Annotated in this window: 40 protein-coding genes; 20 read left to right on the plus strand and 20 right to left on the minus strand. The window is 35.8% G+C overall.

From position 1 onward, the window contains the following. The 5 genes from LDM92_RS08390 to LDM92_RS08410 all read right to left on the minus strand — a co-directional run. A partial coding sequence (locus tag LDM92_RS08390; RefSeq protein WP_223902845.1) for a BspA family leucine-rich repeat surface protein occupies positions 1-3440 on the minus strand: 3440 nt, incomplete at its 3' end. Positions 3441-3618: 178 nt separating this feature from the next. Beyond that, entirely contained in the window at positions 3619-4038 is a 420-nt protein-coding gene (locus LDM92_RS08395) for a hypothetical protein (RefSeq protein WP_223902846.1), read from the minus strand. A gap of 445 nt (positions 4039-4483) precedes the next feature. Beyond that, on the minus strand, positions 4484-4669 hold the full coding sequence (locus tag LDM92_RS08400; protein ID WP_223902847.1) for a hypothetical protein: 186 nt from the start codon (positions 4667-4669) through the stop codon (positions 4484-4486). 148 nt (positions 4670-4817) lie between these two features. Further along, a complete protein-coding gene (locus tag LDM92_RS08405; protein ID WP_223902848.1) occupies positions 4818-6680 on the minus strand; it encodes a MucBP domain-containing protein in 1863 nt (620 codons plus the stop codon). A gap of 266 nt (positions 6681-6946) precedes the next feature. Continuing rightward, on the minus strand, positions 6947-7900 hold the full coding sequence (locus LDM92_RS08410) for a class A sortase (protein ID WP_223902849.1): 954 nt from the start codon (positions 7898-7900) through the stop codon (positions 6947-6949). Positions 7901-8150: 250 nt separating this feature from the next. On the opposite strand from LDM92_RS08410, the gene LDM92_RS08415 reads away from it, so the two are divergent. From LDM92_RS08415 to LDM92_RS08425, 3 genes are all read left to right on the plus strand, one after another. Continuing rightward, positions 8151-9020, plus strand: coding sequence for a PRD domain-containing protein (locus tag LDM92_RS08415; protein ID WP_223902850.1), 870 nt, complete (start codon positions 8151-8153; stop codon positions 9018-9020). Between the two features lie 145 nt (positions 9021-9165). After that, complete coding sequence (locus LDM92_RS08420) at positions 9166-11139, plus strand: beta-glucoside-specific PTS transporter subunit IIABC (RefSeq protein WP_223902851.1); 1974 nt, start codon at positions 9166-9168, stop codon at positions 11137-11139. Between the two features lie 15 nt (positions 11140-11154). Then, a complete protein-coding gene (locus tag LDM92_RS08425; RefSeq protein ID WP_223902852.1) occupies positions 11155-12600 on the plus strand; it encodes a glycoside hydrolase family 1 protein in 1446 nt (481 codons plus the stop codon). A gap of 394 nt (positions 12601-12994) precedes the next feature. Here LDM92_RS08425 and LDM92_RS08430 read toward each other — a convergent pair whose 3' ends face one another. Then, a complete protein-coding gene (locus LDM92_RS08430; protein ID WP_223902853.1) occupies positions 12995-13843 on the minus strand; it encodes a helix-turn-helix domain-containing protein in 849 nt (282 codons plus the stop codon). A 106-nt stretch (positions 13844-13949) separates the two neighbouring features. Here LDM92_RS08430 and LDM92_RS08435 point away from each other — a divergent pair, with 106 nt between their 5' ends. Continuing rightward, positions 13950-15194 (plus strand): MFS transporter, encoded by a 1245-nt coding sequence (locus LDM92_RS08435; protein ID WP_223902854.1) that lies wholly within the window; start codon positions 13950-13952, stop codon positions 15192-15194. Positions 15195-15763: 569 nt separating this feature from the next. Here the strand turns inward: LDM92_RS08435 and LDM92_RS08440 are convergent. The 3 genes from LDM92_RS08440 to LDM92_RS08450 all read right to left on the minus strand — a co-directional run bounded on the left by LDM92_RS08440 (position 15764) and on the right by LDM92_RS08450 (position 17735). Next, the gene (locus tag LDM92_RS08440; protein ID WP_223902855.1) at positions 15764-16096 is read right to left on the minus strand and encodes a type II toxin-antitoxin system PemK/MazF family toxin; all 333 of its coding nucleotides are present in this window, start codon (positions 16094-16096) and stop codon (positions 15764-15766) included. Then, positions 16090-16341, minus strand: a complete 252-nt coding sequence (locus tag LDM92_RS08445; RefSeq protein ID WP_052059690.1) for an AbrB/MazE/SpoVT family DNA-binding domain-containing protein — start codon at positions 16339-16341, stop codon at positions 16090-16092. Before LDM92_RS08445 ends, LDM92_RS08440 begins: the two co-directional genes overlap by 7 nt. A 155-nt stretch (positions 16342-16496) precedes the next feature. Continuing rightward, positions 16497-17735 carry an MFS transporter gene (locus LDM92_RS08450; RefSeq protein WP_223902856.1) on the minus strand — a complete coding sequence of 413 codons (1239 nt, stop codon included), beginning with the start codon at positions 17733-17735 and terminating at the stop codon, positions 16497-16499. A gap of 150 nt (positions 17736-17885) precedes the next feature. On the opposite strand from LDM92_RS08450, the gene LDM92_RS08455 reads away from it, so the two are divergent. Both LDM92_RS08455 and LDM92_RS08460 read left to right on the plus strand, forming a co-directional pair. After that, on the plus strand, positions 17886-18803 hold the full coding sequence (locus LDM92_RS08455) for a cytochrome C5 (RefSeq protein WP_223902857.1): 918 nt from the start codon (positions 17886-17888) through the stop codon (positions 18801-18803). Between the two features lie 236 nt (positions 18804-19039). After that, on the plus strand, positions 19040-19372 hold the full coding sequence (locus LDM92_RS08460) for a hypothetical protein (protein WP_223902858.1): 333 nt from the start codon (positions 19040-19042) through the stop codon (positions 19370-19372). A 92-nt stretch (positions 19373-19464) separates the two neighbouring features. Here the strand turns inward: LDM92_RS08460 and LDM92_RS08465 are convergent, their stop codons facing one another. From LDM92_RS08465 to LDM92_RS08475, 3 genes are all read right to left on the minus strand, one after another. Beyond that, on the minus strand, positions 19465-19854 hold the full coding sequence (locus tag LDM92_RS08465; protein ID WP_223902859.1) for a type II toxin-antitoxin system HicB family antitoxin: 390 nt from the start codon (positions 19852-19854) through the stop codon (positions 19465-19467). Between the two features lie 29 nt (positions 19855-19883). Beyond that, the gene (locus LDM92_RS08470) at positions 19884-20081 is read right to left on the minus strand and encodes a type II toxin-antitoxin system HicA family toxin (protein WP_223902860.1); all 198 of its coding nucleotides are present in this window, start codon (positions 20079-20081) and stop codon (positions 19884-19886) included. A 200-nt stretch (positions 20082-20281) separates the two neighbouring features. Further along, a complete protein-coding gene (locus LDM92_RS08475) occupies positions 20282-21535 on the minus strand; it encodes a Fic family protein (protein WP_223902861.1) in 1254 nt (417 codons plus the stop codon). Between the two features lie 376 nt (positions 21536-21911). On the opposite strand from LDM92_RS08475, the gene LDM92_RS08480 reads away from it, so the two are divergent. From LDM92_RS08480 to LDM92_RS08495, 4 genes are read left to right on the plus strand one after another with little or no spacing between them, the layout of a single operon-like run. Further along, a complete protein-coding gene (locus tag LDM92_RS08480) occupies positions 21912-22334 on the plus strand; it encodes a helix-turn-helix domain-containing protein (protein ID WP_223902862.1) in 423 nt (140 codons plus the stop codon). Beyond that, positions 22327-22941: a Fic family protein gene (locus LDM92_RS08485; RefSeq protein WP_223902863.1), complete on the plus strand. Its 615-nt coding sequence runs from the start codon at positions 22327-22329 to the stop codon at positions 22939-22941. The genes LDM92_RS08480 and LDM92_RS08485 overlap by 8 nt, the downstream gene beginning before the upstream one ends. Positions 22942-22982: 41 nt before the next feature. Further along, the gene (locus LDM92_RS08490) at positions 22983-23804 is read left to right on the plus strand and encodes a Fic family protein (RefSeq protein WP_223902864.1); all 822 of its coding nucleotides are present in this window, start codon (positions 22983-22985) and stop codon (positions 23802-23804) included. Between the two features lie 39 nt (positions 23805-23843). After that, positions 23844-24749, plus strand: coding sequence for a Fic family protein (locus tag LDM92_RS08495; RefSeq protein ID WP_223902865.1), 906 nt, complete (start codon positions 23844-23846; stop codon positions 24747-24749). A 582-nt stretch (positions 24750-25331) separates the two neighbouring features. Here LDM92_RS08495 and LDM92_RS08500 read toward each other — a convergent pair. From LDM92_RS08500 to LDM92_RS08510, 3 genes are all read right to left on the minus strand, one after another. Beyond that, positions 25332-25676 carry a type II toxin-antitoxin system PemK/MazF family toxin gene (locus LDM92_RS08500; protein ID WP_223902879.1) on the minus strand — a complete coding sequence of 115 codons (345 nt, stop codon included), beginning with the start codon at positions 25674-25676 and terminating at the stop codon, positions 25332-25334. Beyond that, on the minus strand, positions 25664-25942 hold the full coding sequence (locus tag LDM92_RS08505; RefSeq protein ID WP_223902866.1) for an AbrB/MazE/SpoVT family DNA-binding domain-containing protein: 279 nt from the start codon (positions 25940-25942) through the stop codon (positions 25664-25666). Before LDM92_RS08505 ends, LDM92_RS08500 begins: the two co-directional genes overlap by 13 nt. 301 nt (positions 25943-26243) lie before the next feature. After that, entirely contained in the window at positions 26244-29231 is a 2988-nt protein-coding gene (locus LDM92_RS08510; protein WP_223902867.1) for a glycoside hydrolase family 31 family protein, read from the minus strand. Positions 29232-29387: 156 nt separating this feature from the next. Between LDM92_RS08510 and nagA the strand changes: the two genes are divergently transcribed. From nagA to LDM92_RS09855, 4 genes are all read left to right on the plus strand, one after another. Next, positions 29388-30542, plus strand: coding sequence for an N-acetylglucosamine-6-phosphate deacetylase (nagA, locus tag LDM92_RS08515; protein WP_223902868.1), 1155 nt, complete (start codon positions 29388-29390; stop codon positions 30540-30542). Positions 30543-30758: 216 nt separating this feature from the next. After that, complete coding sequence (locus tag LDM92_RS08520) at positions 30759-32402, plus strand: malolactic enzyme (protein WP_223902869.1); 1644 nt, start codon at positions 30759-30761, stop codon at positions 32400-32402. 6 nt (positions 32403-32408) lie between these two features. Further along, the gene (locus tag LDM92_RS08525) at positions 32409-33374 is read left to right on the plus strand and encodes an AEC family transporter (RefSeq protein ID WP_223902870.1); all 966 of its coding nucleotides are present in this window, start codon (positions 32409-32411) and stop codon (positions 33372-33374) included. Positions 33375-33658: 284 nt separating this feature from the next. After that, on the plus strand, positions 33659-33784 hold the full coding sequence (locus LDM92_RS09855) for a hypothetical protein (protein ID WP_274383963.1): 126 nt from the start codon (positions 33659-33661) through the stop codon (positions 33782-33784). Between the two features lie 105 nt (positions 33785-33889). Here the strand turns inward: LDM92_RS09855 and LDM92_RS08530 are convergent, their stop codons facing one another. The 3 genes from LDM92_RS08530 to LDM92_RS08540 all read right to left on the minus strand — a co-directional run bounded on the left by LDM92_RS08530 (position 33890) and on the right by LDM92_RS08540 (position 35004). Next, complete coding sequence (locus tag LDM92_RS08530) at positions 33890-34144, minus strand: Txe/YoeB family addiction module toxin (protein ID WP_223902871.1); 255 nt, start codon at positions 34142-34144, stop codon at positions 33890-33892. Beyond that, positions 34141-34425 carry a type II toxin-antitoxin system RelB/DinJ family antitoxin gene (locus LDM92_RS08535; RefSeq protein WP_199283082.1) on the minus strand — a complete coding sequence of 95 codons (285 nt, stop codon included), beginning with the start codon at positions 34423-34425 and terminating at the stop codon, positions 34141-34143. Before LDM92_RS08535 ends, LDM92_RS08530 begins: the two co-directional genes overlap by 4 nt. Before the next feature lie 141 nt (positions 34426-34566). After that, the gene (locus LDM92_RS08540; protein ID WP_223902872.1) at positions 34567-35004 is read right to left on the minus strand and encodes a GNAT family N-acetyltransferase; all 438 of its coding nucleotides are present in this window, start codon (positions 35002-35004) and stop codon (positions 34567-34569) included. 364 nt (positions 35005-35368) lie between these two features. On the opposite strand from LDM92_RS08540, the gene LDM92_RS08545 reads away from it, so the two are divergent. From LDM92_RS08545 to LDM92_RS08565, 5 genes are all read left to right on the plus strand, one after another. Beyond that, on the plus strand, positions 35369-35971 hold the full coding sequence (locus LDM92_RS08545) for a rhodopsin (protein ID WP_223902873.1): 603 nt from the start codon (positions 35369-35371) through the stop codon (positions 35969-35971). Between the two features lie 159 nt (positions 35972-36130). Further along, positions 36131-36835 (plus strand): hypothetical protein, encoded by a 705-nt coding sequence (locus tag LDM92_RS08550; RefSeq protein ID WP_223902874.1) that lies wholly within the window; start codon positions 36131-36133, stop codon positions 36833-36835. Positions 36836-36845: 10 nt separating this feature from the next. After that, entirely contained in the window at positions 36846-37481 is a 636-nt protein-coding gene (locus tag LDM92_RS08555; RefSeq protein WP_223902875.1) for an ATP-binding cassette domain-containing protein, read from the plus strand. Next, positions 37471-37995, plus strand: a complete 525-nt coding sequence (locus LDM92_RS08560) for a hypothetical protein (protein WP_223902876.1) — start codon at positions 37471-37473, stop codon at positions 37993-37995. Before LDM92_RS08555 ends, LDM92_RS08560 begins: the two co-directional genes overlap by 11 nt. A 10-nt stretch (positions 37996-38005) precedes the next feature. Then, on the plus strand, positions 38006-38791 hold the full coding sequence (locus LDM92_RS08565) for a hypothetical protein (RefSeq protein ID WP_223902877.1): 786 nt from the start codon (positions 38006-38008) through the stop codon (positions 38789-38791). 48 nt (positions 38792-38839) lie between these two features. On the opposite strand, the gene lepB is transcribed toward LDM92_RS08565, so the two are convergent. Next, positions 38840-39496 (minus strand): signal peptidase I, encoded by a 657-nt coding sequence (gene lepB / locus LDM92_RS08570; RefSeq protein ID WP_223902878.1) that lies wholly within the window; start codon positions 39494-39496, stop codon positions 38840-38842. Between the two features lie 634 nt (positions 39497-40130). Between lepB and LDM92_RS09905 the strand changes: the two genes are divergently transcribed. Further along, complete coding sequence (locus LDM92_RS09905; RefSeq protein ID WP_366125402.1) at positions 40131-40193, plus strand: putative holin-like toxin; 63 nt, start codon at positions 40131-40133, stop codon at positions 40191-40193. A gap of 581 nt (positions 40194-40774) precedes the next feature. Here the strand turns inward: LDM92_RS09905 and LDM92_RS08580 are convergent. After that, on the minus strand, positions 40775-40990 hold a 216-nt coding region (locus LDM92_RS08580), incomplete at its 5' end, for an IS3 family transposase (RefSeq protein ID WP_223902660.1).

Consider the following 40990-nt stretch of genomic DNA (forward strand, 5'->3'; position numbering starts at 1 on the left):
TCAGAACCATTAGAACTATCAGAACTGTCGGAGCTATTAGAACCATCGGAACTGTCAGAACCGTCGGAACCATCGGAACTATCAGAGCCATCGGAACTGTCAGAGCCATTAGAGCTATCGGAACTGTCGGAGCTATCAGAACCATTAGAACTATCAGAACTGTCGGAGCTATTAGAACCATCGGAACTGTCAGAACCGTCGGAACCATCGGAGCTATCAGAGCTATTAGAGCTGTTAGAACTATTGGAACTATCAGAAGTGTTGTCACTAGTATTATCAGTTTTATTCTTAGAGTAGACCAAAGTAATATCTTGTGGGTCAGATATAAATGCTTTTACATCAGAATTTTGATTTTCTTTGAAGGTGTAGCCAGCAAATTCTTTGCTGGTGTCAACAGTTACCAGGTCTGAAATGTTGCCGAAAAGTTTTTCATCAGGAATTTCCTTACCATCTTGATCAACTAGCTGCTTGCCTTCTTCATCTTGGCGATGAATGGTTATGGTGCCACCAGTATATCTAACGTAAGTATCATAGTCTCTGTCACCTCGATAATTAGTCATTAAGTCAGCTGAAGACCACTGATTAGTACCTTTAGTCAAGGAATCGTTTCCTTCACCCATGTTTACCCAGGTACCTGGTTGTTGAAGTGAATCATTTGGTAGATCATTCGTTGTAGTGAATTTAATTCCTTTACCTAAAACTAATTTAGTTAAATTTGTACATGAATCAAACAAACTATAATCTACAGCATCATCAGTAATTATAAAGCTAGATAAGTTTATGCTAGATAAGTTGGTGTCTGCATAAAACATAGAAGAAAAGAATGCAACTTTGCTAGTATCAAAACTTGAGAGATCTAATGAAACTAATTTTGGACAATTGGCAAACATGTAGCTCATGTCAGTGACATCTGAAGTAATGAGGTTATTTAAGCCGTTAATTTGAGTTAAATTAGGAAGAGTATCAAATAATGAATCAGCTGGCCCATTAATTGTTATTTTTCCCAAAATATCTATATCATTAATATTATCAGTATTTATAGTACTTATATTATTATTAATGCCAATTTCTTTTTCGGCGGAGTTGTCAATTAAATAGTCTTTGCCTTTTTCGCCTAGCGATAAGACACCATTATTAAAGGTGTAAGGAACACCTTCCCAAGTATTATCAGTTTTAGTCTTAGAGTAGACCAAGGTAATATCTTGCGGGTCAGAGATAAATGCTTTTATATCAGAATTCTTGTTTTCTTTGAACTTGTAACCAGCAAATTCTTTGCTAGTGTCAACAGTTATTGGATCGGAAATATTGCCAAAGAGCTTTTCATCAGGAATTTCCTTGCCATCTTGATCAACTAGCTGCTTGCCTTCTTCATCTTGGCGATGAACAGTAACGATGCCACCAGTATATCTAACGTAAGTGTCGTGGTCTCTATCACCTTGGTACTTAGTCATGAAATCGGCTGAAGACCACTGATTAGTACCTTTGGCCAGAGAGCCATCGCCTTCCCCCATGTTTACCCAAGTTCCTGGCTGTTGAAGTGAATTGTTGGGTCTACCATTTCTTGTAGTGAATTTAAACCCTTTACCTAAAATCAACTTGGTCAAACTGGAAGTATAATTATTGGTTAATACAAACATTCCCATCGTTGTGGCATCATTTGCAACAGTAAAACTAGATAGGTCTACGCTAGTTAGGTTGGGATCGCCAGAAAACATTACATTAAAGCTGGTCACATTGGTAGTATCAAAACTTGAGAGATCTAAAGAAGTCATTTTTTCACAGCCAAAAAACATCCGTAGCATACTCGTTACTTTAGAAGTATCTAGTTTATCTAAGCCATTGATTGTGTTAAGATTCGTGAGTCTAAAAAAAAGCATCTCAGCTGATCCAATGATGGCAATGGGAGCATTAATATCAATTTCTGCAATGTCAGTTCCAGAAACATTGTCGATGTTGCTACCAATGCTAATATCTTTATTGTCTGAATTATTTATGGTATAGGTTTTGCCTTTTTCACCAATTGATAATACGCCATTATTAAACGTGACAGGTATATCTTCCCAAGTACTTGAGATAGTAGTATTATCCGTTTTACTCTTAGAATAAACTAGAGTGACAGTTTGTGGATCAGAAATAAAAGCTGTGACAGCAGGATTTTGATTTTCTTTGAACTTGTAGCCAGCAAATTCTTTGCTGGTGTCAACAGTTACTGGGTCTGAAATGTTGCCGAAAAGTTTTTCATCAGGAATTTCCTTACCATCTTGATCAACTAGCTGCTTGCCATCTTCATCCTGGCGATGAACAGTAACGGTGCCGCCGGTATATCTAACATAAGTGTCATGGTCTCTATCACCTTGGTAATTGGTCATTAAATCAGCTGAAGACCATTGATTAGTACCCTTGGTCAGAGAACCATCGCCTTCACCCATGTTTACCCAAGTACCTGACAAATTGAGGGAATTGTTTGGCTTACCATTGCTTGGCGTAAATTGAAAGTTCTTGCCTAAAACTAATTTTTTCAAGTTTGCACAAAGATTAAACATACTCTGTGCTGTAGCATTATCTTTAATGGAAAAACTAGATAAACCTACACTTTCAAGACTTCTGTCAGCAACAAACATCATATTAAAATTGGTAACATTGGCAGTATCGAAATTGGATAGATCTAAAGAAACTATTTTTGGAGAATCGAAAAACATGTTTGACATGTTTGTTACTTTTGATGTATCCAGTTTATCTAAGCCATTAATTTTAGTAAAGTTAAGATAAGAGAAGAGCGATTGAGCTGACCCAATAATGGCAATGGGAGCATTAATATCAATTTCTGTAATATCAGTTCCAGCAACATTACTGATATTGTTTTTAATGCTAATATTTTTATCGTCTGAATTAATTATTGTATAGCTTTTGCCTTCTTCACCAATTGATAGTACGCCATTATTAAACGTGACAGGTATATCTTCCCAAGTGCTTGAGATGGTATTGCTACTATCACGAGTGGCTTTAGCATGGTCAAATTGTGCAGAGTCTTCTTCTTGCTTGTCAGTTTTTGCATCGTCTGTGGTGCTTGGATCGCTGGTATTGACTGTAGCTGCATCTTGATTACTGCCAGTTGCTGAACTGTTGTTAGCAACAGCTTGCCCCTGTCCAGTTTCTGGAGTGCTGCTTGAAGTGCCTGCATTATTCTCGCTGCCAGCAGTTTGATTGTCGCTCTTTTGGTCAGTGGGGTTATCAGCAGCTGCTTCACCCTCAGTCTCACTTTGATAGTTCAATTTAGTCTTGACTGGTCTTCCAGCAGCACTCTTGGTGGCACGAGTGCCATTCTGATTGGCTGCCTTCACCGTCTGGGGCTTGGCATTAATTAAGCCTAAAGCAGCTGCGGCCACGCCGCCGAGCAATATTTTTTCTCCTTGCTTGTTAGCATTCTTATGTGTATTCATATAATTCCTCTTCTAAACTGCATATTAATATAGGTTTAGTATATGGCTGGCTTAGGCAAAAGTCAAACTCATTGTGATACTTAGCACATTGATCATAAAGAAATAATGTTCTAATTCATTTATAAATTAGAACACTATTTTTTATATTAAATTATATTTATCATCAAAAATAATTAAATTAATCATATACGATGAATGGGATAATGAACCATCCGCCTTCACCATAAGAACCTTTATAATTAATTGTCATGTAATGAATGGACTGAGGCTCTGAACTAATTCCAGTGATATTCCAAGTAACTGATTTTACATCATTTGAAACTACACCGGCATTTTTCTTCCAATTGCTGAGGTAATATTTAACATAATGATCGTGTTGGACATCATCTGTATCTGCCACCCGAATCTTCATTGGTTTTCCATCAATACCAATTAAATTATTATAACGGAATGTGTAGAATGGTGTGCTTGATGAAAGGTAGTATCCATTTGTGCTAACGTCCTGATAATAACCATACGCTTGGCTTAAGTTTTTATCTGAACCTAATGGGGAGAAGTCAGTAATACCATTATAAACAATAGGAACTGATGTTAACAAAGGTTTATTTGCTAATGCAGATATATCAGAAATAGGGCATTGTTGGAAATTAACACTATATAAGTTCTTTAGTCCCTTTATTGCACTGATATCGGATAGAGTGCTGTGCAATAATGCATGTGCAGACCCAAAGTGCTTAATATTTAGTGGTAAACTGATTGTATATAAATTAGTAGCGTATTCTAGACCAGTTAGTGATTTAATGCTGATTGCAACTGCATAATAATGGACATCATTTTCTGCAAGAACACTCTAATGCTTAGGTTTTTAATTTAGACAAATCTTCTTTAGTAATTTTGCTTACGCTATTTGGATTACCATATAAATTATAGGCAACTACTTTTTATAAATTCTTGACAGGCATCCAATCGTCAATAGTATCATCAGATTTGGTTGTTACTTTATTTTTAATACCGGCAGTTTTTGCTGAAGCTGGTAAAGTTGGTCACAAAGATTTCGATGGAAATGTTTTAGCAGTTCTCGTTAAACTACTTGCTGCTAATGTGCTTCCAGATACACTGTCAGCCTTAACTGCATGTGGGCCACCAACAGCTAGTGCCAGTGCAGCAGCAGTAATTCCACTAAATAGCAATTTCTTGCTTTGTTTACTTAGTTCAATGTGTTTATTCATAAATTTTACCTCTTAAATTATTAGCCAACAGCAATTTACACTATAATTGTATATCCATAATATAATAATTTCAATAGTAAACAACTATACTTTAATTAAAATTGCATATAAAAAGCACTCCATAAGTAGATTTATAGAGTGCTGATTTTTAATGTTTGCTTTTTCTACTGTAATAAATAATAGCTAATCCTAAGACACTGAATAATGATATTAAACCCAATAATAACAGTCCTAATTGCCAGCCTGTTATTGTTTTAGCTCTAGGCTGCTTAACGTGCTTTTTATTATTAACTAGTGATTGTATCTTGCTATTAAGATGAAGTTTTTCACTATGTTTATACTTTTGAATTTTCACTTCTTTAACGGAGTTTTTGCTACTTAAGATATTTTTAGTATAAACATAGGTTAATTCCTGTGGCTTTTGCTTGAGCGTAATCACAGTTGTATCTAAACCAGTATCAATAGGTGAACCATTAAAGTATTTAAGTTTAATAGTATATCCTGGTAGTTTTAAGGCCGGAGCAGTTTGCTGATCATTAACAAAGCCACTTAAGATTTCATCTGGCGCAACTTTTTTCCCCGCAGTATCGTGATAATGAACAATCACATTTGAAACTTTTTCCCTATTATAATAGAAGGTAATTTCTTGGGGCTGATTGTTAAGTACAATAGGCACGCTTCCCGTATGGTGTGAAATACCATTATGGTCAATTTGATAACGAATCGGTGTATAACCGGAAATGTCCTGCGGCTGAATTATTTTTTGTTCACTGAAGACACCGCTAATTGTGCTTTCAGGAGCGATTGGTTTACCCGTTTGATCTTGATAATGGATGGTGATATCTGCTGCCTTGTTACGAGTATAAATTAAAGAAATTTCCTGTGGTTGAGCGGTAATAGTAGCTGTGACAGAGTCCTGGCTAATTGGCGTCGTAGTGCCATCAGCTGATTTAGCGCTGATTGAATAACCAGTAAATGTTGGAATAGTAATAGTGCTGCTGGTATTAACGTCACCATATAGTTTCTGCTGACAGGCAATGGTATTATCCGCGTCATCTTTAAAGTGAATTGTAATAGGCTGCCCGCTGACAATTCTAAACGGAATAATGTACCAGCCTGAAATGATTGGCTCTTGCGCTGAATTATTACTATGGAACTTAACGGTCATTGCTGCGCTATCACCTGGCTGCAGTTTCGAAAGGTCCCAAGTTACAGTCTGTTTACCATTGACTTGACCAACATGATCACTCCAGTTGCTGGAATATTGCTTGACTAAATGTTTGGCATTAAGCTGCTTACCAGTTTCAATCTTAAGTGCCATGTTTTTGCCATTAAAATCAAGTAGCTGGTAAGGGCCTGACGTATAAGAAATAGTTCCTGCAGTTAAGTGAACTGGCTCTGCTAATATTAGCTGTTTTCTTAGCTTTAGACTGCCACTTTCAATTAATAGCTTATTTGATTTTAATGGTGAAAAATCAGTAATTGCATTATATGAAAGATTTAGTTGAACTAATTGTGGCTTATTTGCCAAAGCAGAAATATCATGCAAATTGCACATTTCTAAATTAATATTGGTTAATTTATGCAAATTTTGCAAAGCAGAAATATCCGCTAAAGTTGAATTAAGAACAGCCCGGTGACACCAATCACTGTTTAGCTGACGGTCAGGAGCCAGGTTGATTTTAACTAGATTAGTTGCGTATTCTAATCCGGTGAGTGATTTAAGCCGCAAACGTAAGCGATATTCAGCAGGAGAAATAATATATTTCCGTTTGCCATGAACGACAGGTATTTCTTTTGGTGCGATTAAACTAAGTTCTGTCAGATTGGCAAGACTTTCTTTAGTAATTTGCTTAATTGGTTGACCTAAATTAGCGGCCACAATTTTTTGCAAAACTTTATCTGGCATCCAGCTGTCAAGTGTGTTGGAATCTGCGGCAGAATTTTGCAATTTAAATGCAGGCTCAATTGTGGCATTCAAGCCGCTTGATTCACGGGTTTTAGTCGTCATTTAGTCATCATCTTCTTTACTATTCCAAATAGCAGTAAATTTGGCTTTTGCTTTTACTAGAGCGCTTACTTTAAAATAACATGATTATTATAATGATTAAATTAAAGAAGTTTGCAAAAAATAAACACAATTATTTTTATACCAAAGTAACCGCAACCAAATACTATCCTCATAATACCGTGTTAAACTCAGTATAGCATGGATTAACACAGATGACTATTTCGAAATAGATAATTTTACTACTATTATAGTTAAACCTGTAATGGTTATTTCAAAAGCCAGATATGAACAAGTTGCCAGCCTATGGCAAGGACAAAAACAACGTTAAAGGTAATAATTGTTGTTCTGATGAAAGTCATATTTTGGAAAAATTTAGGCTTGGCCTTTGACCTGACTTGTACAGTCTTGTTAAATGTCTCGTGCTGTTTATTTTTTTTCAAAGATGCCTGATGCTCTTTTTTAATATGCTTTGGCTTAGCAGTCAATTCGCTAGTCACTAGATTATGCTTAGTAGCCTTCATTTTGCTGATCAAGTCGCCCTGTGCAACTGTACGGTGTTGACCGTAGCCGTATTTGGAAGTATTAAAATCAGAACAAGTAATTAGGGTAATCATACTTTTATCTTGCACATTGTTTTCGACTTCAACTTGAGTTGGTTTGATGGCAAAAGAAACATTTTTTATTTTATACACGTAAATATGATGCAAGTCTGTTACGTAAATGAGGTCACCAGGGTGGGCCAGATGCAAATTATCCAAAACTGCAGGACCATAAGAACCCATATAGTGTCCTGCAAGCACATAATTATTAGCACCACCCATGACGCGATCAGGCAGGCAGGTAACGACACCGTATTCTAAGTTCTGGTTTTGATCGCCATAACCAGCAAAGAGCGGATTATGAATATTAACAGCAGGAATAGCAATGCGGCCAATAGCGTATGCCTTGATTTGCTTGGCTCTAAGGACGCTGGCTGCACTAACTGATTTGGTTTTGCTGGCATCATAACTTGTTTTGCGTTTTTTATTTCTATCTGCTTTCTTTTGTGTTAAAGTGGTATTTGCTTTTTCCGCATTTTGTTGCACTACATAGGAGTTGCCAAAACCAGAGCCGAAAAAGATCAAAGTCACTCCCAGATAAAACAGGGCACCTAAAAGTAACACACGAATAGTGGACCATATTTGTGTTTTTAAAGATTTTGCTTTCTTTTTATTTGCCATTTGATTCTTTTCCTTTAAACTGCTATTAGGCTTCTGCTACTATTTAAGTATAAATTTGCGTAAAGCACAATTATTTATCTTGAATTAAACACTTAAAAAAAATAATCAAATAAGTATTGAAATCGCTTTAATACTGATTTATAATATCAGCTGTAAGTGGACGTGTTACTGACTTGATCAGGCATTACCTATGAACAATACTTTTTTGGTACTGTTTGTAGGTTTTTTTATTGGAAAGGAAGTAGTTGAAGTGAAATTTGTTAAAAATTTTAACAACAACGCTGCCTTGGTGTCTGATAAAGCCGGAGTAGATTGGGTGGTGATTGGCAACGGGATTGGCTTTGGCAAAAAAGTCGGTGATTCCATTGATGAGGACAAAATTTCACGCCGTTTTGTAGCTGTCGAAAAAAATATTAAATTGGTTGACAGTGTAAGAGATATTGATCAGCGGACTTTGAAGTTGACAACTGAAGTGATTAGCATGGCCAGTCAAAAATTACAGATCACTTTTTCTGATTATGAATTTTTAGTGTTAGCTGACCACATTGATTTTATGTTAACCCGTGCTACAGGAAATATTGAATTAGGCCAAGATACGCTTGGCTGGGAAATGAAAAAAATATTTCCGAAGGAATATAGTACGGCTCAAGAAGCCTTAAGGTTAATGAAAGAAAAAACTAAGCTTGACTTTCCTCAAAGTGAAGCAGCTTATCTGACATATCACTTCATTAATGCAGGCTCTGGTCAAACAAAACTGCAGGATACAATTAAAATTACTAAACTAATTAAGGGAGTAATTGATATTATCCAGTATCAATACGGAATGCAGCTGGATACTGAATCGTTTAACTTCAACAGGTTCATGACACATTTACGTGCTTTTATGGTAAGGCATATGTGTGGTGAAAGCGACCAGGATTCTGGCAGTGAGCTTGATCATTCCTTAATTGAGCTGATGAAAGTCAAGTACAAAAAGGCGTATGATACTGTCCAAAAAATCGGCACGTACTTATACAAGCAGGCAGGCTGGCAATTGCAGCCTGACGATCAGGTATATTTAACTCTTCATGTCTGGCGGGTAACGCATAGACAAAAAGATGCTCAATCGCAGAAGAATTAAATTTACTCTATTTTAATAATTTATAAGTTTAAACGGTGTGTTACTGTTTACAGGCATTAACCCGAGAACTTCAGGTGAAAATCTCACAATAAATTAGTGAGGTGCTTTCTTGAGGTCCTCGGGTTTTGATATTTAGGAGGAAAAAATGGCTTACGAGGACTTAAGTCGTGAAATTATCGCTGATGTGGGCGGTAAAGATAACGTGATCAGTGTTGTGCACTGTACTACGCGCTTGCGTTTTAAATTAAAAGATATGAAAAAGGCTAACGATGACAAATTAAAGGCCACCGATGGCGTAATTTCTGTTGTAAAATCCGGTGGGCAATACCAAGTTGTGATTGGTAATAATGTCGCTGATGTCTATGACACGCTGGTTAAAGTAGGCGGCTTTTCTGGTGGCGGCAGCGTGCCCGATGATTATGAAGATACCAGCAACATGAGTTTAGCAGATAAGTTTATTGATTTAATCTCTGGCATTTTCAATCCGATTTTAGGGCCAATGTGCGCTGCCGGTATGATCAAGGGCTTTAATGCTATGTTCTTAGCTTTTGGCTGGGAAGCGCAAACTTCTGGTACTTACATTATTTTGAATGCCATTGGTGACAGTTTATTCTACTTCCTGCCCGTTATTTTAGGAATTTCAGCAGCTAAAAAGTTCGGCATGAATGGCTATCTAGGTGCAACAATTGGTGCTGCACTTTGCTATCCTTCAATTGTCGCAATGGCCAGCAGTAAAACAACTCTGTTTACTGTATTTAAGGGTACTATTCTCCAAGCACCAATTCACATGACTTTTTTGGGAATTCCAGTAATTTCGATGAACTACACTTCATCAGTCATTCCGATTATCCTGTCAATTTGGTTTGCATCTAAAGTGCAAAAATTGGCTAAAAAGATTATCCCTGATGTTGTCAAAACTTTCTTAGTGCCATTTATGGTTTTACTAATTACTATTCCTGTTACCTTTATTGTCATTGGCCCTGTTGCTACCTGGCTTGGTAATGCTATTGCAGCTGCTGTTAGTGGGGTTTACAACTTTAGTCCTGTTATAGCCGGCATTTTAATGGGCGCATTCTGGCAAGTATTTGTTATCTTTGGCGTTCACTGGGGCTTTGTGGCAGTCATGATGACCAATATTGCTGCTTTAGGCTATGATCCAATCTTAGGCTTGTCATTAGCTGCTTCATTTGCCCAAACAGGTGTCGTTTTAGCAATTATTTTCCAAACTAAAGATGAAAAAACCCGCAGTATTGCAATTCCAGCCTTTGTTTCTGGTATTTTCGGGGTTACTGAGCCGGCTATTTATGGTGTCACCCTTGAAAGAAAGAAGCCGTTTATTTTAAGTTGTATTGCCTCTGCAATTGGTGCCGGCATCATTGGCTTCTTCCAAGTAAAAGTATTCCAGATGGCCGGAATGGGTATCTTCTCAATTCCAGATGCAATTGGTAAAAATGGCTTTGATACTGGCGTTTATGGCTTAATTTTAGCAATGGTTATAGCAACAATTTTAGGCTTTGCTTTCCAAATGCTATTTGGTAAAAACAGTGTTGATGCACCTATAACCGAACAAGCAGCTTTAGCGACGGATACAAATGCAGGTACAGATGATGCCGCAACAAGCAATTCTGCAAGTTCCGCAAATGTTAAACCAGAAGTTTCATATAATAAAGAAGAAAAATTAGTAGCTCCCTTAAACGGACAGGTTGTGCCATTAAGCGAGGTTAAAGATGAAGTCTTCTCCAGTGGCTCAATGGGTAAAGGCGTTGCGATTGCACCACAAGAAGGTAAAGTATGTTCACCACTTGATGGAGAAGTAGTGATGGTTTTCCCTACCGGTCACGCAATTGGTCTTAAATCGACTAATGGCGCAGAAGTAATGATTCATATTGGTATGGATACTGTGGAACTTGATGGCAAAGGCTTTACTACTTTAGTTAAAAAGGGTCAGAGTATTAAAAAGGGTGAGCCTCTTATTAAATTTGACCTTGAAGCTATTAAAAAAGCTGGCTTTGAAACTACAACACCAGTAATTGTTACTAATTCTAATAATTACCATGAAGTTAATGTAGTTGCGAATGGTACAATAACCATTGGGGATGCATTATTAGACTTGAAATAACGAAAGGAGACAATAATGACCACAAATAATTTTCCTAAAGGATTTTTATGGGGCGGTGCTACTGCCGCCAATCAATTAGAGGGTGCTTACCAAGAAGGGGGTAAAGGTTTATCTTTGCCAGATGTTATGCCTGGCGGTAAGGACCGAATGAAAATCATTGCTTCACCTGATTTTGATTTTAAGATTAATCCAGATTACGTTTATCCTAACCACATTGGTATTGATCACTATCATCATTATAAAGAAGACATTGCACTTTTCGCCGAAATGGGCTTTAAGTGTTACCGCTTTTCAATTGCGTGGTCTAGAATTTTTCCTAATGGGGATGAAGAAACTCCTAATGAAGAGGGACTTAAGTTTTATGACTCACTAATTGATGAATGCTTAAAGCATGATATTGAGCCTGTAATTACTATTTCTCACTATGAATTACCTCTTCATTTAATTACTGAATATGGGAGCTGGAAGAATAAGAAGTTAATTGACTTCTATGAGCGTTTTGCCCGCACCGTTTTAACTCGCTACCAAGACAAGGTTAAATACTGGATGACTTTCAACGAAATTAACAGTGCCGCTCACTTTCCAATTATGAGTCAGGGCCTGACGACAAGTAATGGCGCTGACGATAAGAAAAATATTTACCAGTCGTGGCATAATCAATTTGTTGCTAGTGCAAAAGCTGTTAAAATTGGCCATGAACTCAATCCTGATATGAAAATTGGCTGCATGATTTTATACGCTACTACTTACAGCTATGATTCAAATCCTAAGAACCAATTAGCTACCCTGCAAGATAATCAGGCTAATAACTTTTTCTGTGCCGATGTTCAAGTAAGAGGACATTATCCTGCCTATACTAAGAGCTTATTAGCTCGTCAAGGTGTGCAATTATCTGACATTGATTACACAGATGATGAATTGGAATTGCTAGCTCAATACCCAGTTGACTATATTGGCTTTAGCTACTACATGTCATCTGTAGTTGATGTTACTCATGAAAACCAAGAAACTGCTAACGGCAATATGATAGGCGGCGTTAAGAACCCATTTTTAAAGAGCAGTGATTGGGGCTGGCAAATTGATCCGACAGGATTAAGAATTGCCTTAAACCAATTGTCCGATCGCTACCAAAAGCCAGTTTTCATTGTTGAAAACGGCCTGGGTGCAGTAGACAAACCTGACGAAAATCATTATGTGGCTGATGATTACCGAATTGACTACCTGCGTGAACATATCGAGGCTATTTCCCAGGCAATAGACGATGGCGTTGATGTTATGGGTTATACTCCTTGGGGCTGTATTGATTTGGTCAGTGCCTCAACTGGTGAAATGTCGAAACGTTACGGTTTTATCTATGTTGATGAAGATGATGAAGGCCACGGAACCTTTAAGCGTTACAAGAAAAAGTCTTTTGACTGGTACAAGAAGGTTATTTCCACTAACGGTGCTGATTTAGGGTAAATAACTTGATTTAAAAGTTGACTATTAAATTAAGGGCAATGTATCATGATATATGAAAGCAGGTAACTAGAGTATCTGTTAGATGTTGATTTGAGATGGGTGGATTGGACTTAGTTGCACTCACTCAAGGAGTCTTAATAGGGTTGTGTGTGAACACCTCAAGCCAATAGTAAAACACTCATTGTTGCAAATAACAAAGGAACTCTTTAAAGGAGTTCCTATTTTTTTGAAAGAAATATCTAAGATAGATGTACATACACAGGAGAGGGCAAGATCTTTTACAAGTTGCTGCAAGTGAATTCAATAAGCTAATTAGAAAAAAGGTTAAATTAATATTAGGTCGTAAAGGAAGAAGAGAAGAAGTAACAATAGTATTTGACTCTAGTGATTTCCATCATTTGTTTTCCTGCACAATTTTTTGCAACTGCTTACTAAATTCAGTCATGCCGATTAAGGCAAACTCTTCTATTTGCCTTGCGCAATTATCCAGATAAACCTGTTTAGGATCAAAATGATAGTTAATAATGTTCTCCAAAAATAATAGAGTCATCTTATTAAAGCAGGTTAGCGGCTGGGTGTGAATCTCATGGGATTTTTCCACCAACTGCTTTGCTTCCTGGTACTTGTCTTTTTCCAGACACATACTAATCATATTGATTAATATTCCCAACACTATAAATTGTATATTGTCATTATCGCTATCTTTAAATTGTTGAAAAATTTTGTTAGTAATGATCATATCACTGGCAAAATCATAAAAAACCATGCAGTTCAGGAAAATTTTGATAGTTTTCCAGTCAAAATTCTCTTCATTAAAGAATTTATTTTTTAGTTGCTGGATTTCCGCAGCGCTTAATTTCTCTTTAGTACCATCTATAATAGCCAGGATTGAGTTCACACGTAACATTAACTCATTTTTACTAGCAAGCTGGCTACCTGCGATAGTCTGTTTGATTTCTTTTAGGCGCTTAATATCAAAATTATAATAAGCGTCCGTCATTTGGGCAACAATCTTCTTTTTGAGATTATCTTCACTCTCAGCATGGTAATCAAGTTGCTTAAAAAAATCCGCAATTTTCACGTGATTTTGCCGTAATAGTTCAATTAGGTCTGCCGCTGAAATACGGGTCAGATCTTTTTCTACTTTAGAATAAAAAGAGGGGCTGATAACGTCGCCAATCCATGTGCGTTGAGTTTTGCCAGCTTCTAAACGGTATTGTCTAAGTAATGCACCGATAGTCATAATTTAACCTCATTAATATTTTTTGTTTCATATATGACACTTTTTTATTTTCAATTTTAGCTCAAGTACAATTGAAAAAGAAGAAAGTTAAACGGGAGAAAAAATTATGACCATCTTTTTTAAAAATAAAGAATATCGCAAGTTTTCAATTGCCAGCATTTTATCTAGTGCGGGGGATATTTTATTCTATTTAGCGCTGATGACTTATGCCAGTCGGCTCAAAAATTATTCGCTGGCCTTATCATTAATCGCCATTTCAGAGTCAGTTCCCCGGCTGTTTTCCAGTGTTGGTGGCTATCTAGCTGACAGGACGCAGAACAAATTTCAAAAAATAGTCTGGATGGCCATGATCAGAGGTGCGCTTTATTTACTGGTTGGTTTCCTTTTTAGCCAGAATATTGTGGGTTGGAATCTGGTAATTATGGTGATTATCATCAACTTTATTTCTGATACGGCCGGAACTTATTCTGGCGGACTGACCACACCACTAATTATTAGTCTGGTTAAAAAGGATGAGATTGCTGAAGCCGAAGGCTTTACCAGCGGTGTCTCACAGGTAATTACTTTGGTTAGTCAGTTTGTTGGGTCAGGACTTTTGCTATTTATGTCATATTCTGCACTGGCTGTAATTAACGGTCTGACTTTCATTGTGGCTGGGTTAATTTATTACAATATTGCTGGAAGTCAGCGTAAAAAAGGTATTGCAACTGTTACACAAGAAGTCGATGATCGCGGCTTTTGGTCCACCTTGGCCTTAGCATTAAAGCAAGTGAAAAAGGCTAGTGGCCTAATTACTACAGTACTGGTAATCGCCGTTTTAAACGGAGTTCTCAGCACGATCGAGCCCCTGATTTCTATTGTAATTGCGGGAAATCGTCAGGTGATGGTCATCGGCACCTATAGCTTTACAATAGCGTTAATTGGCGCTATGGCAGGAATAGGCGCTGCCTTAGGCAGTATTTTTGGTACTAATTTATTTAAAAAAGTTAGCCTTTATCTCATTATTATATTTGCCAATATTGCTGGTGCCAGTGTCATAATTGCTATTTTAAGCAAACAAATCTGGTTCTGTTTAATAACCTACTGTATCTTAGGCTTTTTTGCGGGAACTGCTACACCAAAATTGACGCAGTGGATGGTAGGTGCAGTTGATCATAAAATTTTGGCATCTTCCATTGGCCTGATCAATACGATTTTATTAATTGCCAGTCCCTTAATGACAACTGCTTTTACCACCTTATCAGCGGTGACAAACGTGCAATATTCTCTTCTAGGATTATTAATCGTCAGTATTTTGCTCTTTGCAATTACCGTATTGGTGATGAGAAAATCCGCACAAAAAGCGCAATAAATAGCCATTTAGCTGGTAAACTTGCAGTTGCTTTTTGCCAGCATTTTTCTAAGCCAGATATAAAAAGCCACCAAGATAATGGTGTGAATCCCAAAATTAGAACACTTTATGGTTGTTAACTGAGAACTAATTGCCCTTATTTGATCGGAGTTAGTTCTTTTAGTTTGGTCTTAATTTGATAATTATGCCAAAGCTGATAGATTATAATTTTATCTTGTTTAGCTAATTTTGACATAAAAAAGACCCAAAAGTTGGATAATTTTTGGGGTTCAGTACAGTTTTTGCTTTTTAAAAAATTGAACTAAAATTGTGCTAATTTTTTCATATTAGCTTCGTCTAATCTTACTTTGATATTACCTTTCATTCTCACAGTTGGATCTATTGCCCTAACATGCTGTAGTAAGTCTGCAGCATAGATTTCATCTAATAAATAAAGGTGATTTAACAAACTTTTCTGCTACTCTATATTTCTTTGGTGAAGATATAGGAACTATTAAAACCGTGTTAAAAAAAGGACCAATCTTAGCTTCACAACATATCATGGAATTATCTACAGAAAAACCGCTTGGCTAATCTTTCTGAAAAACTACTTTTACAATTTTGAGTATCTTTTCCATATAATCATCAGGTAGTTGCTCTAAATAATGAAATGGTTGATTATGATAATCGATTGTAACTAGCTGATCTAGCATGACTACACCTTTTGTTTGAGATGCAGCAGGTAATTCTTGATATAATGGGTAGCGTCTTTTAGTAGTAGATATAGGAGCAAACACAGCAATATGAGCGTATTTTTCAACCCCTTTATAGCTTAAATATAAATAAGGTCGTTTGCCAGATTGTTCATGCCCCTGTTTAGGACTTAAATCCATTAATAGAATAGATCCTTGCTTAATTACCATTTTTCATTTCCTTTTCTCTCATCTGGTAACTTAATTTCAGTATCAAATTCTTCACCTGAATAATCTTTAAAAAGTTCTTCAAAAGTTAAATCAGGTGTATCATCTTGCTTTGACATTATTACTTTGTTGTCCTCAATTTTAAAGTTTAACTGATCTCCTATAGTAGCGTTTAATGCTTGCAAGACTGCTTGGTTTAATCGGATGCCTTTAGAATTACCCCATTTAGATATAGTAGCACGAATCATAATTTCCCCCTATAAAAATAAACAATGTATATCCTGAAATGTAATAAAATTATACAATGTTTATCTACGGAGATCAAGCAAAACAAAAAAGCATCCTGAACGAAATATGATGTGACCACCAAAATTAGGATACTTTATTAGTTGTAAGTTAGTTGTTATTTATTAGTGCTTTTTTTCAAACTGAAAAAGATAATTAGAATAAAGTTAATCAGTAAAGTGAAACCTGTAGTCCAGAAAACTGTAGCGTAGTTGAACAGACCGGAAATGGTGGAACCCATGATTGAACCAAACACAGAACCAACTGCTTGGAAAGACTGATTATAACTAAAAATTCGACCAAAACTTTCGGCCGGAGTGTTCAGTGTCAAAACAGTCTGTGCAGCCGGTAACATTGCAGCACTGGCAATTCCCAGCAGAAAGCGCAATCCTGCCAGCACCCAAGGCGAATGAGTTAAGGCCATAGGAATAAAGAGAACAGCTCCTACTATTAAACCTAGACGTAAAATTTTTAGTGGTCCAATTTCATCCATTTTATGTCCGATTTTGGAAGCAGCCAGCAGTGTTCCGAGACCTGGGGTTGCGGCAACAATCCCAGCCACAAAGGCAATATTTTTGCTATTAGGCATCATCGATTTGACATACAAAGAAACAATTGGATCAATTGACATGTTAGCGGCCTGCACTAAGAGAGTAGTCACGAACATTACCACAATCAGTTTAACGTTGGGTAGAGAGTACATGATTTCTTTCATTGGCTTCATTTCTTCGCGGGAAATTGGGGTAAAGTTTTCATGAACTAGGAAAGTCGACCCTAAAAAGACGAGCACCATCAAAAAGCCGGTGATGAAGAATGGAATCCGATAGCCCCAGACGCCACCAAGCCAATTACCGAAGAAATTTGACAAAACACCACCTAAAAGTGGTCCAACTAAGTTTCCTGCCGTACCGGCAGTCATCATTTGACTCATTACCCAGCCACTTTTTCTGTGGGGAGTTTCTCCTGCGATCAAGGCAGTAGCATTGTTAATGTAGCCGGAAAAAGCACCCTGAATAAAACGCATGACAATTATGTAAATAGCATTAGGGGCAAAACCGGTAGCAGTAATAGTTAAAGCCATGACCCCAGAGGCCCGCATGCACATTAATTTACGACCCTTGCGATCAGCCAAGTTGCCCCAATAAGGTGATACAATTGCCTGAGCAATAAAGGTCATGGCAAATGCAAGACCGGAATACATACTAATCTGCAACTTGCTATAGTGGCCCAGATCAGCGATAAATAATGAGATAAAGGGCATTGTCATGGAATAACCCATACCTGTGATAAAGCAGCCTAGCCATAAAGTAACAAAAGCTTTATGCCAGCCAGCCGGAAATTTTTCGGAAACTGTCAAAACGTCCTCGCTTTCTTTTTTAATGTTTTTCTAAAAAATATGATATCTTTTCTATTTTAGCACAATAAATTTGCTAAGAATTTGCTAAATAGATGATATTTTCATATTAAACATGTTAGGATATTATTTCTGAAAGGAAGGGATGTTGGTATGGGAAGAGATTCGCACTTAACTAGGCAGGAATACCGCCAAAAATCCCAGTCGCACACAAACAAGGTGCCAAAGGCAACGATTAGAGAAAATAATACTTCTCAAACTCGTGCCGACTACCGCCATTTAAAGTTAAATTTCTGGGATATTTTTGCAGATCGGCCATACATCGCGGTGGCAATAGTTGTTTTGGCTATTTTCTTAGTTATGGCTAAACTCTGGTGGCTTCTTGCTGCACTGGCAATTGTGGTCGCAATTGGCATCTTTGTGATTGGCCGCAGTCATCATCCTAACCGTGTACTTAGCCTCGAATTTAAAATGAAGTCATCCCGGAAATTAAGCATGTTACGAGCTTTGCAATTTGGTGGCTCGATTATCATGTTTCTGGCCACTTATATGAAAAAAGTGGTAACAGTTAATTTTTCCACAGCTGGTTCGACTGATGGCTTGCAGGTCGTTCAGGGCATCTTGTCTAATCGTGGTGGCGTCTATGGTCAACAGGGATCATACTTCTTGAGTTTATTAAATACCCTGACTGGTGGACAGCTGTGGGGTAAATATCGTTATGCGGCTAACAGTGCGCAAATGATGAGTAGTGGCGCAGGTCGTTTAATTATTATGTGGGTTCTGCTCTTAATGATTGCACCGGCATTTTGCGTTTTAGCACAATTTTTTCGGGAACCATATTCGCGCAATACGGCCTTAGTAGCTTCAATCATTGCTACTGCCAGCTTTGTATTAACTCCTCGTTTATTGAGTAAGTGGATTGTAGAATACGCTGTCGAAAATCGTATGGCCAGTAGTCAAGCTCAGGCTGCTATTAGTGTCGGACCTATGGCCTATGTGGCAATGCTTTGCGCAATTTTAGTTCTAGTTATTTCAGTTTACCGGGTAATTAAAAAGGACAGATTCGCTTAAAAACCAGAAAAAGTTTTAAATCATAAACCAGCTTTTTGTTCTATAAGCTGGTTTTTTTATGATTTTAAAAACTGCTTTGAAAAAGCAGTTTATTATATTTTGCATACCAAATTTATTTTTACTTAATATTGTAAAAGTATAGGTTTGTCTTTAAAATCAAGTTAAACAGTAAATAATAAAATATCATTTGTTTTAAAATTTTTTTGACTTAAATTGTAAATAGGAGGGGATTATTTATGCTTAATGATATTGTTCTGATTTTGCTAATAGTGGATGCTATTTACTTAATATATCTAGTTTGCGTCAGATTAACACACAAAACACCACAGAATTCTAAACTTATCCAATTTTATCAGCACCAACATTTACGGTGGACTAAAGTTAAGTATTTATTCCTTGTAATTCCTATTGTTTTCTTTCTTTTGCCATATGATAATAGCTGGAATAATTATGTAACATCCTTGTTTGTGCGCATTATTGGAATTGTTTTGTGGACGCTGATATTTGTGATTGGTGACTTCTCGATGGGAAAATGTATCACTGGTTTTTCAAAAAATAATACGGATTAGTAAAAAAACATAAGCACCTCAGGTTAAACCTGAGGTGCTTTTAAAGTGAAACTATTTTTATTATTTGAGTGGTTTGAATTAAAATAATATTATTAAGCTTGCATTTGACGCAAAGCTTCAGTTGTAACTTTTGATACATTAATTTTATTTTTCTTAGCCCAATTATTTAGATCCTCTGGCAATGAAATGTTTCGCCGGACAGTTTTACTATATTTATTACGCCACTTTGTCATATTAACTTTAACCCAAGATATTTGCTGATTTTTTTCCAACCTCCACTTTTTAGGATCTTGAACTCTAGGATAGCCTTGAAGGTCAATCATTGTTGCCATTGCATCTTCTGCATGATAAAGAGCTTCACCTATTGTTTGACCATCAGTGACTAAGCCTTGGATGTTAGGTGACGTAATTGCATAATAATGTCCTGATTCATCGTTACATTTTTCTATAATAACAGGATAAGCTGCAATTTCTTGTTTCATGTCAATTTAAATGTGCCAAGTAAGAAACTTTAATCATTTTTGCTTAAACCAGCTTCCTTTAGAATATTTCTCTCAGTTACTAAAGTTAGTTCTTTATTATGCATTGGTACCTCTGTGTATCTTTGCGTGATAGGATTATAAAAAGCTCTATGTCCTCCGCGTTTAGGACACTCTACAAAACCATGTTTTAAAAGAAATCTAATCATTTTTGCTGGTTTCCATGGCACACTTATAGCCTCCCTTCTTAACTTACAAGCATTATACACCATTATTGTGTATAATGCACTTAATATGAAGAGCAATGTATATTTTTGACTGCTTAATAGATATTACATAATTAATAATTGACTTCTGGAAATTTTATATAAAAAATACAAATAACTTGGTTTTAATTTAAAGAACTTTTGACTATGGAATTGTTTAAATTTTAGATATTTAACCCGATTTTTTCTAGAAATTTAGTAGTTAATTTTCTTTTTTTGGGCCTTCCTTTAACAGTTTTAATTAAACCCTCTTTTTCTAAATCTTCTATAGCAGTTTTTACTTTTTTAGTTGATATTTTTTCTGTGCTTTTGATGAAACTGATCAAACTTGTGTCTTGAACGCTGCCATCAAAACTATTGAATAAAAATGACTGTGCATATACATATAAGATATTGAATTCAAAGTTAGGATAATCAAAATCTTCTAATTTCTTTTTGACAAAATTTAAAATGTTGCGGTCATCTTTTAAATTACCTAGGACATATTTTTGTCCAGAAACTAAGTATTTTAGCAAACTGATAACGAATAGTGTGATTTCGCCGTAATTTTTTTCATTTTCAACTTCTTGAAATTCTTTATAATATCTTGCCTTTTTTTGATTGATCTGATAAGAAAAGCTGACAGCAGTATAAGGGTCAACTTTTTTTCCAATATAACTGCAAAAGAGATACCTTCCTAACCTGCCATTGCCGTCATAAAAAGGATGAATATATTCAAAATAATAGTGGGCAACACAGGCCTTTAAAATCGGATCATATTTATCCAAATTAATAAATTTTAGCCAATTTTCTAATTGCTGATTTATCTCATCTTCGCTGTTTTTGGGAAGATGAACAGTTTGGGTAGAGTTGCCAATTCTGACAAAACCATCCCTAAATAGTTTGCCGTCAGGTAAGTTACTTTTTGCTATTTCACCTTTTAATAAAGAGTCATACAATACTCTGATGTCTTTTAGCTCATTAAGTTGATATGTTTTGTCATTTTTAATATCAAAATACATTTTAGCAAAAGATTGGAAACGCACAGGTTTATTGTGATTATTAATATTTTCTACGGCTCTGTTAATTTCCTTTATAGTAGAAGCAACATTTTCAATATCATTTGTACCTTTAATTTCTTTAATTAACAAATCAATGAAAAATTGCTCTCTAGCAACACCTGGAAGCTTGCCAATGAGTGTTTTGATTTGAGCAGAGTTCTCTCTAATGACAGTTAGCAGTGAATTATAATCTTCAATTTGTACCAAAAAAAGTGGCAATTGTGTAGGTATTCTAATTTGTTCTCGCACATCTATTGGGTTTATTTCTAACGGAAACTTAATTGTGCCATAGCCATTAAATCTTTTATTAAATTCACTAGTAACTGGTTTGCCCGGATGTTGGTAAGAATAAATTCTCAATAAGTGATATTTTGACATAATTTAGTTTACCTTTCTAATTATAAATTCAAAAAACCCCATTTTTTGAATTTATTTTTGATTATATACTATATTTGTTAAAAATATTGCGATTTTAGCAATAAATATTTCGAAAAGCCACATAAAAATACGAAATACATTGTATTGAGCCAAAAAAATATAGAATAGTTGAACTTTTTAGATAATTTACTTGATTGCTCTTCTCGAAGTAGAGTAGGCGTAGAGTAGGCGCAATTATAGGGCTTGCCTGACTCAAAATCTCGACCATTAAAAGAATTACAAATTCAACATGCTTAAAACTTCCATAAATGGAATAAATATTTCCAAATATGGTATAATATATTTGGAAAATAATTTTAGAAATGAGCATTTTAAAATGAGCGCAACAATTACAAAATTACTAAATAGTAAACACGTTTCGGTAAGGGAAGTTGCCGAAAAGAGTCACGTTTCAGAAAGTACACTGAGAAAAGCAATTGCCAGGCCTATTGAAGCTTGGTCAATCAGAATTCTTGACGCTTTCGCGGTCGGTTTAGATAAAAGAGCTGGTGATTTATTAAATATGTTAAAACCGCAATCATATAATTTAGAAATTGATGACGAAACACAGACCATTCAGGGCGTCTTTATACCAGATAAAGAAATGTACTTCGAAATTCGGGGAGTAGTGGAAGCCAGTCATTTAGAGGGCTGGAACCCCACTAAGGAAGATATTCAAGCCGTCTTGGACGGAGTTGTAAATCCTGATCCAGAAGAAGTTAAGGAGATTGCTGCAATTTGGAATAGTAACAATGAGTGACTGGATAAAAGATACGCTGTATCCTAACGGCGTTTTGAAAAACAAATATCATATTCGAGATCAGCATAAGCTTGAACAAGTAGAGTATTTGGAAGCAACACGGAAAGCAGCAATTTTTCTCCACTCTAAGCCCCAAATTAAAAAAATTCAGGATATAAAAAAGATTCATAAAATCATATTTGGCCGTTTATATGATTGGGCCGGAAAATATCGACCGGGTAATTTTCCAAAAAACGGTTATGACTTTTGTGATTATTCAAGATTTGGATATGCGGAAGCCAATATTAATAATATTATGCAAAATCTGCCGCAAAAAAAGGCCTTAAAAGCCCAAGACTATGCGAAGTTGTTAGATGAAATCAACTTTATGCACCCGTTTAGAGAGGGCAACGGCCGAAGCTGTAAAGTTTTTCTTTCAGCATATGCTGCAAACCATGGCCAAGTGATTGACTACCCACGAAAAAATGAAGAGTTGATCCAAGCGCAAATGGACGCTGATGTGGCAAGAATTTCACAATTAATTAAGGTTCAAAATATGCCTAGCCGAGAGAATGCTTTTACTATATTAGCTAATAAGTATAGTAAAAAACAACATGTGTCTGATTAGGATGAAGTTTTTGGATTAGATTAGAAAGCAGGATAAATCAATTGAAGTATGAAGACAAGTTCAGACTAACGCCTGAAGAAAATAGACGCTTTGCCAAAACTAATTTAACCAAATTAGTCTTCACGAATTCACGCTTTGAAGGCCTGACTACCACTATGCCACAGACCCAGACAATCATTGATGGTCTGGGCGTTGACGGTGTTCCAATCGATGATATTAATATTATTGTTCAATTGAAGCGAGGCTGGCAGTTTGCCATCAATGAAAAAAACCCCCTGGATTTGAACATGGAAAAGAAGCTTAATGCGATTGTTGCACGCGATACGGCTGCCTTTCCAGGATATTTGCGTAATGGTTCAGGCGGTGTAGCAACTTACCGGGGCGAGTTTGAACCACCTATGATCGAAGAGGGCCAGGAACAGAAATATTTAAAGCAGCTGCTAGCCAGTGATCGTACTGCCACCGATAAGGCACTGACCCTGATGTATCACAATATGCGTCAGCAAATGTTCTACGACGGTAACAAGCGAACCGCCACAATTGCAGCTAACAAGATAATGATTGATAACGGAGCCGGTCTGATTAACGTACCGCTTGACAAGTGGCCCACGTGGCAGCAAAAGCTGGCAGATTATTACTTTTCCAATGACATGACTGACCTCAAGGAGTGGACGTATCAAAATGGTATTTTCGGTATGGAGCCAAATTTGCAGGCACGGGCGCAGCACAAGGGCCAGGAACAATCGGCTACTGATGAAAAAGAAACTATTGCCGAATTTAAAAAGATGCTCAAATCAGCTAAGAAAAGCAAACAGAATAAAAAGCAGCAGGGGCTTGATCGTGATGATGGACTCGAGCTTTAATCGACCAAAAATATTAGCTTAAATTAAGAAGGTATTACAGTGGAATACGGACAAAAGTTAGCTGTGATTACAAACCTAAAAAATAAGATGGATACCTACAGACCATTATCCCCGCTAGAAGTAAAGCAGCTTGAGCAAAATATCAGAATTAAGCACGTATGGTCTTCTGCTGCAATTGAGGGCAACACGATGACCGAAGCTGAAACTGCCGAGATTCTTAATGACGGGCTAGGCGCTACTATTCACGGTAAAACCATCAAGGAAACACTGGAGATCATTAACTTAAATGAAGCTTATAGCTATATGCAAGATTTAGCAACTAAAAAACAGCCGATTTGCAATGAGGATATTAGAAACTTGAACCGAATTGCAACTTTGACAACAATCCAACCGCAAGAAGAAGCCGGTAAATATCGCAATATCGATGTTTATCCTTATGGCTCAGAATCACGTCCTTATGCCCACTTTTATGAAATACCCGAGAAAATGCAGCAATTACAAGCTTGGAGTAATGAAGTACAAGACAAGTTGCACCCGGTACAGTATGCGACCGACTTGCACCAAAAATTCGTTACTATTCACCCGTTTGAAGATGGCAACGGGCGTACAGCACGGCTTTTAATGAACTTAGTCTTAACTGAAAATGGTTATCCAGTGGTTAATGTTAATCCATCTAAACCCGCACGAGAGCAATACATGAAAGCCTTAGCAGTTTCCCAACAGCCCAATAATGATCCTCAACCATTTAGAAATTTAATCGCTGATTATGTAGAAACAGAACTTAAAAATCGGATTTTGAGTCTGCAATATGCTAAGAAAAATGAAGAGGAAGCTCAAAAAGATTTCAAAAACAGTCAACTTGATTGGGACAAGCTACAGAAAGAATATGAGGCTTCTAAGAAAAAACAGCAGGAGTTTGATCGTGACGATGGATCTAAGCTTTAATTAGCTCCAAAAACTTTATTATAGGATCCAGCAATTGTAATTAATTATATATGATTAAGAGAAGCATATAATAATGCCTTTGCTGTCACAAATATTGTATCAGTAGCTTCTGTTGGTAATTCTGCTTACGCTCAACTATCTAATGTCTTGAGTCAAGACGTCGTAAACGAAATTGACCCGTATATAGAAGTTAAAAAGGTTATTACTTAGGCTGAATATGTCTCTGCTCAAGAAGTAATAGCCCATCAATCGACTTATTAATGGACCATTTTTTGTTATAAATAAAAGCACAAAAAATTCAACTCTAGAATTTGAAATTAATAATTCTGGAAAATCAATTAGAATTTTACTATCAACAGAAAATTCCAAATTTCAACCCCTTACTATCAATTCAAATTTAATTATAGCAAGTATTGCCTTATTCCTAAAAATGATGTGAACCCCAAATTGATTTTTAAAGCAGTCAAATATTTAGTCATGAAAAAAGTGCTCCTAATAGTCGGATTAATGTCTAACTATTATGGAGCACTTCACTTTTTGGGTTTTTATTTTATTTTAGGTTGAGTAATATTTTGATAAAAATTAGCGCTTATCTAAAATTTGATATGCTTTAGATAGCAGGTTATCCAAGTCTTTATCACTAACATGTCCAACAATTTTACCATTTCGACCGGAAAAATCATAATTAGGCATTTGAAAAGTGACTACACTACCAGATATCCCACTGCTGATATCAGCAAGACGATAGTATAGACCACGATTATCTTTTTTAAGATCATGCGTAAGAGGCATGCAGATAACGAGTCCTGTTTTTTGATTATATGCATTATTTGATATAACTATCGCTGGTCTTTGAATAATGCCAGATTGGGGATTATGGCCGCCTTCTTCTCGTCCTGCATGTGGTTCAGCATCTATCCGAATAATGTCTCTTGATTAGATGCTACATTTTCCTTACCAACCTGCATAGTATCAGGGTTACCTACTTTTTCAGTTTCTTTTTTAAAGTCAATATCATCATATTCTCCATTAAACCACGGATTAGAGTCAATAGCCTTATAGATTAAAGTGCTATTATCTTCCTGAATCAATTCAAATCGTTGTCCAGGTTTAACTCCAGCCTTACTCGGGACCGTGAGTGCTATAGAATTACCAACTTTTCTAGCAACAAAGTTACCCAGTTTCTTTTTCATTAATATTAGCTCCCTAATTTATGTTAGTACAAGTATACACCGCACCCGATGAGATTTCGATTATGTCTCTCCATAATTTAGGGGATTTCGATTTTAAGCAGCAATATAGTCTTAATAGCGATTTATCACATTTAATATAATATTTTCAATGCGATAAAGCCTTAAAACAAAAATACATAGACAAATCATGAGCCAAAAGCTTAATTAAATGTCTAATATAATTTTTAAATAAAAGAGCCCCAAGTTTAGGACAACTTTTGGAGGCTCAGTACATATTAACTTCGTGTTTTTTCAATATTTATTATCTTTTTGCTCTGAAAAATATAATTTCTCTTGCAGCAATGATCGGACCGGATGATTGATAGATAGTCAAATGCACTTTTTTTGCACGGACATCTCGCAGACCAACCACTTTATTTTTCGTGTCAGCTTTCCACTGCAAGTGGTCTGCATAGGTAGTATATTGCTCGCCATCCGTTGAAACAGCAATTGAAACGACAAGAGGATCACCATTATGATCAATATTTCGTGGCACATAGACCATTCTACTTAATTTCTCAACTTTTTCAAAAGTAAAGGTTAGTTCCAGTGGTTGTTCAGGTGAAATTGATTGATCCGTTTGCCATTCGCTTGCCAGTTTAAGATCAGTTAAATAAGACAGGGGATGATTTTCTTTGCTGTTATAGTTGCAAGTCACATCAATGTTTTCAATAGCATAATCTTTAGCAGCGTGCTTGGTAATAACGCCGAAAAGATCAGACCATTCAGAAACTTTATTTCCTATTACATACCTCATTCTAATGATATAGCGAGTATTAGGAGTTAATTCGTGAAAAGTGAAATTTTTGCCGGTAATGCCCACATAAAGGAGATTATTAACTTCTATCTGAACTGCACTTTCATGAGGCCAGGCAAGTTCGAACGAATGAGCTGAAATTTTACTTGAATCAACTGCCGGCAATTTAGGTGAAGGCAATACGCCACTGGTAATTTCATGTACTAAAACTTTCTTGCCATAATTAAAATTGTGCACTGTAATTTCAATTTTAGTTGTGGTAACGTCTCGACTTGCTAATTTTATTTGCAGGGCAGTTTGCGTGTTCTTGTGATATTGTTTAAATTCATCCAAGCCATAATTAGTATTGTAAAAAATGCCTTCGCGAGCATGGTTGAAAGCGTCGAGCGAGCCGTATTCTTCAACTGGGACAACTTGATCGTTAATTTTAATAGTGATGCGATCAGGGTAAGAATCACACATAATAGTCAGCTTAGTAGGCTGTTCAACATCTTGGTTTTCCCAGTTGCCTTCAACTGGTGGAATAGTTACCAGCAACGTTTCATTTTCAGTTTTACTGAAAATTTTTGTGGTAGAACCATTGGATTCAGCGGCTTGAGAGTTATCGTTGTAAATAACTGCCTCACTTTGATCTTGTGGGTAAAGCAGAAAATCACGCTTGCCCCAGTCAAAAATACTGCCACCGCGAACAAAGACTGGCAGGTGCCATAATGGAAAAGATAAATTATTGTAGACCTTGCCACCGGCATATTTTTTACCTGTAAAAAGATCAATCCACATTGTCTTCTTCCCGGGTAAATACAGATTATCTTTGCGTGAATCTCCGTTTTTATCTTCGCGACCATTAGTAATTGGTGCAATTAACAAATCGGAGCCTAACATGAATTCATTGCCAAACTGTGCTGTGTAATTAGCCAGCTCGTCTGGAAAGTCGCTAAAAAGGGGACGCATGATTAAAGCGCCATTTTTTGCCTGTTCATTTAGTGTATATAGGTAGTTAGTCAAATGCTGGCGCAATTTGAGGTAAGCCAAATTAATGTCGGTTATTTTCCTATTATAAGCAAACGGGTTTTTACTGAAGTTGCCCTGATCATCGAAGTTAAAGAGCAGTGGGGTAAAACATTTCCATTCAAAATCACGGACATTGATTTGTGCATTGCCACCGCCTTCTAGTCCATCAACCGCTGCACCAACTAAAGGCTGACCTGAAAGATTTGCTCCGAGCATACCAGCTACTTGTGTAGCAACATTGCCCCAGTTGCCGCCAACATCTCCAAAGATCAAAGCAGCGTTTTTTTGCATGCCGGTACTGCCGCTATCAGCAAGCACTAGTGAACGCTTTGTTTGTGATTCGTTTTGAAGCTGTGCTTTATCTTTAGTCGCTATTTCATTAGTAGTAAAAGTAAAAGCAGTTTTTTCCGGTAATTCAACTTCGCTTTGGTGCCAAAATCCGGGATGAACCTCTTGGTTTAACGCATATTCATTAAAGAAACTAAGAGCTTGTTGATTGTTGGCTTGAACACCATAATTGGGCACAAACCAGCTCAAAGGAAAATGCATGGCGTGATAGCGATCAATTAGTGCCCGCGCGGAAAACTGGTAGTTTTCTTCACCGTTAAGCGAAGCTTTGCCCGATGCGGCTTTTTCATCTTTTGTACGAGTATAATAATTATTGCCAATTTTACTGGCATTACGCTCTTTAGCCTGACTTGGCTGCCATAAGGTTGTACAGAAATTGCCGATATGACCCAGACCTAAGGCATATTTGGGCAATAACATCGGTTTGCCCGTCAAAGTATAGTAGCGTTGCAAAATTTCCTGAGGATTGGTGCCAAGAAGGTAAAATGCATCAAAAACTGCATCTTGGTGGGTGAGAACAGTGACTCCTCTCTTGGTTTTGCCAAAATCATAAGTTCCTGTTGCAGTAGTGTTTCTTAATTCGCCATAACCAGCATTCGACCAGAAAAAAGGGACAGGCATAATGACGCCACCTTTACCGGTTATTTGGTCATGCTTAATTGCGATTTTGTGTCCTCTGTGACTAAAGTAGCCGTTTTGCAAGCCGCCACCATAAAAAAATTCATTTTTATTTTCTGTTAAAAACTCACGGGTCCTGGTAGAACTAAGTTCAAGCGGCTGAGTTTGGTGCATCCTGTTATGGAGCAATGATTCATCAAAAATACTTATGACAGCTGGATTTTGCCCAAAAATAATTTGGTAATTGCCAGTATGGATAATTAAGGAATCATTGGTGGCTCTGACCTGCGACTTTGCAAAGGCAGAATTATCAAACTGGGCTAAGTGAATAGTTTCCGTTCGATTTTCAGTAAAATTTTGCTCTGGATCAATTAAAAGACGAAAAATGCCGGCAGCTAAGACATAAAAGCGCGCAATTTCGCCCGTGGCAAAATGTAATTCGTAATAGTGGTCACACTTGCTGGCACCAGTAAGTGCTCCTAGTTGATGTTGATTTGTTTGCGTATTTTGAATCATATTTCTTGTTTCCTAATTAGTTACCTATACCACTATTATAACTAAAAAATAAAAAGTTTCTGTACTATTTGAAATTGAACTGGTAAATACCAGTTGATTAAGCTAAAATTAAGCTATAAATACGAGTTTTATTTTAAAAAGAAAGGCAAAAATATTATGACTTATTATATTCATGCAGATAAATTCTTTCTTGAAAATGTGACAGAACAAGGTGGTTACTTAGAAGTTCAAGATGACGGCAAATTTGGCTTTTACTATACTGAAGATCAAAAACCTGAAGGCAAAATAGTAGACTATAAAGGCAAATGGATTGCACCAGGACTGGTTGACACACATGTGCACGGTTCACTAAAAGAAGACGTGATGAAAAGTGATTGGGCAGGAATCAACCGCCTGTCAGAAGGCTTTTTACGGTCTGGCGTTACCAGCTGGCTGCCAACGACTTATACTGCCGGTGCAGATACATTAAGCAAAATTTGCCAGATGTTTGGCGCCCATAAAGGTGAAGAAACTGGTGCTAAAATTCAAGGGTTGCATTTTGAAGGACCATACTTTACCGCTGAACATGCTGGTGCAGAAAACCCTAAATATTTGCTTGATCCTGATATTAATCAATTTAATGAGTGGCGCGAAGAATCTAAAGGGCTGCTGAATAAAATATCTCTTGCGCCTGAGAGAAAAGGTGCCCGGGAATTTATCCGTGCTGCTGTTAAAGAGGGTGTAATTGTTTCTTTGGGCCACTCGAGTGCTGACTTTGAAGAAGCTAAAGCCGGTGTTGAAGCTGGTGCAACGATGTTTACTCATACTTTTAACGGAATGCCTGATCCTTCACACCATGATACATCAATTTCTAACGCTGCGATGGCTCTGCATAATGTTACCGATGAGTTGATCTGTGACGGTCACCATGTTCAAAAAGAAATGGTGCGGGCATTGGTTCAGCTTAAAGGTGCTGAACACATTTGTTTAATCACAGATTGTATGGAAGCTGGCATGATGCCTGACGGTGACTATATGTTAGGTGAATTGCCTGTTTATGTTAAAGAGGGCATGGCTCGTTTGAAAGGTGGCAATAATTTAGCCGGCAGTATTTTGCAATTAAAGACTGCGGTCAAGAATGTTGTTGACTGGAACGTTGCTACTCCTGAAGAAGCTGTTATGATGGCTTCTTATGTTCCGGCTAAGAGTGCGCACGTACTCGATAAATGTGGTTCAATTGCACCTGATAAAGATGCCGATTTCTTAGTATTAAACCCTGACATGACTTTAAGTGAAACTTATTTAAATGGTGAGTCACGTTACCAGGCATAAAGCAGCTTATTAATTATTATATAGAATAAAAAGCCAATTCATTAACTTGAACTGGTTTTTTTATTTGCACAATTTTTAATAAAAACTATATTTAAGCACATATTATATACTATATGATGTTAATATAAGCTTAATTTATTGCACTTTTTACATGCTGGTTATAGTCTAATCATATAGTACGTGCTAATAATAATTAAATAGACGGAGAGTGAAAAAATGGCTAAAACAGGACAAGATAGGTTGAATGACCCATTTTTAAACAAAGGTACTGCTTTTACAGAAGAGCAGCGAAAAAAGTATCAGCTGGCAGGGATGTTACCTCCTAAGGTGCAGTCATTAGAAGAGCAGGCGCGGGAAGTTTACCTGCAGTATCAGGAAAAATCAACTAATTTGGAAAAGCGCATTTTTTTGATGACTGTTTTTAATACTAATCGAGTGCTGTTTTTTAAGGTCTTCAGTGAGCATGTTACCGAATTTATGCCGATTGTGTATGACCCGACGATAGCTGAAACTATCGAAAATTACAGTCATTTGTTTGTAAATTCGCAATATGCCGCATTTTTGTCAATTAATGAACCTGATCAAATCGAAGATAGTTTGAAAAATGCGGCTGATGGCCGTGATATAAAACTAATAGTGGTTACTGACGGTGAAGAAATTTTAGGAATTGGTGACTGGGGTACACAGGGAGTTGACATTTCTGTTGGCAAGTTGATGGTTTATACTGCTGCAGCTGGTGTTGACCCGGCGTGTGTATTGCCAGTAGTGCTAGATGTTGGCACTAATAATGACAAATTACTTAATGATTCGCTCTACTTAGGCAACCATCAGCGTCGCGTAAATGGTGAACCATATTATCAATTTGTTGATCGCTTTGTGCAAACTGTAGAAAAATTATTTCCGGGACTATATTTACATTTTGAAGATTTTGGCCGAGATAATGCTGATAATATTTTAAAACAGTATCGTAATCATATTTTAACCTTTAATGATGATATTCAAGGTACCGGTGTCATTGTTTTGGCCGGTATCTTGGGAGCATTGAAGATTAGTGGTCAGAAATTAACAGACCAAAAGTATGTCTGTTTTGGTGCCGGAACTGCTGGTACAGGAATCGTTGAGCAGGTATATGCCGAGATGCTGCAAGCAGGTTTACAACCTGATGAAGCACGCAAGCACTTTTACTTAGTTGACAAACAAGGTCTGCTTTTTGAAGATACGCCTGAACTAACACCTGCTCAGAAACCATTTGTCAGGAAACGTTCTGAATTCAGCAATGCTGACCAGCTTAAAGATTTAAAGAGTGTTGTACAAGCAGTTCATCCTGATATTTTAGTGGGAACTTCAACTCGTTCAGGCGCTTTCACCCAGGATATTGTGACGGAAATGGCAACCCATACCGACCGGCCAATTATTTTCCCATTATCAAACCCAACTCAATTAGCAGAAGCAAAAGCAGAAGATTTAATTCATTGGACTAAAGGCAAAGCCTTGGTAGCAACCGGTATTCCTGCCGATCCAGTTGAATATGAAGGAACCAAGTACGAAATTGGTCAAGCCAACAATGCTTTGGTTTATCCGGGACTTGGTCTTGGCGCTCTGGCAGTTAATGCTAAGATTTTAAGTGATGAAATGATTAGTGTAGCGGCCCACTCACTTGGCGGCATTGTTGATTCAAGTAAACCAGGCGCAGCAGTTTTGCCACCAGTTGAAAAACTAAATGTCTTTTCTCAAACTGTAGCAAAAGCTGTGGCTAACAAGGCAATTGCCGATCACCTCAACCAAAATGACTTTCAAGATGGTGACAAGGCAGTGGCTGCGCTTCGCTGGGCGCCTGAATATAAAGATGAGCAGGAGTGAGAATAAATGCAAGCCTTTATTACTTCATTAACTAGCGTTGTTGAACTGTTACTTGTAATTGCTTTAGGGTACTGGTTGCGAACCAGTGGCAAACTGGGCGATCAGTTTAAAGGCAATATTTCCTATTTAATTATGAATATTGCTTTACCAGCTTCAATTTTTGTTTCCGTCCTAAAATATTTAAACAGGCAAAAATTATTTGGCTTAACAGGTGGTCTGATCTATGCCATTATCTGTTTTGCTTTAAGTTATTTGTTCGCATGGATATTATGTAAGCTTCTGAGGATCCGCAAAGGCCGCCGAGGTACTTTTATTAACGCCATTACGAATGCCAATACTATTTTTATTGGTTTACCGTTAAATATTGCCCTGTTTGGGCAAAAAAGTATGCCGTACTTTTTAATTTATTATGTGTTAAATACGGTTTCTACCTGGGCAATTGGTGTCTTCTTCATTTCTAGCGTTGACCCAACTGAACAAAAAGGAAAACAACAAAAATTCAACTGGAAAAAATTGTTGCCAGCACCATTAGTTGGTTTTCTAATTGCCTTAATTTGCTTATTAGTTGAAGTACCAATTCCTAGTTGGATTACGTCTGTTTTAAGTATGGTTGGCGGCATCGTCACACCAATGTCACTGATCTATATTGGTATTATATTGGCAGATGCCGGTTTGAAGTCAATCCACCTTGACCGCGATACCATTTGGGCATTGCTTGGCCGCTTTATCTTAGTACCGGCTTTAATGATGATTTTAATTGTTGTTGGTGCAAATTGGCTGCCATCCTTGACAGGTCTAGCTAAACAAACCTTAGTTGTGCAATCAGCTACTCCTGCTTTGGCAGTTTTGCCAATATTAGTGGGTGAATCGCACGGGGATGTGCAATACGCTACCAACGTTGTGACTACTTCAACAGTTTTATTCGTAATAGTTGTTCCATTGGTTTTGGAAATCACGCAAATGCTAATATAATTAATAAAAATTCATGTTATAAAAATCCGTCTTTGATCATGTAGATAAGGCGGGTTTTTGTTGGAAAAATAATATTTGCAATTTTTATTTTTATTGTGTTATTTCTTCTTTTATTAATTTCAATATGATATTCTTTTCGTAGTGGATCCCATAGAAAAGGGAGAAATTTATTATGCAAGTTGTTAACAATTACTTTGCTTATACGGATAGCAAAAACTAGTTGCACTGCATAAATCAAAATATAATTATGTTATGCAAAAGAATATAGTAATGGGTACTTAGTTATGGAACATAAAGAATTAGTCAAATCAAAAGATATTTCTGATAAGGGATTAAAAGCAATGGATGAATCTGTTGCTAATTTAAAAAAAGGAAAGGCGTCCGCACCAACAGATTTATCAGACTTTTAGATGAATAGTATATTTAAAGAAATTACTAGTTTTGTGAATGTAGAGATTTATACATATAAAAATCCTCTTAGTTAAATTGAAATCTAACTAAGAGGATTTTTAGCTTTAATTATAGTGAGTTTTGCAAGCTATAATAATTAATCGCTCATTTTTAACTGTGTAAACTAATCTATCTACATTATTTATTCTTCTTGACCAACCAATTTGATATTTTAATTTTTCCGGCTTGCCTAAGCCTTGGTCTAGTCCATCACGCTGAATAGATTTAATTAAATGGTTAATTCTTCTTAAAGTCTTGCGGTCTTCGGCTTGCCAATTAACATATTCATTCCAAGCTTCATCTAAAAATTCTACTGTCATTCTTTCTTCTGCTCACTACTTAAAAGATGATGTGAATGGATATCCTGATTATTGTTAATCTTTTTGAAACGCTGATTTAGTTCAGCTTGATTTTCCTCACTATAAAATGGATCCCTAACTTCAAACGGTAAACCACCTTCAGCAATACTTTTCTTTATAAATATATTAATGGCAGTCGAAAGATTAAGGCCTAGGCCGTTAAATATTTCTGTAACTCGGTTTTTATCTTCTGAATTAACTTTAACTGAAATTGAAATTTTGCTTTTTTCTGGACTTAGCATTATTGATCACCTCATATGCATATTAGCACTTTATATGTATAAAGTATAGTTAAGTGCTTTAAATTTACATATAATGTACTACCTAAATTATTGTTAGTAAACATTTATAAAAAACGAAAATCAATTACAGTTTAAATAAAATTATTTGAGTGTTTTACCAAATCTTTTTTGCATTTTATTGCTGGTATAGCCTAGTTTTTCGTAAAATTTATGAGCACCTAAACGTGATTCTCCTGAATTTAACCTAATTTCTTTCATGCCTAAATTTTTAGCCTGTTTTTCCAAAGTGTACATAAGTTGACTGCCAATGCCTTTCTTTTGCACAGAAGAATCTACGGCTAAAGCTAAAACGTTGAACATGGGGTCAAAATAGGTTTCTTCAAAAACTTCTGCATGCAAATAACCTTCAACTTTTTTGGTATTATCATCTTCAAAGACCCAGAGATAATGATGTTCAGGATCATTTAGCAGCCTTTTAATGTTGGCAGCCGTTTTTTCTACGGGATAATCATAACCTAGTTCAATTTGATTGATTTTTTGAATAGCTGGACTGTCAGCAACTTCACATTTTCTAATCATGAAAATTCCTTTCTTATATTTATTGCTTTATGAGTTAAAGTTATTTTAGCGCTCTCAATAATAATTAGGAAGCTCTTTTGTATGTCTAGATATAATAAAAGCACTATTAAAGTTGTACTGCCAAATTTAATAGTGTTTTTTATAATTCTATACAAGTGGTAATATTGGCGTAAGCTATTTCATTTTTGACTAGTGCGAGTGTAAACAAATAAGGAGAGAACAATTGCATTCTAAAGCGGTAGACTCAAAAGCATCTCTTGTAAATTTATTTTGGGACCAATTTTTATTTTTGTGGCAACTAATAAAATCGCGCTTTCTTTTTTGGTTAGGCTTAATAAGCTTTGTAATACTGATGTTGAAATTAATGCCGAATTCTGCTATAGTTCCTATTTTTTTCATGGGTGTTGATTTTAACGCTGTTAAATCACGCCAAGTTATTTTGCCTGTTTTTTGGTTTGTTTATTTTGTAGTACCGCTATTAATAGTCTTAAGCGGTTTTAAACAATTGTGGCAAGTAAGGGGAATGCAATTGCGAGGACTCAGATACTCTCCTTTAGGTTTCGCTGCAGTTAACGTTTGGTTAATGGGATTAATCACCATCATCTATGTGGTACTAACAGAAGGAATTATGGCTTTAGTGACTGATTATTCCTGGCTAAGAAATTTTAAGCTATTACAATTTCACGGATTACCAGCTTTATTAGTATTGTTTATTATCAACTTTTTAGGAATATTTCTGTTGTTGATAATTCAAACCACTATCGGTCGCTTCAATGCTCCACTGGGCATAATTATTCCTTTTAGTTGGCTTATAATGACTGTTTATACCACTTGGAAATATAATCCGCTCAATAGTTTAATGCTTCTGCGTGTCAATAAGAACAATATTCTGCTGTTATTAGCTACAACGCTATTAATGCTAATTGTCTATTTAATTACTGACCGTTACAATGAACCGGATTATTAAAAGTCTAATTCTACTATTTTTAATAATTCTAAAATGGTACTATGAATGTATAGAATTAAACGATAATTAAGATTAAGAAACAAAACTGGCTATGTATAATAGTTAAATTAATTTATCTTTATTGCTGCGGCTGTCCTCACTCTTAAAAAGAAGGTCTTTATGAAACGTCTGTTTTGGAATCAATTACTATATTTATGGCAAATAATCCGCTCCCGTTTTATTTGCTGGCTATGTTTGATCTGCTTTTCAATTATTTTTCTCAGTGCGCAGCTAATTAACAGTTCAAATACTTCTATATTTAATCTCTTCTTTGCCGATACCAGTCAAGGTGCATCTTTTAATTTTATTTTGTGGCTGGTCTATTTCTTAATACCGCTGCTTATTGTATTAAATAGCTTTAAACTGCTCTGGCAAACTACCATTATGCACCTAAGAGGATTACAAATTCCACCGAAAAATTTTACTGTTGTCACTATGTTACTAATGGGAGTAATAGCTTTTGCCTATGTGTTTGTTACACTTTTAGTTATGTTGCTTGTTACGGCTTTATTTAAATTGCCCTCTTTGTCTTTTTTTAATTTAGCTGACTGGCAGGCGATCCCACTACTTTTCATCAACAATTTTTTAGGAATATACTTCACGCTTATTTTGCAAGGTACAATTGGAAAGTTTAATTCGGCATTGGGTCTGATTATTCCAGCTTCACTTTTGATAATGACATCTCTTTTAAAGTGGCCATTAAATCCTTTGAATTGCTTGATAATTATGAGATTTAATTTCCCAGGTTTTTTATTATTATTGCTGGCAACTTTGATTATGGTGATTGTTTATAGGATTATTGACCATTTCTTTAGTGTAGAGTAAGGAGCAAACAATGAGTTTTATTGAATTAAATGAAGTAGGAAAAGTAGTGAAAAGACGGCCACTATTGCATGATGTTAGTGCAGATATTCCAGAAGGCAGTATCACTGTTTTAGAAGGAATAAATGGTTCTGGTAAAACGTTAATCTTAAAAGCAATTTTAGGCTTAATAAATACCAGTGGGGAAGTCATAGTTAATGGTAAGAAGATGAAGGTCCAAGAGCCTTATCCAATTAAAGCGGGAATTTTAATTGAAAATCCCAGTTTAATAGAAGAATTTACTGCTTATAAAAACTTAGATTTGCTGGCAAAATTAGATCCGGATATTCAAGAAAAGCAGATTAATGATTTATTGGCATACTTTGATTTAACCAGGTTCCCTAAACAAAAAGTTAAGAAATTTTCACTGGGGATGAAGCAGAAATTAGGAATTGCACAGGCTTTTCTTGGAGCCTATCCGTTAATTGTTCTGGATGAACCCACCAATGCGCTGGATCATGAAAGTATTGGTAAATTAATCAGATTGATTGATGGGTATAACCATAAAGGTTCAACCTTTATTATTGCTTCGCATGATCATGAATTTGTAAACAAAGTCGCCACGCAAAAGCTATATGTACAAGAAGGAACAATAAATTATGAAAAATAAAAAATTATTATGGAGCTTCTTCATTGTGATAATAATTGTAGTTGGCTGCGTGGGCTTTTATCGCTACCGCCAGGTAAACGCCCATCCTCAGCAGTATGGTGTGACTAAAGAACAGCTTTTTCACAAAAATGAATTGGTAAAAGCCTATCACGTTAACTTTATTATTCATGAAGCTGCAGTTAAGAAAAGTAAGGACGCTGTACAAGCCAAAGTCAAATTTAATATACGTCAAACTGGCAAGCCATTCTATGGCGAGAGAAAGAACAATCCTAATTTTATAGAAAATATGTATCTAAATAATCCTTATGGTACAAGCAATCCCTCGGCAAAGTTGTATGACAAAAGTCACCACAGTATTAATCCTTATAAAGCATTGGCACATGGCAAGCAGCCTTTTACAATGGACTTTACTATTCCGCGCTATTCATATGACATGCGTAATCAAAAATTACGTTTCAGTTTCTTGGTACCAGCTAAGAAGCACTATGTCAAATATTCGCTTCTGCTAGAATAGGGAGAATAAAATGAAATTTTTGTGGTCACGTTTGAATAAATTATGGTTATTTTTAGCATTGGCAATAGGGTTAAGTATTAGCGTTGTACAATGTGCTGTTTCTGTGTCTAAAAATATTCCTGCGACAAACTCACCTTATACTATGTGGATGTCAATAGATGGATTTACTTTTGTTCCTACTATATTTTTTATCTTGTTACCTTTAATAGCGAGTTTACCTGCCAGTACCTTATTAAAAGAAGATTTTACCAAAGGCTATTTTTATAAATTAAAGATGGGGAAGTCCATTAAACAAATCTTGTTAGGATACCTAGAAATCGCATTTATGACGGGCTTTATTGTAATTGCTGTTCCTTTGGTGTTTAACTTCTTATCTTGGTTTATGATTTTACCTAATGTTAAGCCCGATAACTTACTTAATATTAATATTGGTGCTAGAAATTTTACTATGCTGTTTGTCTCCCTTTATTATTCCCATCCATTTGTCCACGCTATTTTATCAATTATATTTTCTTCTCTTTGGGGAGGATTGTTCGCTGTATTTGCAATGGTTACTTCTTTGTGGATTAAAAATAAGTTTGCTGCCATGTGTACAGGTTCAGTTTTGCAAATAGTTTTATTATTAATGAATGCAACTATCCATTTGCCATATTTCATAAGTTATTCACCGGCTGATTTCTTACGTGAACTTCCTGGAACTACTAACATCTATGTGGTGGTGTTTATGACTGCAATATTATTACTTTATTGCATGATTATGTTTCATTTAGATGAAAAACGATTAGCAGAGTTATAAAGGGTGAAAGTAAAAAGGAATAAGTCCTAAATTTGGACTTATTCCTTTTTAATATGCTTTGATTCTGTTAAGTGGCCAATAGCGATATTTAACAACACCTTCAATTTTACTTCTAGGAATTGCTCCTATATAACGACTATCTTTTGAAACGCTCCTATGATCTCCCATTACAAAATACGAGCCTTTGGGAACTTTGTTAGTACTTTTCATTTCTTTTAATTGAGAAGGGGAATAAATACTTTTATATTCTTTTGTTCTTGCTAAAGAACGAATTGAAAAGTCAGCAGTATAAGAATATTTAGTACCATAAAAGCCATCTTCATTATCCGTCAGCTTAAATCCTGGTTTTAAATAGTCTTGATTTATTTTTTTGCCATTAACATAAATCTTATTATTTTTTCCAGTAACAGTTTCACCCGGTAATCCTATAATTCTTTTTATATAAAAGGAATTACGTTCATCCGGAGCCTTTAAAATGACAATTTCATTTCGTTTCAATTTGCTATTGCGATTAGCTATAACTCTTTCTTGATTTTCAAAAGTTGGTTGCATCGAGATACCAGATACGGAACATTTGACTATTAAATATTTTGTCAGTAAAAAATTAATTAAAATAAAAATCGCGAATAAGACTATTGTATATTTTAAAAAATCATAAAATTGCTTTGCTTTCTCATTTTTTTCGTTATTTTGATTATTTGCCATAAGTTAATCCTTAAAAATAAAATTACGTAATAATATAATCAGCCTGTGATTGATAGATAAATTATAGGCAGATAAGTAATTAAAAGTCAAAATAATTTAAAAACCAACATAAAATTAAACAAATAATCTATTTAGATGATAAGTACTTTTTTATGTTTAGAGATCAGAATCTATATCAGATCATAAGGCTAATTTCTGTTTTTATTGTAAATAGCAAGTGGATAGCTATAAAAAATTTTCAGTCAAAAAAAACCAGGACAAAACAAAAAGGACTAACTTCGTTAAATATCGGAAGTTAATCCTTAATTGAAATCTATTAAACAGAGTAAAAAGCCTTTACAATGGTTTCGTTAAAGCCAACTCACTATTAACTTTTAATTCATCGGCTGGAAGAAACCAACTATTCTGTTGATTCTTTAAGGTGAGTGAGAGTTATTTACACCAAGCCGTTTAGTTAATTATCTGGCTCTTCTTTTATTCAATATGCAAACAGTATTTGTTATAATTAATTTAGAATTCAAGCAAATTGTTTTGAGGGCGGTTGGCTGTTGATCCGGAAAGGAGATGGTGCCTATGGCACGAAATCTTTTAGAAAGAGAAGCAGTCAATGAGCGTTTACCAGGCATTACAAATAATGTTGGCATTCGCCACGTTTATTATTGTGTTGTTGGATTATATCAATAATCACAAGAAATAAAAAAGACCGTCCCAATAATACTTTAGCAAGTTGGGGATGGTCTTTATCTCTTACTCAGCTAACCGCCTTTAGAACGGCTGCTTGTTTTCAAAGAGGTCTTGTTAGTGACGAGGCCTCTTTTCTTTACAATTACATTATATCATGACTGAATTAATTTTGCACAATGGGCTGAGTCAGGGATTGCAAAGTTGCCATTTATAATCGTTTTTTTTACAGTTACAAAATAGGATTAAGGAAAAAATTCGTGCTAACGGGAAATTGTTCAGTATAAATATTAAAAGAAAATAAAATTATCTTATTGACTTTTAAAGATTAAAACCTTATTATTTTGGTTATCTAATATTTGTTTTTTATTAATTTAAAAGCCTGAGTTTTAATAATTAAGCTAAAAATTTCTTCACATGGCTTATTGGACAAGCTTAAGAGCAATATTGAATTTAAAAATGAGTATACATACTATAAGTGAAGAACTAGACTAACAAAATGCTATTTAAAAAATATTGGACGGGAAAACTATGATTATAAAATACTCACACCCATGGAAAATAGCTGAAGCTAACCCCTAAAACTGGACGTTAGTTTTATATCGTTTTACTTAAGGCTTGATTCCGATATTGAATCGGGGTTAAGCCTTTTAGTTTGTGCCGAATTCTATCTTCATTGTAATAACTTATCCATTCTTTCATCGCCTTAACCAATTGTTTCTTAGTATCAAAGTGATGTGTAAAATAATTCATTTCAACTTTCATAATGTGAAAGAAACTTTCCATAGCTGCATTATCATGACATGTAGCTCT

Source organism: Lactobacillus laiwuensis (assembly GCF_019972835.1).
GTDB lineage: Bacteria > Bacillota > Bacilli > Lactobacillales > Lactobacillaceae > Lactobacillus > Lactobacillus laiwuensis.

Coding starts and splice junctions, on each gene's coding strand:
- LDM92_RS08485 (WP_223902863.1), top strand. CDS start 22,327: ATGAGTGACTGGATAAAAGATACGCTGTATCCTAACGGCGTTTTGAAA.
- LDM92_RS08565 (WP_223902877.1), top strand. CDS start 38,006: ATGAAATTTTTGTGGTCACGTTTGAATAAATTATGGTTATTTTTAGCA.
- LDM92_RS08460 (WP_223902858.1), top strand. CDS start 19,040: ATGCTTAATGATATTGTTCTGATTTTGCTAATAGTGGATGCTATTTAC.
- LDM92_RS08530 (WP_223902871.1), bottom strand. CDS start 34,144: ATGACAGTAGAATTTTTAGATGAAGCTTGGAATGAATATGTTAATTGG.
- LDM92_RS08465 (WP_223902859.1), bottom strand. CDS start 19,854: ATGAAACAAGAAATTGCAGCTTATCCTGTTATTATAGAAAAATGTAAC.
- LDM92_RS08525 (WP_223902870.1), top strand. CDS start 32,409: ATGCAAGCCTTTATTACTTCATTAACTAGCGTTGTTGAACTGTTACTT.
- LDM92_RS08540 (WP_223902872.1), bottom strand. CDS start 35,004: ATGATTAGAAAATGTGAAGTTGCTGACAGTCCAGCTATTCAAAAAATC.
- LDM92_RS08510 (WP_223902867.1), bottom strand. CDS start 29,231: ATGATTCAAAATACGCAAACAAATCAACATCAACTAGGAGCACTTACT.
- LDM92_RS08550 (WP_223902874.1), top strand. CDS start 36,131: ATGAAACGTCTGTTTTGGAATCAATTACTATATTTATGGCAAATAATC.
- lepB (WP_223902878.1), bottom strand. CDS start 39,496: ATGGCAAATAATCAAAATAACGAAAAAAATGAGAAAGCAAAGCAATTT.
- LDM92_RS08505 (WP_223902866.1), bottom strand. CDS start 25,942: ATGAAAAAGAAACTGGGTAACTTTGTTGCTAGAAAAGTTGGTAATTCT.
- LDM92_RS08435 (WP_223902854.1), top strand. CDS start 13,950: ATGACCATCTTTTTTAAAAATAAAGAATATCGCAAGTTTTCAATTGCC.
- LDM92_RS08410 (WP_223902849.1), bottom strand. CDS start 7,900: ATGGCAAATAAAAAGAAAGCAAAATCTTTAAAAACACAAATATGGTCC.
- LDM92_RS08555 (WP_223902875.1), top strand. CDS start 36,846: ATGAGTTTTATTGAATTAAATGAAGTAGGAAAAGTAGTGAAAAGACGG.
- LDM92_RS08535 (WP_199283082.1), bottom strand. CDS start 34,425: ATGCTAAGTCCAGAAAAAAGCAAAATTTCAATTTCAGTTAAAGTTAAT.
- LDM92_RS08440 (WP_223902855.1), bottom strand. CDS start 16,096: ATGGTAATTAAGCAAGGATCTATTCTATTAATGGATTTAAGTCCTAAA.
- LDM92_RS08445 (WP_052059690.1), bottom strand. CDS start 16,341: ATGATTCGTGCTACTATATCTAAATGGGGTAATTCTAAAGGCATCCGA.
- LDM92_RS08400 (WP_223902847.1), bottom strand. CDS start 4,669: ATGAATAAACACATTGAACTAAGTAAACAAAGCAAGAAATTGCTATTT.
- nagA (WP_223902868.1), top strand. CDS start 29,388: ATGACTTATTATATTCATGCAGATAAATTCTTTCTTGAAAATGTGACA.
- LDM92_RS08425 (WP_223902852.1), top strand. CDS start 11,155: ATGACCACAAATAATTTTCCTAAAGGATTTTTATGGGGCGGTGCTACT.
- LDM92_RS08475 (WP_223902861.1), bottom strand. CDS start 21,535: ATGTCAAAATATCACTTATTGAGAATTTATTCTTACCAACATCCGGGC.
- LDM92_RS08405 (WP_223902848.1), bottom strand. CDS start 6,680: ATGACGACTAAAACCCGTGAATCAAGCGGCTTGAATGCCACAATTGAG.
- LDM92_RS08480 (WP_223902862.1), top strand. CDS start 21,912: ATGAGCGCAACAATTACAAAATTACTAAATAGTAAACACGTTTCGGTA.
- LDM92_RS08560 (WP_223902876.1), top strand. CDS start 37,471: ATGAAAAATAAAAAATTATTATGGAGCTTCTTCATTGTGATAATAATT.
- LDM92_RS08520 (WP_223902869.1), top strand. CDS start 30,759: ATGGCTAAAACAGGACAAGATAGGTTGAATGACCCATTTTTAAACAAA.
- LDM92_RS08420 (WP_223902851.1), top strand. CDS start 9,166: ATGGCTTACGAGGACTTAAGTCGTGAAATTATCGCTGATGTGGGCGGT.
- LDM92_RS08430 (WP_223902853.1), bottom strand. CDS start 13,843: ATGACTATCGGTGCATTACTTAGACAATACCGTTTAGAAGCTGGCAAA.
- LDM92_RS09855 (WP_274383963.1), top strand. CDS start 33,659: ATGGAACATAAAGAATTAGTCAAATCAAAAGATATTTCTGATAAGGGA.
- LDM92_RS08545 (WP_223902873.1), top strand. CDS start 35,369: ATGCCGAATTCTGCTATAGTTCCTATTTTTTTCATGGGTGTTGATTTT.
- LDM92_RS08455 (WP_223902857.1), top strand. CDS start 17,886: ATGGGAAGAGATTCGCACTTAACTAGGCAGGAATACCGCCAAAAATCC.